Here is a 42,163-nt window from a genome sequence, read left to right on the forward strand (position 1 = left end):
GCCCACACGATTCCCGGCATGGTGGTCTACCGCTACGACTCACCGCTGTTCTTCGCCAATGTCGAGGTGGACATCACGGCGCTCGACTCGGTCCAGAGTCTCTGCCGTCAGCTGCGCGAGCGCGGCATCGTGTTCGCGCTCGCCCGCATCAAACAGGATCTGCGCGACGACCTCGACGCGTACGGGCTCACCGCCGAGATCGGCGAAGAGCTGATGTTCCCCACCCTGCACACGGCCGTGGCTTCCTATCGGGACTGGCTGCGTGATCATCCGCCGTCGTGACCTCGCGGCCGCTCAAGCTGTGGATCACCGCCGCCAGGGTGCTCTTGCCCTAGCCGACCCGTACCCGGGGGCTCCGAAGCAGCAGGTTCCGAACCTGCTGCTTCGAGCCGCCGGTCACGACTGCTCAAAGGCGGCCTCGCCGAGTCGGAACAGCTCGCGTGGCGTCGTGTACGCGACTCGCGCACGCTGGATGTAGAACGTCGAAAGGGTGACGGGCATGGACACACAGCACGAGGCTCCGCGAATCGTAGTGGGCGTCGACGGATCGCCCTCGTCCCAAGCCGCACTGCGCTGGGCGGTCCGCTATGCCGGTCTCGTATCCGGGAAGGTGGTGGCGGTCACGGCATGGGAGATTCCCGGAGAGGCGTCGTGGTCGGCTCCGGCGGTGGACGCCACGTTCGATGAGGAAGACGCCGAGCGGCGTCTGGTGGAGGAGGTCCGCACCGTACTCGGTGAGGAGGGCACCTCCCTGGTGCACGAACGCCTGGTGCACGGCCACCCGGCCGGGGTCCTGGTGGATGAGTCCGAGGGAGCCGACATGCTGGTCGTGGGCAGCCACGGTCGCGGTGCCTTCCGGCGTGCCCTGCTCGGCTCGGTGAGCCAGCAGGTGGCGCTGCACGCTCCTTGCCCGGTGACCATCGTCCGGCCGGACGTGCCTGTCGCGTGAACCAGAGGGAGCTGCCGCTGCCGTAGGGCGCCTACCGGCCGAGGCAGGGGGGTATCCATGGGCACGGCGCCGGACCGCACGATCCAGAACCGGTTCGGCGTGATCTCCTTCGTGGAAGAGGCGGGTTCCTGCGCCGAAGCTGACCCCTTGAGCCAGTTCCATCGGACGGAAGCAGACGCGGACCGAAATTCATCGTGGCGCCTTTGATCGAACGGGGACTGGCTGGGCCATGCCCACTGTTGGCAGCTCACAGCGGCGCGGACCCGAGGGCGCGGACCCGAGGGCGCGTCTGCGCAGTGCCGCGAGCCGCAGGCAGTACGTCGAGGTTGTCGCGTACGAAGGCCTTCGCCGGACCCAGCCAGGTCTGCCCGTGGATGGTGCCGCTGAGGACGAACACGTTGTACGCGTCGGCGTCGTCCACCGATCCCATGGCCCTCGCCTCGGCCTTCAGTCCTGCATCGCCCAGCTCGGCGGCCAGTCCGTCGGCGATCCCGCGCGTCGAGCAGTGCGCGGTCGCGTATCCCAGCAGGACGTCCATGACGTCAGCTTGATGTCCGCGGCGTCACCTCGATGTCCTCGACCTTTCGGGCGGCCGACCGCGGGTGGATGCCGAATGATCATGGCGCGCCCGCGCTCTTCTGGGGCACAGCATCGACCTCGGCGAGGTACGGGGACAGTGGCCATGCGCCGGGGGCGAGCCGTTGCGCGGCCCGGTCCCGCTGCTCGGCAGCAGTCGGAAACGCCGAGGGGCTCCGCGTCCGGCCCTGTCAGCGCTCGACAGGGCCGGCCAGTTGGACGATGTCGTCCGAGGCGACGTCGTGCAGCCGGATGGCGAGGTCCTCCAAGGCGCGACTGGCGGCGAGTTCGTCGCCGATCTCGGGAATGCGACGGTCGACCGGGTTGCGCCTCGCCGTGCCCCTGCCGGTGACTGCCGAAGTATCACGCGTGTTCAGAACGGCACGTGCGAGGGTCTCGTCGCCTTCCTCGGTGATGTAGATCTGTACGGTCCACTGCTTGGCTTCCATCGTGATCACTCCTGTGCGGAGGCGGTGCGGGCGGGGCCGCGTCCTCGCCTCTCTCCTCCTTCAGCGTGCGCCCGTCCCGATCGCCGGTCCAGAGCTGAACTGGCCCCACCGAGGTGCACGCCGGGCCCCTCAGCCGTGCCCACCGTCAGGAACGCCGGTGTTCCTGAGGCTCCAGCGCTCGATGCCGATCTCGGGTGGCCTGTGCAGCGCCGGACGGACCCGGTCTGGACCTGCGGCCCCTGCACCGCAGCTCATCGTCGGCCTCGACGGTTCGCCCGAGAGCCGGGCCGCCGCCGAGTGGGCAGCCCGCGAGGCGCGGCTGTGCGGCCTGCCGCTGAAGGTTGTCCACGTCTGGGAGCCCGTACCGGAGCCCGTGGCACAGGCTCCGCTCCTCGGCACCGAGACACAGCAGCACTGGAGCGAGCGGGTTCCGCGCGAGATCGCCGAGATGCTCGAACCGCGCCACCCCGGCGTCACGGTGACCGCGGTGCAGCTGAACGGCCGGCCCGCCGACGTCCAGGCGGACACGGCGGAGTACGCCGAACTGCTGCTCCTCGGCTCGACTCATGCCGTCATCGGCAGGATTGCGGCTGGCAGCGATGGTCGGCCCCGAGCCCAGGCTGAGTGCCGCCCCCGGCGAGCGCCGGGCTTGGATTGACGATGGACAGGCCGACCATTTGCCGCACTCCAGAAGAGGCGTTCTGGGCGGGATACAACGAGAGCCTTGCGAGCATGGTCTGTTGGACCCGAACGAATGCCTGCGCTGCCGACTGATCGATGCAGAGGTACGCCGACTCGCTGTGCTGCACCGCAACTACCTGAAACTACCTGAAGGCGCATATCAACGAGTCAGCTGCGGCCTGATTCGCTGCATGGATTCTGCTTCACGGCTCCGTCATCGCCGGGTGTTGTAGCCGATCACGGCGGCGAGGGCCGCGAGGACCGCCACGCTGGTGAGGGCTGTGGGGAGGGTGAACCAGTCGGCCATGAATCCGATGGCGGGCGGTCCGAGGAGCATGCCGCCGTAGCCGAGTGTGGAGGCGGTGGCGACGCCGCTGGGTCCGGCCAGGGCGCCGGCGCGTTCGACGGCGACGGGGAAGATGTTGGCGAGTCCGAGTCCGGTGATGGCGAAGCCGAGAAGTGCCACCCACACGGACGGGGCGAGTGCGCCCAGGAGCATGCCGGCGGCGGCCAAGGTGCCGCCGGCGACGAGTATCGGGGTCTGGCCGAGTCGTTCGAGCAGGGTGGTTCCGGTGAGGCGGCCGATGGTCATGGCGAGGGCGAAGCAGGAGTAGCCGGCGGCTGCGATCCCTGGGGCAGCGTCGAGGTCTTGCTCGAGGTGCAGCGCACCCCAGTCGGCGAGTGCTCCTTCGCCGAACGCCGTGCAGAGGGCGATGAGGCCGAAGACGATCACCAGGCCGCGGGTGCGGCTGTCGAGGCGGCGCGGGGCGTTGTCCTCGCGGTGGGCGTCGCTCGGCGGGGCCGGTGGTTCGAGGCGCAGCAGGGTGCGTCCTGCGACGGCGGTGACGATCAGGCCGATGACGGTGAGGCCGAGCAGGTGGCGGGTGGGGGAGAGGGATCCTGCGATCAGTCCGCCGAGGCCCGCGCCGACCATGCCGCCCAGGCTGAACGCGGCGTGGAAGCTGGGCATGATCGGGCGGCGCAGGGCGGCCACCAGGTCTACGGCGGCGCTGTTCATCGCCACGTTGATCCCGCTCATAGTCTGCTAAACACGAAGATGTGAAGGTGAGTTGAGGGGACTGCCCGCGTGGCCTCTGCCCGCGGGCTGGTCTGCCCCTTCGTAGTCCGTCTGATGGTCACGGAGGCCGCGATGCTGCCGACTCCACAACGCCCTTGTCTGTACTGCCGGTTGTCGCATGCGCCGGATGGCTCTCTTGAGAAGGTTGAACGTCAGGAAGCCGACGGCCGGGCGATGGCTCTGCGACTCAACTGGCCGGACTTCTGTTGCGTGTTTGTCGACAACTCGCGCAGCGCGTGGCAGCGTAACCGTAAGAGGCCCCGCTGGGACGACATGCTGCTTTCACTGGAGCCGCGCGCTGATCACAGCCACGACGGGATTATGGTCTACCACGGTGACCGTCTCATTCGGCAGCCGTACGACCTGGAGCTGCTTCTCAACATTGCTGACACTCGGCACATCCCACTCGCTTCGGTCTCGGGCGTACGCGACCTGAGTAATCCAGATGACAGATTCATCCTGCGTATCGAAGCTGCGCAGGCATGCCGGGAATCTGACAACATTTCGCGGCGTGTGAAGCGCGGCGTGAAGGCCCGGGTTGTGACGGGCCGTCCACGCCCGGGTGGTCGACGCCCGTACGGCTGGGGTGCGCTCACAGGAAGAACCCGGATCAAGGTCGATCCCGATACGGGCAACGAGTACGAACTGCCCGTGCTCGACTACGAGAAGACCGTGCCTGAGGAGATCGCGCACCTGAAGGAAGTCGGTCAGCTGCTCCTGGCGGGTCTGAGCAAGTACGGCGCGGTGCGGTGGATGAACCAACGCAGTACGACTTCCATGGGTAATCCCTGGACTGTACCCACTTTGACCCGTGCCCTGACCGCGTGGCGGATGGCGGGCCTGATCGAGTATGAAGGGGCTCTCTATGAAGCGGTCTGGGGCGAGGTCGTTTCCCTCGAGATGCTCGAAGATCTCAAGGCGCTCTTTGCCAAGCATCGGGACACGTACGGCTACTTCGGGAAGGAACGCAAGCGCCTGTTGACCGGCATCGGGGTCTGTTGGCAGTGTCATAGGCCGGGTGCGGGCGACGGGGTCCCTGCTAGATGCGCGACCTCCGTACGGACCTGCGAATACCAGCACTTGACGCTTTGCGTGAAGCCGGTTGGGAATCGGGGACATGCATCTCGTGTCTACTACTGCAGATCGTGCGGGAAAGGCCGCAATGAGCTACTTCTGGACGCCTACATCAACGGGCGCGTGCTCCGGCTCCTGTCAGCTCCACGATTCGTTGCTGAGCTCAATGAGGCAGAGGACCGCCAGCGTCCAGATGTGCGGAAGGAGATCGTCGCTCTTGAGCATCGCAAGGCAAAGCTGTACACGCAGATCGAGAACGCGGCGGACGACCCAGATGTGGATCCTGTCGTCCTGATGAGGGCGATCACCTTGTACGACCGCAAACTGATCCAGCTACACACGCGACTGGAGGTGACATCCCAGCAACGTCTGGCGAGGCGCATGGTTGGGGTTACTCGTAGCGAGTGGGAGCAGGAGCCGATCGATGTGCGCGCTTCCACAGTCGCGGCGCTCTTCCATATAGCCATGCTGCCGACTCAGCGCGGGGGGCCAGGGTCTGCCCCCGAGTCGGTGATGGTCTGGCGGAGAACACTCTCTGTTGAGCGGAATGGCCAGGGTGAAGGCGCATCTTTGCCGCGTCAGGTCCATACGTCCCCCTGACAGGCAAATACGTGTGCCGCGTGGGGAGGGTCGCAGGGATTCGGATCATCCGTGGCCAATTCCGATACTGATGCCTGGATGCCCCTGGCCGCCTGACGGGGAAAGGACGCTAGCCGATGAAGACGATTGATTATCGCCGCCGCGCGCCCCACCTGAGTCCTGGCGGGGCCACGACCTCTGGTCCGGAGTGCGAGCGATCCCCCTGCGACTCTTCTCCCTCGGTAAGCCGCGAAGTCTCTCCCGAGGTCTCTCTCGAGCAGCGATTCACTCTGCGCGCGGTCACACTCACTGGCGGCACGGTCGTGGCATTGACGTTCTTGTTCGGCTTCGGCAATGTCTGGGCTTTGGCGTCGAGCCTAGGTGTGCCGCCGTTGGTGGCTCCACTTGTGGCTCCGGCGGTGGACTTGTCGGTGCTCGGCCTGCTGCTGGCATTGCACCACATGGCCATGCATGGAGCGCGAGCTGACCAAATGCGGTCGGCTCGTCGCCTGCTCATCTTCTCAAGTGTCATGACCTTGGCGCTGAACGTGGCCGCCCCAGCTTTTGCAGGCCAGCTCGGCAAGGCAGCCTTTGACGCAGTTGGGCCTTTGCTGTTGATTGGCTGGGCCGAGGTGGGGCCTGGCTTGCTGCAGACCATCAGCGAGATGCAGCGTGAGGTCACGCCCGAGCGCATCGAGGCGGAGGGCGTGACCATCAAGCGAGAGTGTCCAGTCAACAGTTCATTGGGCCGGGCTTCTCCGGGTGCGAGCGCGGACGAGACTGGGCCACCGCTGGACGGTGATGACTTGCTCGACAGGGCCCGGCAAGAGGATGCCCGCCACCGTGAGGTGTTTCAACGGCCGATCTCGGCGGAGACGCTACGCAAGCAGCTCCGCGTGGGTTCAGCCAGGTCGCGGATGCTGGTGGCCATGGTACGAGCGGACTTCTATAGACCGTCGATGTCTGGGACCAGCACCTCAGATGGGTGTAGTTCCTTTCGAGGGATGACCGAGCTGGGAAGACGCTGATTGGGACCGACTGGTTCTTCTATGCGGCCCGTGACATCAACGTCTCTACCCCAGCCCCGACCAGCAGAACTACAACCCCGACCGTCACTTCAGAGGATCCGCACCCGCCGGGGAAAGACCTATGCGAGGCGGTGGTCGACGCCTAGATCCCGTCGAGCCTGTCGTTCCCGGGTGCCCGATCAGGAGGTGTCGGCGAGCTCGGAGTCCATTGCGCAGAGCTCGTCGGCGCGGCAGTCGGGGTAGAAGCCGCTCCAGGATGCGGGCACTCCGTTCCAGCCTCGGTTGAAGTCGGCGAGGTGATTCCCCCTGAGGTACAGGACGCCTCCCTGCGTCCAGTGCGGTGGTGTTTCGAGGAGCCGCGCGAGTTCGGTCAGGTCGAGGCCATAGTCGTTCCGCCACATGTCCACGATCTCGCTTCCGTCGCAGCCCTGGCAGGTGTTGGTCGCGAAGTGTTGTGCCCCGCCGGGAGCGCTGTCGATCAGACGGGCGAGGCGGCGGTCGTCGCCGGCGCACGCCGCCTTGTAGACCGGCTCAGTCAGGACGCGATAGGACTTCGCGACCGGGTCGGATCCGTCGGGATCGCCGAGGCCGGACACGTTGACGCCGGGGCAGGGCGGCGGCGCCGTCTGCTCGCGGTCGTGGTCCGGCCGTGGTGTGCTCTCCCCGGCTCCGCATCCCGGCAGCAACGTCGCGGCGAGACAAAGGGCGATCAGCCGACCGGTACGAGAGACGTGCCGCACCCTCAGATCCCCTGACACTGTCGCGCCGTGTCGATGTCCGGGCCCACGGTCTGGCACATCGAGTAGTCGCTCTGCATGCTGAAGACTCGACCGTAGCGCTCCTCGCCGTCCGGGTTGCGGCTGACGCCGGTGACCTGGAAGGGTCGACCGCGGTCGTCAATGGTCATGTACTTCCTGCGGTCGCCCAGCATGTACGTCACCTTGAGCCGGAACGCCACATGAAAGCGCTCTGTCCTGGCCCGGAGCACCAGCACGTTCTGCTCGTCACGGTGGAGCGTGATGGTGGTGTCGGTGAAGAACGGCGGTCCGGCTTTCACCTCGCCCGCGTCGGGGTTCGCCTCCGAGAAGTCGGTGTCACGTACCGCCTTGCGCGCCACCGGGTTGGGCCGGTCCAGGTCGTAGACGACTTGAAACGTGGCCGATCCCGCCTGGCTCCCCACGGCGAAGAGCGTGCCGGCCAACGGGCTCGCGCGGCGGACGATGACCGGACGGACGTCGAGGACGTTCACCTGCTGGTCGCTCCGACCGGTCAAGGTCAGACGCAGTGTCTGTTCCCCGACGTTGACCGCCCCTGTGGACCGTAGGAAGTCGTCGTAGTTTTCCGACGCCGTGGACATCGGCTTGGCCAGGAAGCGGGACTGCGCCGCGGAGGGCCGGAAGTCGCCGCTCGTCGCCGCCCACCAACCCTCGTCGTCGAGCCGGACCGCCTCCACGGACACCGCAAAATCCGGGCCGGACGCGGTGGCGGACGGCACGGGACCAGGCGCGGTGCCGGGCATCGAGCCACCGATCACCGACAACATCGCCACCCCGATCGCCGACACGACGAGCCGCCGCGGCTTCTCCTCGCCCACGCCGGTGATTGCCTCGTGCGCACTCCGCCCTCGGCGCCACCGAAGCGTCCCCGCCGGACGTCCCCAGCCCTCGGTGAGTTCCTCTGGCCCGGAACCGGCTTGCGAGGAGGGCTCGGTGAACGTCACATGGACATGGTCGATGTTCCCCGCCTGAATAACCGACCCCGCCACCTCGCCAGAAACGTCGTTCCGCGTGGTCCGCTCCGCCCGTGTGTCATCGCCGTCTGCGCGCTCCATGCTCCGCCCCCGTCCGATTCGTCTACCCGGTGGACTACCGTCCGATGAACCGACAACGGCGTCGGACCCGTCCGGGTTACAGGGCGAAAGAGTTTGGCTGCGGATCTTCTGAAGTGACGGCCGGGATCAAGCAGTGAGGTTGTAGTTCTGCTGGTCGGTGCTGGGGTAGAGACGTTGATGTTCAAGGGCCGCGTATCAGACCCAGTAGGCGCCCCAATCAGCGTCTTCCCAGCTCAGTTATCCCTCGAAAGGAACTACACCCACCTCAGATTCGGCCTGACGTTGCTACTCGTGGGCATGTGCCTGTTCCGCCAGGTGATGTAGCAGAGGATCACGCTGCGCCGCCCTTTTGGTGGTTGGCGTAGCCGGTGCCGTCGAGGGTGAAGTAGCGCAGGGCGCGAACTGGGCTCGATGCGGTTCAGCCAGGAACTGTTAGCCGGGGTATGGGCGCCTCGACCTCGTTTGCTGCGGCCCAGTCGCCGACCTGAGCGTCCATTTTACGGTGACTGGAAACTTGCCGCCGAGCGCGCCCAACAGCCGCGCTGCCGCGAACGCTCGGAGGCAAATGACCTGTTCCGAGAGGCGGAGGGCAACACCGCTCGGTCGGCCGAAGGGGCCTGGCCCGGTATCGGCCCGCGGCCCACTGTCTAGGGCTCCGTGCCGCCGGGGAAGGCGAGCCTGCCGAACTGTGCGGCTGGTACCAATTTTCTCAGGAGATGAAGCCGCGGGTGACGTGCGTTCCCGATCCGTCGTTCTCGGCCTGGTAGTTGGACTCGCCGACGCAGTCGCTGTACTCGTGGCTGGCCCTGGTCGTACCGCTCAGGCCGCCCGCGTCGGTGGAGGTGGGACCGCCGAAAACACCGTCGGTTCGGGGCATCTCGGCGCAGCTGGGGATCCCGGCGTAGTACTCCACGAACCCGGCCTGCGAACCCTGGAGGTTGCCGCTTCCCGCGGGAAGAGTCCAGGTACCGAGATGGGTGGACTTGCCGGTGACGGCGTCGGTCGCCGCCCCCTTCCAGGTGTCGGTGCCCGTCCGTTCGACCTTGATGTCGTAGCGATGGCCGTATACGCCGTCGAAGTCCACCGCACAGGTGACTCCGGGGCCGCCGTCCGCGCCCTCGTGGCAGAGCGGGTCGGAGGTGGTCGCGCCGCCGGTGAAGGTGGAGAAGCGGGCGGACAGGCGCTCGGTGCCGCCGTTGTTCTCGCGTGGCTGGAGGCCGGTGTAGCCCATGGCGTTGGCGAAGTTGTACTGCTGGGCGAAGTAGGTCCCGGCCTTGTGGGCCGTGGCCGGGTTCACGGTGATGGGGAAGGTGATGTTGGTCAGACCTTCCGACGGGGTGCCGGGGATCGACCAGTTGACCAGGATGTTGCCGCCGCCGACGGCGGCGCTGGCCGGAGTGGGGGAGAGGGCCAGCAGCAGCCCTGCCACCATGCTGCTGGGCAGGGCACTGCGGCGCAGTGTCGTGACTAGTGACATGTCCTGTTGCTCCTTTGAGTGGGGGAGGAGCCACATCCACCTGTGGTTGCGGTGGCGGTGGTCAAAGCGGTGCGAGTGCCTTTGGCGGTCACCTCCGTACGTGGTGGGGGCGAGGTGACATGAGGTCTCTTCGCGCTGCCGGAACGGACGTGGCACGGTCTCGTCATCGAACTAATAGATGTCCCCGTCGCCCGACGCCATGGACGAATGCGAGGCCGGACTTGGACTCTTGACGGACCACGACTGACAGTGCTTCAAGTGCTGCCGAAGTAGGGCAGGGCATTGACTTCGAGATCCCGGAGTCGGCGCCCAGGGCTTTGACCAGGTCATCGACCGACCGGGTGGACACGCCGTGGACGTATGCCTCCATGACCACGGCGAACAGGTTCGCGATGCCCGTTGCGCCAGGTGGTGCGCTCGCTCGAGTGCTCACGCGGGGCGGCACCGATCGCCTCGGTTGCCTCGGCCTCGATGAGTTCTTGCAGAATGCGCTCGCACAGCACCCGGATCGCCTCAACCCCGTCGGACCTACGTATCGACTCCAGCAGCCGCATCAGGTCAGACTGGGACAAGGCCATCGCGTCCTCCTCGGTTGAACTGGCCGTTCACCAGGGAGACTTACGCGATGGCCTGCCTGTGTTCAGGGAGCAATCACCAACAGAGGGTGCACGCCCCGAGCAGACACCCGCGCGTTCCAAGCACCTGACCGGCTACACCACTCGGCGGGACACCATCCGATGGCCCGCAGCAGATACGCATGGGGAGTGTCGAGCGCCTGCGGCGCTCACTCAGTCCCCAGACCTGCTCTACGAACGTCCGCCTCGGGCAAAGCGGCTGGTCGCAGCGGAACCGTCGCACGAGAAGCCGGATCACCATCTGCCGACCGCCCGCCGGCCGGTCCGAGAGGTGGCGTCAGTAGCGGCTGTGAACCCGTGCGGCACGAACGCCGCAGTCCGGACACCGGCCCGGTCGACCGCAGCCGACCGCGTCCACCATGAGCACCGTCCCCACTACGCACAGCTGCCGAATCCGAACCGCCAACCCCGGAAGCAGCACATCCTCAAAGGCATCTACCGCCATGAACTGGACGTGCCCAGGAGGAACGATCCAGCAGTCCACCGCCAGCCGTAGTCGTCACGGAAGCGCGGTCACACCCCAAATTTTCCCCAGTGCTGCTCTTCGCCCCAGTTGGTTCACGGAGTGAAGCAACTGGGGAATGTGGGGAGCGGGAAGCCGAAGGACGCACCGATCTCAGTGCGGTGAGTCCTTCGACATGCGGGTGGTCAGTGGGGAGAGACGAACCCGTCCGACTGGTCCAGCTGAAAGGGAGATCCGGGCTTCTCGGGGATCCATCCGTTGATGAGTGCGGTGCGGACGGCGTCAGCGACTGCGTAGGGGGCGACCGCGCTTACCGGCTCAATTACCCAGTTGCTCGGATGCGGCTGGTTGGTCGTGACCACCAGGGTGCTGCCCGGTGAGTCGGCGAGCTCGACCGCATAGGTGAGTGGGGACCAAACCAGGGCCTGGCTGTAGGTCGGCTTGCGGCGGAGTGTCCAGCGGTAGGGGACGCCGTCGACCGCTATGTTTCGGGACCCCTTCTTCACCAATGCCATTGCCACGTCCTTTCCCGCGTGAAGAGTATCGAAAGGCTGCTGACACCTAGCTCCAATGCCGTTGCGTTAGCCGCGATCTTGGCATGCCGCTCTGGTGCCGAGCGGGATCGGTCGGTCGAGGGCCGTCTCGGCCGACGCAGAAGACACCGCGAGTGTCAGCACCCCGCGCTGGGCAGGTGGCCGAAACCAAGATTGACCGTAACGCAACGGCATTGGCTCTAAACCGTCCCTGGCGATTCGGTTTCGCATGCCTCGTGGCGCAATTACGCCACCCCGGATGCACCGCTTAACGGTACTTAGTGAGGCTTCTGCGCCTGTCGAGGAGCATCGGCGTTGCCTATGATTACGAGTGCTAACAAGTTAGCAGTGACCACTGGGGGGTGGGGGTAGTGACCACAGTTCCGGCTATTGATGCTACTGGCTTGCAGATTCTTGCTCTTCTTTACAAGGGGTTGGACGACGCGGCGGTGGCGAGACAGTTGGGGATAGGCCACCGCACGGTTCAACGCAAAGTCCAAGACCTCATGTCGAGTCTGGAGGCGAGGGGCCGGGTCGCCCTCGGAGCTCAGGCGCAGCGCTTGGGTCTGCTACCGGAGTCGGCCAGCGGGCCTTAGCACCACGGCTAGCGGAGCCTGCCAGCGTTGCCTATCGACACCGCGCACCTGTAGCGGTCCAGCGCCGCCTTGACCAACAGATGGGCGTCTGAATCCCGTGGTGCCGTGACTCGACGATGGCCGCTGCTTTGCGGATGGACCAATTCCTGACGCACCGCCGCGCCGTCAGTACATCCCCTGGCTCGCCCGCTTGCGAGCTGACTTCCCTCGCCGGCGGGCGGTTTGCCGTGCCCATCAGGGTGCGGTTCCGTCTTCTCTCGATGAGGGTATTCGTTGAGATTCCGCAGGAGATCCAGATTCCCGGTGGCTGCATTAGCCGCAGGTGCAGTACTTGTTGGGCTGGTACAGACACCTGCCCTGGGTGATGAGAACCCGCCAGCAGCGACCGTGAAACGTACAGCAGGCAGTCCTGACCCCAGCGCCGTCCCATCGGGACAACGCGCCGAGTTGCTGGGCAGAGACTGGAAGAAGTCCGGCGACCTGGCTTGGACCACCATCAGCGATGGTCAGGGATTTCATCTCCTGACCGCTCGTGAGAAGGACGGCTACGCCTGGAGAACCGCTGCCTCATTGTCCGAGCCCGGCTTCGACGCAGATGCCTGGATCGGCAATGCGTGCGTGACCGGGTCTGGCAAACACGCCGTTGTCGTATATGCGCCACGCACGTTCACGAACAAGGCGAAGCTCATGGCCCGCGGCGGCTTCACCGCGGTGGTCGACCTAGAGACAGGCCGAGTGAACAAGCTCGACCTGACCGCCTCGCTGTCGTACTACAACCCAGGGTGCGGCACCGGGGAGTCAGCCGTGCTGACGCAGTCACCAGGTGAGGACAAGGCAGCCACCCGCCTCGTCACCGTGAACGCCGCGACGGGCAAGGTCCACCGGACCGTTGTGACGCAGGGCCAGGTCACCTCAGCCATTCCGACACAGGACGGTATCGCCGCGGCCGCCGGGGCCCGCGTCGTGAGTATCGACGCCAAGGGCCGCAAGAAGACTCTGACCAAGACGAAAGCGGTCCCCTACCGCCTTACTCCGGATGCCGGTGACGGGATCGTATTCCTCGACCGGCAGATCCGTCGGAAGAGCACGGCAACCGCAGCCCACATCAAGCACTACAGCGGCGGCAGAAGGACGACGGTTCTCGGAAGTGGTCCTGTCACCGAGACCGGCGTGACCCGCGCAGGGGCGAACGTCTACCTGACCGGTGCGGTGAAGCAGTCGGCCAGCCTGCCGGATCATGTGCATCGCCTGCCCGGGTCCGACAAGGACGCCACCGTCTCCACATGCGCCGGACTCGTGGTCCAGAGCACACAGTGGGCGGACGGCAAGGGCTCGCCTGCCGCGCTCCACCCGAAGAAGGCGTCCGATGCACGTCCGGTGAACATCGCCGCGACCCTTCCGGCCACCGACAAGGAGGCGGACTTCACGGTGCGGCCGCTGGCCGCGAAGGCTTCGCAGTGGGCACAGAGCCGGACTACCCCCTCCCCCGCTCTCTCAGGGGGCAAGAGCAGCAAGGGCCGTGGGGGCAAGGCCAAGGGACCGCAGCAGTCAGGGGCAGGAGGCCGCACGGAGATCGTGGAGTCGAACCGGGCGTGTTCGGTCCCGCGCAACGATCCGCGCAACCAAGCCATGCAGCCCAAGCCACGCCAGGTGGAGTGGGCGGTCGACCAGGCCGTCAACGGCACGTTGAACAAGCACGTTGCGCGTCCCGCGAACTGGAAGAGCCTGGGGATGCCTGCATATCAACCGCAATCCCTCTTCCCCAACCCCGCCCTGGAGGGCGGCGGCCGGGTTCCGGCCCAGATCCTGCTCGGCGTAGCGACTCAAGAGTCGAACATGTGGCAGGCCGCCCGCAGTTCTGTGCCTGGTGTCACCGGGAACCCGCTGATCGGCAACTACTACGGCATCGACCTCTACGACGGCGACAGTGCCAACGACTGGGACGTCAATTTCATCGAAGCCGACTGCGGCTACGGCATCACCCAGGTCACCGACCACATGAGGCTCGCCGGGCGGGAAGACGGCCACGGCGGAGCTGCCTGGGACTACCAGAAGCAGCGCGCCGTGGCCCTGGACTACACCGCCAACATCGCGGCCGGGCTGCAGATCCTGGTGGACAAGTGGAACACGACACAGAAGGCCGGCATCGCGGTACATGACGGCAATCCCAAGCAGTTGGAGAACTGGTTCTTCGCCCTGTGGGCCTACAACTCCGGATTCCATGCGAACACTGACGGCAACGCTCCCTGGGGGCTGGGCTGGACCAACAACCCCGCGAACCCTGAATGGGATGCCGGGCGCACCCCGTTCATGGAGGACCGTCTGGGCAATGAGGAGGCCTCTGCGGCCGCTCACCCCCAGGACTGGCCCTACCCGGAGAAGGTCCTTGGCTTCGCCGCGCATCCGCCGTCGTTCCTTGAGTCTCCCGGCAAGCTCGTGCCTGCCTTTCGCGCTGCCTGGTGGAACGGTTCAGAAGGCGACGCGACCGTCAAGGGGAGCGCCAAGTACCACCGGGCCAAGGTGAAGCCGCCGGAGGACCTCTTCTGCGGACCGTACAACAACTGCGATCCCTCAAAGATCGGCGACGGAGCCGAGAACGAGACAGGCAGTGGGCCCTGCCTGCTGACCACTGGCGGGGACAAGTTCAAGTGCTGGTGGCATCAGTCGGCGCAGTGGAAGGAGGACTGCAAGACCTACTGTGGCAACGAGTTCATGCGGTTCAACGACACCTATCCCGAGGAAGCCGACGGCACCGCGTACCCGCCGAACTGCACGACTGCTGGTCTCCCGTCCAACGCAATGATCATCGATGATGTGCCCGCGGGCACTCCGTCTGTGCGGCCCAGCTGTGTCAATGGTGGATGGACCAATCAGGGCAGCTTCTCCATGGACTTCGGCGAGGCTGAGGCCGGCGTGGAACCAGGGGGCGCCATCGGGGAGGTATGGCCTTCCAAGGTCGATCTGCACCAGCTGGGCGCCGGATTTGGCGGCCACTTCTACTTCGGGCACACCCGGCAGAACGACGCCAAGGGCCAGCGGCTCCAGGCCACCGCCCAGTGGAAACTGGGCAAGGCCGTGAACGGGCCCGCGAAGGTCCTCGTGCATTTGCCCGACCACGGAGCACAGACTCGGTACGCAAAGTATGAGATCGAAACGGCCCACGGAACGCGCACGCGGGTGCTGGATCAGCGAGGGGACAAGAACCGCTGGGTATCGATCGGCGGGTACATGTTCGACGGCGCTCCCGCGATCCGTCTGTCGACAACGACCAGGGATGGCACGGGAGATGAGGACGTCGCCTTCGACGCTGTCGCCGTCGCGCCCATCGACGGCCAGTACGTTGAGGACACTGTCGATGCTGTCGCCTACTTCGACGAGGATCAGAATATCGACGTCCGAAAGGAGAGTCAGGTATTCGATACGCCGTTGAAGAGCCGGCAGGTTTTGCATGACTGGGCGATGAAGCACTCCGGTGACGTACTCGCAGAGGTCACGTGCATCGACCAGCCCGGGCCTGGGTGTGTAAAGCCAGAAACCAAGGCCACGATGGGCCGGTGGAACACGTGGGTCAAGGAGTCGGGCACCAGCACCACTGATCACCCGGACGGAAAGAGTATTCCCGCGTGGATGCACTATTCCAACTCGTACCAGGACCGTCCGAGCAGCGACGACCGCCCAACCAAGTTCGACACCGATGACAGTTCGTACAAGCAACGGATCAAGGCGAAGGTGTCGTACATCAAGGCGGACGGAAAGGTGGTCGAAGGAAGCGAGGGCGTTCAGTACGACGACCGGACCGCCGATACCCACCTTCCTAACTTCGTCATGGATACGTTCAAATCCATCGAAGCCGACTACGGCATCAGCCCGCCGAACCTGAACTACTCGGCGAAGGACTTGAACGAGCACAACGGGAAGACCACCACGACCGACACCAACACCACCGGAATCCTGCCAGGGCGCGCCTACGCGGCGCTGGGCGTCAAGCCGGTTGTCGTCGATGTGGACGACAATCCTGTCTCGGATGGAAGCGGCACGTGCGTTGCCGTGATGACCGCGGCCGGGGGCTCTATCGGATACCGTCCTGCACTCGCCGACAAGGGTGTGACAGACGAGGTCAAGCGATGGACCGACCAGGTGTCCAACATGCCCGCCCCCGGCAGCGTCAAGCAGGTCGCCTACGAGATTCGAAACATGTTCTTCAACCCCGGTGTCGCCACTGGTACAGGGTCGATCTTCAAGGCATCACCCCCTATCTGGCAGGAGCTGAACTTCAAGGCCTGCACCGACGGAACGATCCAGAAGATCGGCGATGGCAAGGGCGGGAAGATGGCCCTTCTCCGGTCCAGCTACATGCCGAACCAGTATCTGTACCACAACAACAAAGCCATGGGACTCGACGGTAAACTGTCAGGGTCAAAGGATCCGGTCTCCTACGGCAACTTCGAGAACTTCAGCGGTATCAGCCTGCTGCCGCCCGGCAGCGATCATCCCTACAACGGCTGCACGTCCGACGGCGGAAGTGCCGGCAACCCGTGGAACATTTCGGTCGCTTCCGACACGGGCACCAATCCCTCAGACGGCCACTTCTGCGCGGCACCGGGTAAGAGCCCTGACCCGGAGTACAGCCACTGACAAGCCTGGCTGCGTCGGCCAGCCGAGCGGCTGGCCGACGCAGTTCCAACAGCCCCGCAGAAAGGTTGTGTTCCGAGAGTGCTCTATCTCTGGCTTGCCGGGATCTTCGTGATCCTCTTGATACCTGTGATGCCGTGGATCATGTTTCCTGGTCACAGAAGGCTCGGGATCCTCGTGGGCATACTGGCCATCGTGGCAGCCGTCGTTCTGTGGTGGTGGTGGCCCGCTGGCTACCCCTTCCACATAGCGACCCTCGCCAGCGCGCTGGCCCGCATCTCGCTGGAGAACAGCGGTGCCCTCGAGGAGAGGCGAACGAGACGGCGGCGAAAGAGGATGAGGACGGACGCTCCAGAACAACTGGATACGCAGACATAGATCGCTGATGCTGCCTTCATACCCTGCTCGACCGCCACAAGATCACCTTCCAGCGCGAAACGGCTGTTGACGAGTGCCACTGACCAGTAGGGCAACGGCCCGTGCTGCGGCCCCGGGGCCCGAGGGCCCGTCACGCGTACGTGGCAGGTCGTCCTTCCGAGCCTCCAACCCCGGCTCATCGGCCGCGATCGGCCCCCGGACCACCCACACGTCGAGGCAGCCGGCCCTGCGCCCACCACCGTAGGCCAAGCGCTCGGCAATGCCGCTTTCACCTGTACGTCAGCGTCGGAGTGCCTCTACGGGCTGGATGCGGCTTGCTCGCCATGCGGGGTACAAGCCGGCCAGGACTCCTGTGGCCAGGCCGATCACTGGTGCGACCGCAACGGTCTCGGGGTGCAGGACTGGCGTCCAGTCCCGCGCGACGGCGACGGCCACAACGGTGCCGATCCCCAGACTGCTGCCCACCAGGCCGCCGAGGGCGCCGAGGATGCCTGATTCGGCGAGGAACTGTGCAGCGATGTGGCGGGCTCGAGCGCCCAGCGCTCTGCGCAGTCCGATCTCGTTGGAGCGCTCGAGCACGGCGACCAGGGTGATGTTGGCGATGCCAATGGTTCCCACGGTGAGGCAGATGGCCGCCAGGAGCAGGAACAGCTGGTTCAGGTCTGAGGTGACGGAGGCCCGGAGAGTTTTGGGGTTGGGCGGCGGAACCGATTTGAACCAGTTGGCGTGGGCGGGGTCGAGTGCCAGGGGTGCTTCATCTGCGATCTGCTGCGCTGCGCCCATGTCGGTTGAGATGAGCATCCTGGTGCTCTTGTCGTGGGGTGCTCCCCACAGCTTGTGGGCGGTGGTGTTGGGGACGACTACGGCCATGAGGAGATCTGGCTTGCGCTGGACGTCGGAGATGATGCCGATGACCGAGAAGGGTTTGTCATCGATGAGGATGGCGGGCTGTGTGTTGAGCGTGCCGATGCCCAGGCTTTCAGCGAGGCCTGTCCCGATGACGGCAACGCGGTCTTCCTTGCGGGCGTGGAATGCTTCGAAGGTGCGTCCTTCGTGGACGGTTGGTTCGACGGCCTGCAACAGGCCTGGCGAGGCGGCGACGATGTTGGGTGACTGTGTGCCTGTGTCGTCTAGCAGTGTGGTCTGAACCGTCAGGTTTCCGCTCTGTCCCGAGACGTTCCAGTAGACGCCGGCGCCCTGCACGCCGTTCAGTCTCTGGATCCGCTGATCGGCGTCTTCAGGGAAGGGGACACGTTCACCCTGGTCCGTATCTGTGGCGTCGGCTACGGATACTTCGGTGGCCGACATGGCATTGAAACGCGTGTCGATCTGTGACGACGCGGTGGCGGTCAGTCCAAGGATCGCCACGAAGGTGGCCACTCCAAGGACGGTACCCAGCGCCGTCAGCCCGGAGCGGAGAGGGCGCTGGACGAGCCCAGCCAGGGCTTCCGTGGCCAGGTCGCGGAACGCCAGGCGCGGGGTGCCGGTCCTTCGTTGTCTGTGGGGCTGCGGCTTCATCCTTGCATTGCCCGCTCAGTCAGGACCCCGTCTCTGATGCTGATGGTGCGCTGACCCCGCTGCGCGACCTCGTCAGAGTGCGTGATGACCACCATCGTCATCCCGGCGGTGTGCAGTTCGCTGAGGGTGTCGAGAATCTGGTGTGCGGTGACGCTGTCCAGGTTTCCTGTCGGCTCGTCACACAGCAACAGAGCCGGGCGGCCGGCGAGCGCACGAGCGATGGCCGCGCGTTGCTGCTCTCCCCCGGACAGCGTGGTGGGTGTTGCCTGCAAACGATGTCCGAGGCCGACCTTGATCAGTTCCTCGCGTGCCCGCCGTGTTCGCTCGTGGCGCGGCACTCGCTGATACAGCATGGAGAGTTCGACGTTCTCCGTGACGGTGCGGTGAGGGAGCAGGTGGAAGGCCTGGAAGACGAAGCCGATCTGTTCTCCGCGTAGGCGCGCTCGCTCGTGTTCCTTGAGGGATGCGACGTTGGTGCCCTCCAGGAGGTAGTCGCCGCTGGTGGGGTTGTGCAGCAGTCCTGCGACGTTGAGGAAGGAGGACTTCCCCGAACCGGAGGGGCCGACGACGGTGACGTACTCGCCTGGGGCTATCTGCAGGTCGCACGGCTTGAGGGCCTCAACCGCGGGGGTGCCGGGGTAGGTGAGCGCGACCTGCCGGAAGTCGATGACGGGCCTCATGAGGCGTGGCCTGCGCGCGCCATCCCGACGATGACCTTGTCACCTTCAGATAACGGGCCTCGTACTGAGGTGATTTCTGCGTAGCCGTCTCCCACCGCCCCGGTGCGTACGACGACTTGGCGTCTGTCATCGCCGGTGACGACGGTGACGGTCGTCTGGGAATCCGCTCTGGTCGAGACTGCTGAGGTGGGCACGGCGAGGACCTTGCCGTCAGATGCGGCTGACTGGATCGACAGGCGGACGTCCTGTCCGATCGACGCCGCAGGCAGCGGTGAGTCGGGCTTGACCACCATTGTCGAGCCTTCCTCGGACGCCTCGTCTTCATGGCTGGCCTCTGCATTGGGCAGGGGCTTGGTGATGGTTTCGATCCTTCCGGTGACGCTGAGTCCGGATGTCTCAGAGGTGACCTGGACCCGCTGCCCTCGCCTGACGAGCCTCTCCTCGCGTTGAGCGAGTTCGCCTTTGATGACGAGCGCACCGCTGGACACGCTCATCAGCTTCTTGTCGGCTTCCTCGCCGACACGGGCCTGAAGCTGGCTGACTCTTGCAGGGAAGCGGGGGAGAAAGACCACCTCGCTTGCCGGGACCATGGGGCCCGATCCGGCCTGTGCCTTGGCCAGGGATGCTTCTGCCTCCGCCAGCGCGCCTCTGGTCTCACCGACGCTGGGCGATCTGCCCGACGGGTCCTTCTTGAGCTCCCTGCCAAGGTCGTGACGCGCATCCTCCACGGCGCCTGCGGCGTCACCTTCGACGTCCTTCGCTGCCAGCGGTGGGCTGTATCCCATCCGTGCGTAGAGGGACGCCACGGCCGCCTTGGTTCCGGGGCCGTACAGGCCGCTGCGGTCCCCGGCCACGCCGTGCCCCAGGCGCTGCAGTGCCCGCTGCAGTTGGCGGACGTCATCGCCGTGCGTTCCCGGCTTGAGGTCACGGTAGGCGGGTATGGGGCCCTCCAGGGCGAAGACAGGTCGTCCCGATATTTCAAGGAGCATTGCGCCTGCCTTGATGGGGCTCTGTGGTGTGACACGGACCTTGGTGACGATGGGTTTCAGAGCGTCGGGTCCAGTGGCGCCGGCGGCAACTTCAATGATGCGTCCGGCCGAAACCTTCCCTCGGGTGTTGAGGGAATCCCTGAGAACTCGCTTCTCTACCTTCGCGGTCAGTACATCTGCTGGCGGTGGTTCCTTCTCGGCTGCGACCTGCTGCGGTGACTTTATGAATGACCCGGCGCTCAGCCCGACGGCAGCGATTAGTACGGATCCGGCAGCGACGGCTATTCCGAAGCGTTGCGGTCTCTTCATTTTCCGGTCCCCCTCACCCATGCCCCTCCCTTTCACGCATGCACCGCAGAATGCTAGTTATCGACCTGTCCTGACAGAACGCGATTCGCCGCAGAGACTTGCTTCTTCAGCTTGGCCTTTACTTCGCTTAGCGCTGTAGCGTTTTCCTCGACCTCTTTCCGCTGGTATGCGATCTCCACCGAGGACCACACCCCGACGACATTGCCCTTCTTCTTGCATTTGACATCGGCTACAGCGAGGTTCTTCTCTCGGGTCGATACGACTTCCGAGTCTCCTTCACCCCTACCGTCCATCACGTTGACTGGGGTTTCGTACGAGAACCCCTTATCCTTCATGCAGGAGCTCCACTTCCGGAATACGGATCGCACTCTGCTGTCATTGCGCGCCTGGTCGCTGGCTTCGAGTATCAGGTTGTCCGCCAGCCTCATATCCACGCCCTTAGGGCCATTAGCGAGGATCTTCCTGCTCGACTTCCTGAGGCATCCGCCGCGAGGCACAGGAATTCCCTCGTGCTCCTTCACCTGCCCGAGGAGCACTTCGTCTTCTTCCTTCGTGGTGGGGACCTCCGATTTAGGCTGGGGCTTCGCAGCTCCCGGATGCCTGTATCCGTACTGGCGGGCATCTCCCTCATCGGTCACGCCGTAGGGCCGTCTCTCCGGAATGCCTTCCGGGTTGGATCCTGAGGCGACGTCGTACTCGAGCCCATACTTGCGCATACAGTTGGCACTGAGCATGTCGATGGCCTGATCCAGAGCCCTTTCTTCGTCAGTCGAGTTCCTGTACCCATCGAGCGGGAAGGCCAGACCGCGCGCATCCGTCCTGCGCGCGATGTCAGCGTCTGGCTCCCGCCCGCTGGATGAATCAGAGTCCTGTGCACAACCTGCCAGCAGGAGAGCGCCAGCCACTGACAGAAATGAGGTCCTCTTGATGTTCATCGCTTCCTTCATCCTCCCGCCTTGACGCGACTGCGGGCTCACGGTGAGGTCTCCGGGTTCCGGCTGAACCAGTCGACCAGATATTGACGGGTTGTGATAATGGTTTCGCGCGAGCGATTTATGTCGTCACGTTCACGAACCTTCTCCTGCATGGCATCGATCCTACGCACGGGAGAATCGAAGTGGCCCGGATCGGGAGATCCTCGCATCGCATCTTCCAGCCGGCCGATCTCCCCCGCGACACTCTCGAGGTAGTCGCCGCAATCCTTTGCGTTGCAACCCGACTGCAGCGTGCCTTGAACTCTCGACCACGCGTCCCTCACGTCCTCTGCGGAAGCGCCGGAAGCTTGCTTTGGCTCTTCGGGTCGTGCATCACATGCGGAAACCGACGGGAGGACGAAAGCCGCAGCTAACAGCCATCCCATGAAACGTCGCCCCATATTTATCCCCTATCAGCATCAACGCCAAATGGCGTGCCCTGTCAATTAGGGCACGCCTTGGTGGAGAAGGATGATTCTCTACCGGTAAAAGTTGTGAGAGCTGAAGGCATTCTTCCGGCTGGCAGGAAGTTCCGGCCAGTCGCTGTAGCCGATCGGCCCGCCCTCTCCCTCCGTTCCGTACTTCCAGACCTTGAAGCACCACCCGTCGTAGTTGTAGTACTGGCAGGCGTGCACGTGGTAGCTCTTGTCCCTGAGCTTCACCGCGGCGCTATTGTTGTTGACCTGGCCACCGCTGCCCGAGAACTTGATGGCGCTCGTGTACTGCATAATGCCCCCGGCATAGTCGGCTATGCCGCCCTTATAGGCACTCTGGTAGTACAGGCAAAACATATCCGTCTTGCACTTCATGCTGACGGCCTCTTCGTCAGCCGACGCTGTGGCCGAACCGCCTAATGTGAGCAGTCCGGCCGCCAGAACAGCCGTTGCAGAGTAGGCTGCAAATCTGGGAAATCTCATCATCTACTCCTGATGGTTTCGGACCTGGCTGAGGAGACGAAATGGTTTCCCGTCGCTTCGCCACGGCGGCTCCTTAAGTCTCAGAGGACACTCAAGCACCACGATTGCCTTCGGGAGCAGGGGATGAGGAACCTGGCGCAATTGCGCCTGATGCGCTGGCTGGGCCGCTGGCCACAGGGCTCGCCCTAAGCGCCCTTCGGCGCTCGGGTGCCGTGCTCGTCTGGGCGCGAGGGCTCGGGTGGTGAGGCAGCGCTGAACAGGACAGGCCAGGCGGGCATCCCATCATCCCTCCCGCGCGCGAAACGCGCTCACGGCGTCGGCCGTCAGGTTCAGGCAGAAGCCGTCTCCGACGAGTACCCGGTCGGCTGTGACCGTCCTTCCGGGACATCCGCTGCTCGGGCATCTATCCGTCGGACCGACGTGGCTGACCCACCCGTGCCAGGTTCTATACCTTGCGGAAGATCAGCCTCGACGACGTGACAATCAAGCTGAGTACGGTAGTCGCGCCACACGCCCCTCAACTTCGGCCACTTGTCGCTGTAACTATCAACTGCCACAGGCCAGTTGGGATGCGACTGCATTAGGTTCTGTCCCGCGGATCAAGCCGCAGCCCATATGAAGACGGCGGCGATGTGGACGGCAGCCTCGTAGTGGATGGCCAGTTTGTCGGTACGCATAGCGATGCCGCGCCACTGCTTGAGCCTTCCGATACATCGCTCGACCGTGTTCCGGATCTTGTAGGTGCCGGGGTCGAAGGCTGGCGGGCGTCCCCCTCGAGTGCCGCGGCGTTTCCGGTTGGCGATCTGGTTGGCCGGCTCGGGGATGACTGCCTTGATTCCGCGCTGTCGGAGGTAGGTGCGGATGGCGCGAGAGGAGTAGGCGGGGGCGGCGCTGACTTGCACGGGGCGGCTGCGTGGCCGTCCGGGGCCAGTGCGGGGGACGCGGATGCGGTTCATGACGGCCTCGAAGTACGACGAGTCGTGCCGGTGCCCTGCCGAGACCAGAAGGGCCAGGGGGCGGCAGCGTCCGTCTGCTGCGAGGTGGATCTTCGTGGTGAGTCCTCCGCGAGAGCGCCCCAGGGCGTGGTCGGATGGCTCTGTCGACGGTCCTGACGGGGGACGGGCGCCGGTGGCGTGCTGGTGGGCGCGGACGACAGTGGAGTCGATGCTGACCAGCCAGTCGATGTCACGTGTGGCGTCGGCCTGGGTGTGGAGGTGGGTCAGGAGCCGTGTCCAGGTTCCGTCGTTCGCCCAGCGGCGGAAGCGGTTGTACGCGGTCTGCCAGGGGCCGAAGTCCTGGGGCAGGTCTTGCCAGGGAGCGCCGGTGCGGTACTTCCAGGCCACGGACTCGATGACCCTGCGGTGGTCACGCCACCGGCCGCCCCGAACGGGATGGTCTGGGAGCAGACCCTTGATCTGCTCCCACAGCCGGCCGGTCAGCTCGCGGTGCCGTTCCATGGCCGGACAACGACGGTGTGATGCCCAGTAGGAACGGCGACCGTGGCGTCGCTCAGCGGCGTACGAGTGCTCAGTTCGTGTAGTTGATGTCGATACTTTGGTAGATGACGTCGGCGGTGTCGGGAAGGTCGATCTCAACCAGCAGGACGTGGCGGCCCACCGTGCGCTGCGGAAGGTTAAAGCTGAACTCCAGCGGCCCGGTGACGATCAGGCAGGTCAAACGACAGACGGGACAGCGGCTGGAGGTGGCCCCAGCTCGGCTTGGTCATGCAGACGATGACGCGACGTACCTTGACCGGTTCCTTGAAGTGGATCGATAAGGGGATGGCGATGCCGTTCTGGACAGGTTCTTGTTCCAGTCGTTCCCGAATTCGTCGCGGACGCCGTCGAGCTTGGTTAGGCACCGCTGGACAGTTCACAGGCAGTGTCCGAGCCTGCCTCGCACTCATGAAAATGGGCATGGCGACAGGTTTACTGACAATGCTGACTGTATGGAAGCAACGTGTGCCGTCTGGTGGAGCTGGAGCGCGAGTCGAGCCAAGCCGTGCCTCGTGCGCCGGTCTGCGTGCCCTGTCTCGCGGGCTGGGCTCGCATCATGCTGGTCCGGATGCGGTCATTACCGCGGAAGGGGGCCGGAGTGGCTGTCTCGCCACGCGACAGTGCGGCGGTCCTGGCGCAGGCGGCCGTCACGGTCGGCCCGCTCATCCGTTCGCGGGTCTCCGGCCTGCCGCCGGAGATCCGGCATGTCGCTGGCCTTCATTTCGGGTGGTGGAACGATGACGGTGCCGCCCTGGAGACCGCGCCCGCGCACAAGTCGGTCCGCCCGGCCCTGACTTTGCTGGCGTGCCAGGCCGTGGGCGGGCGCGCGGAGGCCGCCGCTCCGGCCGCTGTGGCTGTCGAGCTCGTCCACAACGCCAGCCTCCTCCACGACGACATCATCGACCACGCCCCCCAACGTCGCGGCCGCCCCGCCCTGTGGGCTGCCAAGGGCCTGCCCGCCGCGATCCTCGCGGGCGACGCCCTGTTCTTCACCGCCGTACAGACCCTCGCCGACCTGCCGGAGGCCAGCCGCACCGTGCCGGTCCTGCTGGCCTGTGTGCAGGCCCTCATCGAGGGCGAGTACCTCGACACCCTGCTGGAGGCCACCGCCGACGCGACCGAGCACCAGGTGCTGGCCGTCGCCGCGGGCAAGACAGGGGAACTTCTGGCTTGCGCCTGCGAACTCGGGGCCGCCGCCCACAACGCCGGCCCCGAGCGCGCCGGACACCTGCGTGCGTTCGGCCACCACCTGGGGATCGCGTTCCAGCGCATGGACGACGTCCTGGGCATCTGGGGCGACCAGGCCGTCACCGGGAAGCCCGCCCTCTCCGACCTGCGGGCCCGCAAGATGACCCTGCCCGTCGCCACCGCGATGACCGGCGACACCCCATCCGCCCGGGAACTGCGCGCCCTCTACCGGGCGCAGGAGCCCCTGACCGGCGAGGAGTGTCTTCGGGCGGCCGAGCTGATCGAGAAGACCAGCGCCCGGGAAGCCACACTGGAGCGGGCCCGTCAGTACACCGCCGACGCGCTCAAGCACCTTGACCTGGCCCAGCCCGAGCCACAGGCCGGCGCCGAGCTGACGGCCCTCGCCGAGCTCCTGACCGCCCGTGACCGCTGAGAGCCCGCACCAGGAGGAGCACCCTGTGTCCGCCTCACCCGTCCTGCCCTACACGATCCCCAGCCTGTATTGCCCGCCGGTGCCGCCGCGACACCGGCACGCCGAGGAAATCAAGCACCTAATCGATCTGCGCTTCGCCGAGTACGGTCTGCGGGCCGTCCCGGAGTACGCCGCCGCCTACGACAGCTTGGAGATGAGCGAGCTGTTCGTGCGCTGCCACCCGGTCGGCGACGTCGAGGCCCTCCTGTCGATCGCGCCGTTCTTCGTCATCGCCGGCCTGGAGGACAAGCCGCAGTCCTCGGAAGCCGCCACGCACGGGCTGCCCGGCATGGCCGGCCAACTGCTGAGGGCCAGCGCGGACCAGGTCGTCGCACTCGTCACCGACCCCGGTGCGGAGGAACTCGTCGCCGACCCGCTCGCCAAGGCGTTCCTGCGGGCCAACCGCGATCTCGCCGAGTTCACCACGGCCGAAAAACTCCACCTCCAGGTCACCCGGTTCCTCGAATGGATCACCATCGAGCACCGGCTGACCGGCCAGGAAACCGCCGGATATCGGCCCCCGCTCACCGAAGCCCTCTCCGACCGGCTGACCTCGGTAGCCCTGCCCCTCATCGAGGCGTTCACCGCCGCCGCGTTCCCGACCCTGACCGTCGAGCAGATCCTCCAGCCGCCCGCGGCCACCATCTGGAAGCTGGTCGCCGTGGCCGCCGCCGCGCACAACGACCTCTTCTCCGGCTACGCCGAGCACGACGTCGACAGCAACCTGGTCAACACCTTCGCCCGCGAGGACGGTATCTCGATGCAGCAGGCAGCCGAGCGTCTGGCCGACCTCGCCGACCGGGCGATGGCCGAGACCCAGCGCCGCCTCGACGACCTGGCCGACCGCCGGGCCGATCCCGTCCTAGTCGACTTCGCCGCCACCGCCGTGGCCCACCCGATCACCGCCGTCCGCTGGTTCTACCCCCGCCAGATGACCCGCCGCTACCAGGTCGCCGGACTCGACCTCACCCACGCCGCCCAGCCCCTCACCAGCACACCCAAGGCCCTCGGCGCCCCCGGCATCACCGCCATCGATCACCTCTGGACCTCCGCCGAACCGGTAGCCGGCACGGCGTGAGAGGAACGCGGACAGGCCCCGGGGCAGCCCGCCTCAGAGCCCCGCACCGCCAGCCCCACCTGAAACTGAGCGATTGGCCTGAACCCGCCATTCTCGTGCCACATAGCAAAGATCCACGAGACGTGCCCTAGTCGGCTCCTGGCCCCGTACAGCACCGCTCCTCGGCGGACCGTCGTACGGGGCCACTGTTCTGCATGGCGCTTGCGCCGCGGTCGGCAGAACCAACCGGGTGGGCTGGATGAGCTGAATGTCAGAGGACAGGTGACCACTGCTTTAGGAGTTCGATCGAGCGGCTTTCATACGGCCCTCGCGGTCCAACCGATATGGCGTGTGCGATCGCTCAAAGCTGCCTGCGTCCACGGTCGTTGATGTCAGCTGGTGATGTCAGGTTGATGGTGCGTATTGAGGCCGAGCTGTTCACATCTGTTGGCAACGACGCCGTGGTTCGCATGCCCGGCAGACGGTTCCCCGGGGCCCTGACGCAGGGTGACTCCCTTCACATCCTCCGCAGCGACGTGGCCGAGGTGGTGGAGGTACGCGAGCGAGGCGACTTGGCTGAAGTTCGGGACTGCGCCGACCTTCTTCTGGCGAACCTGGATGCTCTGCTGGCACGGCACGAGGCTGCGTTGGGAGAGCACGAGATTGCGCGGCCGTACTGAGTTGTCGGGCCATCAGCTTGGGATGCTGTGATCATTTGCGGCCCCCTTCAGGCGGTGAGCTGGGCGAACGGCCGAAGTCGTGACCTCTGGTTCCCAAGTAGCGAGAAACGTACGCTGCATACATGGAGTTGGGGACTCTCGCGGTTGCAGCCATCGGTGCGGTCTTCGGTGTCGGGACGACTCTCGTCGCCGACTTCGTGCGGTCGCGCAGAGAACAAGACCGGTACTGGAATGAGACGAAACGCGTTGTATATGCGCGCTTCTTGGCATCTCTAGCGCAGACGCATAGTCGCATGATAATGGCTGCATTCCGCGAGCAGTCAGATGATGTCCGGCGGCAAGGGGTTCACGATGCCTTCCACAGTGACCCTCAAAATAGTGACTCGAAAGCCGTGCTTCGGGAGTTGGCTATTGTTTCTCCCGATCGCATATATCAAGCCGCTTTGTCGGTTTATCGAAAGCTCCGCTCCATTCGGGAGCTCCTCGCCGCGCAGCCTATTCGGCCGGAATCCGAGGAATACGAAGCAGTAAGACAACCGTTCTTCCAGGAGCTGGAAACTCTACAAAAGGTCATGCGAGATGACCTGCAACCGAGAACCTCCCACCGGTCTTAGACGCTCTACTGCGTCGGGAAGCTTCTTCTTGCGTGGATCTCAATGAGTACGTCACCGGTGGCAGGTCGAAAGGCGATTCGATGCTCGTGCGGGAAGCCCACTGGGTACTCCGACGCATCCAGAACGGCCCCCAGATGAGCCTCGACCGCCGCAGGCTCCCCGGCTCTGTACGCCTCGCGCTCCTCGTCCAACTTCCCGTTGAAAATCGCCACCTCGTTGAGGGCTTGCGTTTCGGCCTGGTGGCGCTCGGCACGCTTCTGCTCCAGTTTTGCCAGCCGCTTCGCTTCGGATCGCCCGTGGCGTTCTTGTGCCTCGCTGAAACGCACGCACGCCGCTGCAACCTCAGCTTCATAGCGCTTCCTGCCGAGACCCAGGACAGCAGCCAGACCGCCAGGTTCTGGCGGTGCAAACTCCTCCCAGCGCGGGGAAGGTTCAGGACGAGACCAAGGTCGTTCGTCTAACTCTGTTGGCGTATGGGTCCTTTGCCGGCGCTCAAAAGTCGTTGGCGGATCACCAACCAACGCGTCACGAAGCAACTGCCCTAGCTGCTCGACCTCGTACTCGACCCGATCGTGCGCACCTGCGCCTGTTCCACCTGCTGCTCCTGATACGCGGCCTTCCGCTCGCGTTCCTGCCGTTTGCTGGCCGTCTCAGCAGCCTTGCGTTCCCGCTCCGCTTGTCGTGCCCGTTGCTCCTGGGCACGTCGTAAAGCCTGCTGCTGCCGCTGATAGTCGCTACCCTGTTGCGCCACCTGCCTACCCCTCCCCTGGGCTTACTCCGCCACAGGGCTGCATTCCCCTTCCACCTCGCAGAATCACGCAGGGCAGGGACGTCACCGCAGCCGGACCGCGCGGTGCGCCGTGGATTCAAGTCGTCTGTACCTCAACAACCGACAGCCAGCCACGATGGTGAGGTTGCCGACTGGCTAGGCGCGCGTGCGCCTCGCTGCACTCCCACTGGCCTCAGCCACGGTGCCGAGGTGTCGCCGACTTGGGGAAGCTAGGACGACCGGTTCGTGAGCACACTGCCTGAGCCATCAGCTTGGGAAGCTCAGTGAATCTAGGGCCAGCCGTCCATCTGACCTGCGGGGGAACGGCCTGCAAGGGCCTGGCGGGTGTCTCCTGGACGTCCGTGATTCTCCGTGGTTCCCCGTCCAACCTGGCACGGGTCTGGCACGATCAACTGTTGGTCTCAGCCGCGAGCTCTACGAGTAACTAGTAGCGGAAGCTGGCCTGAGTGCCCCTTACGTGGATGAGGAAGTCGTCGATCGGTTCGCTGCCGTCGGCAGGCACCAATGACAGCTCTAGAGCATCCACCGCTCCCATGGCTCGATTAACCCTTGGAGGGTCAGGCTGCTCTGCCTCTATCGAGTGGGTCCACTCCTCAAGGATGGGGCGAACGCCTTCCCAGGCCGACGTCCCGGTGAAGTGGCAGCGAAACCAAGGTTGGTCGATCTCGTCGAGCGTGAGAGTTCCGAGCAGGTTGTTCGCCTGTATGAGTTCCCAAGATCGATCGGTCATCAGTCCCCCTCAAGAGCGATGCACCGGCACAGTAGCGTGTCGGTGCATCTGCTCTTGTGACCTTCTGATCCGTAGATCTATGGGGATCGGTCAGCGAGGGGCAGACCGGTCGCCTTGCGGTCCGCAGCGGTTACCACCGTCCGTGATCGGTTGCTGGGGTTGCGGTACTGCGCTGCTGTACGGCACTGAGGGCTCCCCCGTCGATGTAGACCGCTCGACGAGGCTGCTGCTGTCCGCCGCTACTGGTGTCGGCTGTGGATGTCACGATGCGCAGACAGGCTGTCTTGGCCTCGAGTGGAACGCCTCGATGTTCCACGCCCCGCGCAGATAGACAGGACAGCGGAGCCCACAGAATGCGAAACTAGAGAAATAGCCATGCCGTCTAAGAGAGGGCCGGTGGTGCACGCGTGATCAAGCTGAAAGACCTGACCGAGGACCCTCTCAATCAGCTCCCCATGAACGCCATGAAAGGCCGACTGCGGGCTGGTCACCGGACGGGCATCGGATCAAAGCCGAACTCGACTATGACCGAGGGCCGCAGAAGACCTGGGTGTTCGGGTGATTACGCATCCGCGAGTTTTTCATCACCACCGTCGCCACCCGCCGGTTGGACGGCGACCACGTCGTCTTCGACGAGGTGGTCGAAAAAATGGACTTGGTGCACTGGATCGAGACTGAGCGTTTCATGTGGCGGACTCGCCAACTGAAGCGCTCAATGGTCGCCGTGGCTCAGACGCTCACACCGGTACGGGCGAGACGGCCGTCCGGCGACGGTAGTAGTGCATCGCGACCGTACCCAGCAGCGGACCCCACAGGAGCAGTGGGGCGTAGGCGAGGTTGAGCAGCCAAGTGCCCCAGGGGGAGGCGTCCATGTCCGCGTTGACCGACGTGTAGACGAACATCGCCCCGAAGGCCGTCGTGGCCATCGCGCCGAGCCCCGCCGCGATGGTGGCCGGGAGGACCGGGACCCGACGGCCGCGCAGATACGGGATCCAGCGCGGCCACGTCTCGCCCCAGCTCTGTACGAGCCCGAGGGTGAGGAACGCGAAGAGCTCGGAGACCAGGCTGAGGCCGACAAGGTAGAACGATCCCCAGCCAGGGGCGTGCATCTGGTCGTACTCGGACTGGGCCAGCCCGACCGGAAGGCCCACCGCGATGGCCAGGCGCCACAGCCCCGAGGGCACATTGCTCAACGCGGCTCCCACGGCGGCACGTTCCGCCCAACGCGGCACATTCGGCAGCGTATTCACTCTCAACATGTGATCCACACTGGTGCGCGAGGTACCGCCACGCGTCGGACTGCGGTCGCGCCCTCCTCACCCGAGCGGCGTACTTCGAGTGCTACCGCCGAGGCTTGACAGGAGGGCGCAGTCGGTACCGGTCCGACGGCTGGAGCGAGGGCCCCCGCGCATCTGACGTCGCCGGGGCCTCGCAGGCGGGGCCATGAGTGCAGCCCGGGCCTCCTACTCGGAGGCGTTGGGCTTGGACGCTGTGTCGATCGCCTGAGGTCCGGTCGCTGAGCCATGGACACCGTATGGCTGGTTGCCGGAGGAGCCGTTGCGCTGGGCGTCTGGATGCCGGAGGCTGTCTCAGCCGATCTGGTCCGGCTTCGCCGTCATCCTCGAGATTGACCGCCGCTCCGCCAAGCGGCCATCGCCCACCCTCCCGTATGCCGATGGCAGGCGCCGAGCGATCCGCCAAGATCAGCCGCATGACCACGCACCCCACTACTCCCCCTCCGCGCTGGGCGGTCTGGGCCGCGCACCTCACCACGCTGGTGGTGCTGCCGTCCGGGCTCTGGCGCATCGCACTGGTCCTCGGCTATCCGTCCGGCTATCACGAGGCGGGCTTCGTGCCGTTCCAGACGCCCGGCGCGAAGATCTGGATGCTGGCTCTGAGCGTGGTCTGCGAGCTGCTGGCCTTTTTGACGATCGGTCTGGTACGGCCATGGGGAGAGGACGTCCCCCGCTGGATCCCGCTGATCGGCGGCCGCCCCGTACACCCCCTGGCCGCCACGGTGCCAGCTGCCCTCGGCGCAGTGGCGCTGACCGCGATGTGGGCCAGCATGCCCTGGTGGTGGACCCATCCGCATGCCGACATGACTGACACCGGACGTCTTATGGTGGGGATCATCTACCAGCCGCTGGTCCTTTGGGGACCGCTGCTCGCCGCCGTCACCGTCTCGTACTACCGGCGCCAGCGCCCACGTTGCTGATCGAGCGACAGCAAAGGCTCCCGCACGTCTGGCCGTTCTTCACGTCCGGCTGCCGTGCGTACGGCGTGGGTATCCGCTGGCTTGGGTGCGGGAGATGGCATCCAACGAGCGGCAGCCCGCTTCACACACGTCGTCGAAACAGTCCACCTGAGACTGCAGGCGCATCGGACCGAATCACGTGGGACGGGGCTCAGATCCTTGGAGACGGGACAGGACAGCAGCTGGCGCGCCGAGTCGGCAAGTGATGGCGCGAAGTGTGGGATGGGTGTCGTTGACGTCGCGTCACTGAGGGCCGCAGGCTGAAGTGGTGGATCAACAGCGCATCGTGTTTGTGGTCTTCGAGGGGTTCCAGTCACTCGACTTCGCCGGACCGCTCGAGGTATTCCAGCAGGCGGGTCGGCTCCGTCCCGGATACGTCTGCGAGATCGTGGGCCCTGCGAGGGGGCTGGTGCGGTCGGACGGCGGCGTGCGGATACACGCTGACCACGGCATCGGTGATCTGGACCCCAACGGGATCGACACCCTGGTGGTGATGGGCGGCAGCGGGGTCGACAGGGCCCGGTCGGACCGGGCCCTGGTGGGATGGATCGCCGCCGCCGGAGCCACGACTCGCCGGGTCGCATCGGTATGCAGTGGCGTGTTTCTGCTCGCCGCAGCCGGGTTGGCCACAGACCACAGGGTGACCACTCACTGGAGCCGCGCCCGGCAAATCACGGACGAACACCCGGAGTTGGACGTCGATACCCATCCGATCTTCATCCATGACAGACGGGTATGGACCTCGGCCGGGGTGACCGCCGGCATGGATCTGGCGCTCGCCTTGGTGGAGGACGACCTCGGCCCGAAAGTCGCCCACACCATCGCCCAGGAACTGGTGTTGTTCCTACGCCGACCGGGAAACCAGGCGCAGTTCAGTGTCCCGCTGTGGTCGGCCCAGCCCTCCACCGACCCGATCCGGGCCGCGGTGTCGTCGGTCCACGCCGACCCCGGTGCCCCGCACACCATTGGCCACCTGGCCGCCCGAGCCGGGCTCAGCCCGCGTCACCTGCAACGAAGATTCACCGCCGAGCTCGGCGTCCCGCCAGCCGAGTACGTGGAGCGGGTACGCATCGAGGCCGCCCGGCGCGCCCTGGCCGAGGGCACCGATCCCGTCTCGGCCATCGCCCGCCGCTGTGGCCTGGGCACCGCCGAGACGCTGCGGCGGGCGTTCCACCGCCACCTCGGCGTGGCGCCGTCCGACTACCGGGACCGATTCCGCTCAACAAGGAAGTAACAGGGAATTCTCATGACCACTTACGGGCTGCTGATCTTTGAAGGCGCCGAGGAACTGGACTTCACCGGGCCGTGGGAGGTGTTCACCTCCTCCTCAATGCTGCGCGGCCACGCCGACACCTCGGTTCTGATAGCAGAGCACCCCGGCCCTGTGCGCTGCAACAAGGGCATGCAGGTGCTCTCCGACCACACACTCGAAGACCATCCGCAGCTGGACGTGCTCCTGGTCCCCGGCGGCAACGGCACCCGCCGTCAGGTGAGCAACCCGGTGCTGATCGAATGGATTGCCCAGACATCCACCAACGTCACCTGGGTCACCAGTGTGTGCACCGGCGCCCTTCTCCTGCACGAGGCCGGTCCGGCCCGTGGCCGACGGGTGGCCACGCACTATTCCCTCGAAGACACCCTGGAATCCCGCGGCGACATCACCGTGGTTCGCGACGCGCGCTATGTGGTGGACGGAAACCTGGTCACCAGTCAGGGTGTGTCCGCCGGGATCGACATGGCCCTCTGGCTGATCGGCCGGATCCACGGACGCGAACACGCCCGCGCGGTCCGCCGGTACATCCAGTACGAGCCTGCACCCCCCTACCTCGCCGATGAACCACCCCATACCCCCGACAACCACTCGGCCCACCAGGCAGTCACATGACCGGCCGGACAGAACCGGGTGTGATCGCATGGCTGCAGTAGTCGACCTGATTACTTATCCCGTCAAAGGCTGCTCTGGGACCTCGGTGGCGGAGGCTCAGCTCACGCGTGCCGGACTCCAGCATGACCGGAGCTTCATGGTGGTCGACAGCCGAGGCGTATTCCGCAGCCAGTGGCGAGATCCCCGGTTCGCAGTGATCCGCCCTGAGCCCAGCCCGGACGCAGGCTTGCTCACACTGCAAGCAGCGGGCGCTGAAGCCCTGTGTGTTGAGGTGGACATCACATCGACCCGCCGTGACGTGACGTTGTTCGGCACGCCGTACCGGGGGATCGACCAGGGTGAGGCGGCAGCTCGCTGGCTGACCGACGTGCTCGACGCGGAAAGCAGACTGGTGCGCGTACCGCCGGAACACGACCGCGTCGCCGATGGCCTCACCTCGGGAACATCCGGCTACGCCGACAGCAGTCCTGTGCACATCATCTCCCGGGCCACCCTCAACGCCCTCAATGAGCGGATCGCTGCAGCGGGCGGCACGGCAGTTCCGATGAGCCGCTTCCGCCCCAATGTCGTGTTGGACGGATGGGATGAGCCGCACCTGGAGGACCAAGCCCGGCGGATCGTGATCGGCGGCGCCGAACTGGGCTTTGCCAAGCTCGCCATCCGCTGTGCCGTCACCCTTGTCGATCAGACGACCGGCAGCAGGACCGGGCCGGAGCCTCTGCGCACACTCGCCTCCTACCGGCGCGCATCAGACGGGGGTGTGGCCTTCGGCGCGAAATATTCGGTGCTGCAGACCGGCGAACTGGCCGTGGGTGACGAACTGGCCGTCACCGCTTGGGAGGTACCTGCCAAGGTCTAGGTTCCGCACGGCGTTGCCCCTCGGCTGCACAGGCCGAACGGACGGTTCGGGAGGACCTGTGTGGCCGCCATCAGGCCGTCCCGATGCCCGATCGTGGATCCGGCGCTGAGGCGAATGATCGGGCGCGGCTGGCAGATCTGAGCCGATGGCCGCAGTGCGGCATAGGGCGACCGAAGTGTGCGATCACCGGATCAGCCGAGACCCACGTCGGCTGACCACCACATACCTGCGGCGCACAACAAAATCGAGAAATCTGCAGATGGAGGTCCACGAAATGAAACTCCCGAACACCGCGCACACCTCCCGGCCCTGGCGGATCCACGAGATCACGCCCGACTTCCGCCTCTATGACGTGTGGGCGCTGCCGACGCCCGGAGGCCCCGACGACTTCCCGCACCTGGTGCGGCAGACAACTGTGGGCGACACGTCGGACAACCCGTCCTGGGTCGCCCGCACGCTCTTCGCGATCCGCTGGAAACTCGGGAAGCTACTCGGCTGGGACAACCCCGACTCCGGAGTTGGCTCCCGGGTACCGACGCTGCGCGACCGGCTGCCGGCCGATCTGCGTGACGGTCGGTTCGGACCCGAGTTCAGCCGCCTGCCTTTCCGCTCGATCTACCTGACGGACAACGAGTGGGCGTCGGAGATGAGCAACCGGACCATGCACGGGGTGATGCACATGAGCTGGGTCCCGGACGGAGTCGGCGGCTACCGCGGCCAGATGGCCGTGCTGGTAAAGCCGAACGGCCTGTTCGGGAAGGCTTACATGGCCGCGATCGCCCCGTTCCGGCACCTGCTCGTGTACCCGCCGCTGATGCGAGGCATCGCAGCCGAGTGGCGAGCCGACCCACCCCAGAACCCCACGCCCTCAACCTGAGGACTGCCCGACGGATCGCTAACGGATCGACAGCCGGACCGCGGCTATGGTGACCGTTCCGTGTCGGCCGGCCGGTGGTGCGGACCTCGCGGACCGCGGCGGCCATCGTCACGGGCGGCACCTATGGCGCCCGCCGGGTCACCCGCCGCGGGTCCGGCAGCCCGCGCCGGCGCAGGCTGGCCAGTTCATGCGATGACCTTACGGATCTGCCGCTCGGACCTCGACGCGAGCTCCGTGCCGGCTCATGAGGGCCTGTCGGCCACGGGCGGGATGATCACGGTGTGACTGGTGTGATTACGGCGTCGGAGCCGTCTTGGATAGCCCCGTTCTCTGGACTGAGCCCGCGCCGGTTCGGCAAGTTGGTGGCCGCACTGCGACGTGAGGGCGCCGACATGGTTCGGCGGGGACGCCCGTGGAGTCTGGTCCTGGAGGACCGGGTGCTGCTGGTCGTGGCCTACTGGCGTACGAACTTGACGGTGCGCCAGCTAGACCCGCTGTTCGGGGTCTCGAAGTCGGCGGCGGACCGGATCATCGTCCAACTCGGCCCGCTGATGTCCCTGCAGCCGCGGCGCCGGTTCGCCAAGGACACCATGCTGATCGTGGACGGCACCCTGGTGCCCACCCGCGACCACAAGGTAGCCGAGCAGTCGAAGAATTACCGATACTCCACCAACCACCAGGTCGTCATCGATGCCGACACCTGCCGGGTGGTTGTGGTCGGCCGACCACTGCCGGGCAACCGCAACGACTGTAAAGCCTGGGAGGAAGCCGGCGCCGCACCACAACGATTGCCGACGGCGGATATCCAGGCACCGGACTCGTCATGCCGCACCGGCGCCGCAAGGGCGAAGACCTGCCCGACTGGAAAGCGGCGTACAACAAGTCCCACAAACAGGTCCGCGCCCGCGTGGAGCACGTCTTCGCCCGGATCAAGGCGTGGAAGATCCTCCGCGATTGCCGCCTCAAAGGCGACGGTGTCCACCACGCCATGCTCGGCATCACCCGCCTGCACAACCTCACCCTCGACGGATAGCCGGTCGGCGCACCGTGTCGAAAGGTGGACCGAATCGCGGCCTCTAGAAGTGACAGAGCACTTCATGCATGAGGACCGAGAGGGATCGAAGATGACACGAGGCCGTCACCCGTCTCCGAGGCACCTCGGGAGTGGCTGGCTGACTTATGCGGCCATCGATGTTGCTACCTATCACTGCCAGCCAAACGAGAGTGTGGTTGCGCTCGCGTGTGGCAAGGCCCCCATCCTGGACCGAAGCCGGAGGGCGAAAGGCCGGGAACGGTCGAGCGTCCGCAGTGTTGCGGCTGGCAGCGATTGTCGGCCCCGAGCCCAGGCTGAGTGCTGCCTCCGGCGAGCACTGGGCTTGGATTGACGATGGACAGGCCGACCGTTTGCCGCACTCCAGAAGAGGCGTTCTGGGCGGGATACAACGAGCCTTGCGAGCATGGTCTGTTGGACCCGAATGAATGCCGGCGCTGTCGACTGATCGATGCAGAGGTAGGTCGACTCGCGGTGCTGCACCGCAGTTACCTGAAGGTGCATCTCAACGAGACGGCTGTGGCCTGATGCGCTCCGTGAACACCTGCTCCATGGCTCGGTCAGCGGCGGGCTGTGTAGCCGATCACGGCGGCGAGGCCGGCCAGTACGGCGACGCTGGTGAGGGCTGTGGGGAGGGTGAACCAGTCGGCCATGAATCCGATGGCGGGCGGTCCCAGGAGCATGCCGCCGTAGCCGAGTGTGGAGGCGGTGGCGACGCCACTGGGTCCGGCCAGCGCGCCCGCACGTTCCACTGCTACGGGGAAGATGTTGGCGAGCCCGAGTCCGGTGATGGCGAAGCCGAGAAGCGCCACCCACACGGACGGGGCGAGCGCGCCCAGGAGCATGCCGACGGCGGCCAAGGTGCCGCCGGCCACGAGTATCGGGGTCTGGCCGAGCCGTTCGAGCAGGGTCGTTCCGGTGAGGCGGCCGATGGTCATGGCCAGGGCGAAGCAGGAGTAGCCGGCGGCTGCGATGCCGGGGTGGGCGTTGAGGTCCTGTTCGAGGTGGAGGGCGCCCCAGTCGGCGAGGGCTCCTTCGCCGTAGGCGGTGCAGAGGGCGATGAGGCCGAAGACGAGGACAAGTCTGCGTGTGCGGGAGTCGAGGCGGCGTGGGGTGCTTGCCGTGTCGGGCCGGTCGGCCAGTGGCGCCGGGGGTTCGAGGCGCAGGAGGGTGCGTCCGGCGACGGCGGTGACGAGCAGGCCGATCACGGTGAGGCCGAGCAGGTGGCGCGTGGGGGAGAGGGAGCCGGCGATCAGTCCGCCGAGGCCCGCGCCGACCATGCCGCCCAGGCTGAACGCCGCGTGGAAGCTGGGCATGATCGGGCGGCGTATCGCGGCCACGAGGTCGACGGCCGCGCTGTTAAAAGCGACATTTATGCCTCCGTAGGCTGCGCCAAAGGCCAACAGCACTGCACCGAGCGCTAGCGCAGAGTGGGTCAAGGGAGGCAGCGCGACGCTCAGTGACAGCAGTACGGCGCAGACGACCGTTACTCGATGGCTGCCGAAGCGGCTGCAGAGTCGGCCAGTGAGCATCATCGTGATGACGGCGCCCGCGGACACGCCGAGTAGTGCCAGCCCGAGGTCGCTGGCCGATGCGCCGGTCTGGTCCTTGATGGCGGGGATGCGGACGACCCATCCGGCGAAGATGAAGCCGTCGAGCGCGAAGAAGATCGTCAGGATGATGCGGAGTCGGGTGAGGTTGTTCTCCGGCGCGACGCTTTGCGATGGCGTCGACAAGGAGGGTGCGTGGCGCATGGGCGTTCTCCTGGCTGGGTGCCTGACCGCGTCTGTCCGTGGTTGCCCACGGGGACTGGGCTGGTGGGTGTGGGTGGGCTCGCTTGGCCTGACTCAGCTGCGCTCGGCTCGCGAAGCCGAAGCCGAAGCTGAGGCGGCCGTGGCTGCGCCCCGACTCGGTGAGGGCGAGTCCTTCGGTCAGTGAGCGTCAGTGCGATACCGGGAGAAGTCTTAGTGCCTGGCCACTGTTCATCCCGCCGTACGCCGCCCCGAAGATCAGCAGCACCAGGCCGAGCGCGAGTGCCGAATGTGTCAGCGGCGGCAGCGCGATGCTCAGCGGCATCAGGACCCCGCAGGCCACCGTCACCGGATGGCTGCCGAAGCGGCGGCAGAGGCGTCCGGTCAGGGTCATGGTGATCACGGCGCCTGCGGAGACTCCGAGCAGTGCGAGCCCGAGGTCGCTCGCCGAAGCGCCGGTCTGGTCCTTGATGGCGGGGATGCGGACGACCCATCCGGCGAAGATGAAGCCGTCGAGCGCGAAGAAGACGGTGAGGGCGACACGGAGCCGGAGAAGGCCCGGGGGAGTGGCCCGCGACGCTGCGGACGTGGTTTTGTTTAGTGGCGGCACAAAGTCAGAGTAGGGGTGCACCCCGGTCGCGTACAAGGTGGTTCTTGTCGGTGTGGTGTTCGTCGGCTGCCGGCGGGAGCAGACGGAGAGGGTGTGCTGGTGTGGTGCCAGGGGATGGCAGCGGCAGGCGGCAGGCCTCACGCAATGGCAGTGGAGGCGTCAGGGAATGGCAGGGGAAGAGCAGATGGCGACTGAACGGCGAGGTCGCGTACGGATCATGGGAGACTCGCCCTCATGAACGGCAAGGCTGCCCCCCGTGCCGAGGGGGATCTGTCCACGCGCACGCGCCTCGAGCGAGGGCGCGGCGCGCTCGGCCCCGCCCTTGAGCTCGTCCACACCGGACGGGCCCCGACGCGTGCCGTGCTCACCGCCGAGCTGGGCGTCACCCGCGCCACCGCGGGGGCCGTCGCCGCCGAGTTGGAGGCGCTCGGCCTGATCAGGATCGACGCGCGGCCGAGCGCGCCCGCGGGCTCGCAGGGGCGGCCGTCGCACGGCCTTTCCATCGCGGACGACGGACCGGTGGCGCTCGCCGCGCAGGTGCACTCCGACGGCTTCCGGGCGGCGCTCGTCGGGCTCGGCGGCCGGATCGTCGCCACCGCACCCGGCTGCGAGACGATCGACGCCGACCCGGCGCAGGTGCTCGGGTCCGTCATCGACGCGGGTGCCCAACTGCTGCGGGAGACCGGGCGGCGGTGCGTCGGGGCGGGCCTCGCGGTGCCGTCCGCCGTCGCCGAGCCGGAGGGCACCGCGCTCAACCCGCTGCACCTGGCGTGGCCCGCGGGCTCGCAGGTCCGCCAGATCTTCGCCGACTGCGTACGCGACGCGGGGATCGAAGGACCGGCGTTCGCCGCCAACGATGTCAACCTCGCCGCACTCGCCGAGCACCGGCACGGCGCCGGGCGCGGCGCCCGCGATCTGCTGTGCGTGGCGACCGGCCACCGGGGCGTCGGCGGCGCGCTCGTCCTCGACGGCCGTCTGCACACCGGCAGTTCGGGTCTTGCCCTGGAGGTCGGCCACCTCACCGTCAACCCCGAGGGCCGTCCCTGCCACTGCGGAAGCCGGGGCTGCCTGGACGTCGAGACGGACCCGCTGGCCTTCCTGACGGCCGCAGGACGCGAACCAGGACCCGAGGGGCTGCTCCAGCAGGCCCGCGATCTGCTCCGCGACGCCCCCGCGGATCCCTCGGTCCGCGCGGCGGCTGAAGAGCTGATCGACCGTCTGGGCCTGGGCCTGGCGGGCCTGGTGAACATCCTCAACCCGGACCGGATCATCCTCGGCGGCCTGCACCGCGCCCTCCTCGAGGCCGACCCCGAGCGGCTGCGTGCCGTCGTGGCCGACCGCAGCCTGTGGGGGCGCAGCGGGGGCGTACCGATCCTGGCCTGCACCCTGGACCACAACAGCCTGGTGGGGGCCGCCGAGCTGGCCTGGCAGCCGGTGCTCGACGACCCCCTCGGGGCGCTCGGCTAGACCTTCGCGGGTTCCGGTTCCGTCGCATCAACTGCCGCCGTGGTGGCGGTGGTTGGCGCTTGTGCCCGCCGCCGCTTCAGGTCGGGCAGCAGGCTGACGAGGCCGAGCACGGCGAGTGCGGCGCCGATCCACAGGGGCGCCCGCAGTCCGAACGTATCGATGGCGGGTCCGCCGGCGGACGTCGCGATGATGATGCCGAGCGTGATGAACGAGGAGTGGACGGTGTTGACCAGCGGCCGGGCGTTGCCGGTGCGCTGGACGCGGGTCACAAGGGCCGGGTTCATGGTGACTCCGACAAGACCGATGCCCATCATGAACACCACGGCGGGGACGCTGAGTTGGGCGAACGCGGCGAAGCCGACGAGGAACCCCAGATTGAGGAGCAGGCCGACGAGCAGGACGGGGATCGTGTGCTTGTCGGCGAGCCGGCCCACGACGGTGTTGCCGATGACGGTGGCCGCGCCGTATGCGATGAGCAGCAGCGGAACGGTCCCCGTGGCGAAGCCGGTGACCTCCGTGAGGATCGGGTTGAGGTAGCTGAAGGCGGAGAACGTCGCGCCGATGATGAAGGTGCTGGTGGTGAGCGTCAGCCACAGGCGGGGGTTCCGGAAGGCACCCAGCTCCTGGCGGAGGTCGCCCCCGTCGTCGGCGCGTTCCATGTGCGGCACACCGGCGAGGGTGGCGAGCGCGGCGAGGACGGTCAGCCCTGTGATCGCCCAGAACGCGGCGCGCCAGCCCAGGTGTTCACCGATGACGGTGGAGAGCGGGAGGCCGAGAAGCGTGCCGAGCATCAGCCCGTTGAGGGCCACCGCGATGGCCCTGCCGCGTACTTCGGGGCGGGTGAGCCGCGCGGCGAGGGAGATGGAGACGCCGAAGAAGGCCTGTGAGGCGATGCCTGTGATCACGCGGGCCACCAGCATGGTGCGGTAGTCCGGGGCGAGGGCGGCGAGCACGTTGCCCGCCAGGAAGACGGCGAACAGGACGGCCAGCGCCGACTTCTGACGCATCTTCAGTACGGCCACGGTGAGGAAGGGCCCGCCGATGGCCATCGCCGCGGCAAAGGCGGTGATGAGATATCCGATCTCAGGAATCGTGGCGTCGAGGCCTTCGGCCATCTGCGGCATCAGTCCGGCGACCACGAATTCGCTGGTCACCATGGCGAAGATGCCGAGGGCCAGTACGTATACGGCGCGGGGCATGGGGCTGCTCCTGTCGGAGGATGGTTGGTTAGTTATGGACTGATCAGTGCAAAACAAGGGTGTACGAGAGCGCGCGAGGGCGTACTAAAGATGCTGCGAGGCCCAAGTCGGCCTGAGGGGAGGTTAGTTAGGGCCAGCGGGACAGCGCGTCGAGCGCCGTCTCCGTGATGGCCTCCAGGGTGGCCCGGTCGGCGCCGCCCTGTGCGGCGACCCGCATGCCGCCGATGACGGCGTTCAGAAAGCGGGCCAGGTCGGCCGCGTCCCGCGGCGATGTGATGTCGCCGCTGCTCTGTCCGGCGCGGATGGTGTCCTGGAAGGCGGCCAGGCGTACCGCGAGGTCGCGTGCGAGCAGTTCGGCGGCCGCGGGGTCGCGCCCCGCGAGTTCCACGGTCGTATTGACGGTCAGGCAGCCGATGCTGTGCCCGTCCTCGCGGCACTCGAATTCGGAGTCGATGATCCGCGCGAACAGGGCGCGGATGCGCTCCATCGGCGAGCGTTCCGTGTCCGTCATGATCTCGATCTGGGTGGCGGTCATGGCGTCCATGTAGCGGGCCAGGGCCCGTTGGAACAGGTCGTGCTTGCTGCTGAAGGTGTTGTAGATGCTGCTGCGGCCCAGGCCGGTGGCGTCGCACAGGTCCTGGGTCGAGGTGGCCTCGTAGCCGTTCGCCCAGAAGGCGCGCATCGCCGCGTCCAGGGCCCGTTCCTCGTCGAAGGTTCTCGGTCGGGCCATGTCGGTACCGTACAGGTTTTGGAACGAGCAGTGCAATATAGGGAATTCGCGTTACTGGTTAAAGTCGTGTGCTGGTAACGTCGTCGTTCGGGACGAGGTAGTGCGGC

Annotated in this window: 37 protein-coding genes and 5 pseudogenes (1 of these 42 only partly in view); 19 read left to right on the forward strand and 23 right to left on the reverse strand. The window is 66.1% G+C overall.

Going from position 1 to position 42,163, the window contains the following annotated elements:
- Both AB0O76_RS05790 and AB0O76_RS05795 read left to right on the forward strand, forming a co-directional pair.
- Positions 1-282, forward strand: the 3' portion of a protein-coding gene (locus AB0O76_RS05790; protein WP_365485867.1) for an STAS domain-containing protein. It extends 27 nt beyond the left edge of the window; only the last 282 of its 309 coding nucleotides appear in the window; its start codon lies off the left edge, out of view; the stop codon is at positions 280-282.
- A gap of 217 nt (positions 283-499) precedes the next feature.
- A complete protein-coding gene (locus tag AB0O76_RS05795; protein ID WP_365485869.1) occupies positions 500-949 on the forward strand; it encodes a universal stress protein in 450 nt (149 codons plus the stop codon).
- Between the two features lie 247 nt (positions 950-1,196).
- Here the strand turns inward: AB0O76_RS05795 and AB0O76_RS05800 are convergent, their stop codons facing one another.
- The gene (locus AB0O76_RS05800) at positions 1,197-1,487 is read right to left on the reverse strand and encodes a flavodoxin domain-containing protein (protein ID WP_365485871.1); all 291 of its coding nucleotides are present in this window, start codon (positions 1,485-1,487) and stop codon (positions 1,197-1,199) included.
- 229 nt (positions 1,488-1,716) lie between these two features.
- The gene (locus AB0O76_RS05805) at positions 1,717-1,974 is read right to left on the reverse strand and encodes a DUF1876 domain-containing protein (protein ID WP_365485873.1); all 258 of its coding nucleotides are present in this window, start codon (positions 1,972-1,974) and stop codon (positions 1,717-1,719) included.
- A gap of 199 nt (positions 1,975-2,173) precedes the next feature.
- Here AB0O76_RS05805 and AB0O76_RS05810 point away from each other — a divergent pair, with 199 nt between their 5' ends.
- Positions 2,174-2,632 carry a universal stress protein gene (locus AB0O76_RS05810; protein ID WP_365486331.1) on the forward strand — a complete coding sequence of 153 codons (459 nt, stop codon included), beginning with the start codon at positions 2,174-2,176 and terminating at the stop codon, positions 2,630-2,632.
- Between the two features lie 237 nt (positions 2,633-2,869).
- Here the strand turns inward: AB0O76_RS05810 and AB0O76_RS05815 are convergent.
- Positions 2,870-3,688 (reverse strand): annotated as a pseudogene (locus AB0O76_RS05815) (MFS transporter); the annotation flags it as partial.
- A 54-nt stretch (positions 3,689-3,742) separates the two neighbouring features.
- Here AB0O76_RS05815 and AB0O76_RS05820 point away from each other — a divergent pair.
- Positions 3,743-5,407 carry a recombinase family protein gene (locus AB0O76_RS05820; RefSeq protein ID WP_365485875.1) on the forward strand — a complete coding sequence of 555 codons (1,665 nt, stop codon included), beginning with the start codon at positions 3,743-3,745 and terminating at the stop codon, positions 5,405-5,407.
- 116 nt (positions 5,408-5,523) lie between these two features.
- Positions 5,524-6,414 (forward strand): hypothetical protein, encoded by an 891-nt coding sequence (locus AB0O76_RS05825; RefSeq protein WP_365485877.1) that lies wholly within the window; start codon positions 5,524-5,526, stop codon positions 6,412-6,414.
- Between the two features lie 179 nt (positions 6,415-6,593).
- Here AB0O76_RS05825 and AB0O76_RS05830 read toward each other — a convergent pair whose 3' ends face one another.
- The 5 genes and pseudogenes from AB0O76_RS05830 to AB0O76_RS05850 form a co-directional block, all read right to left on the reverse strand.
- Entirely contained in the window at positions 6,594-7,154 is a 561-nt protein-coding gene (locus AB0O76_RS05830; RefSeq protein ID WP_365485879.1) for a hypothetical protein, read from the reverse strand.
- Positions 7,155-7,156: 2 nt separating this feature from the next.
- On the reverse strand, positions 7,157-8,245 hold the full coding sequence (locus AB0O76_RS05835; protein ID WP_365485880.1) for a hypothetical protein: 1,089 nt from the start codon (positions 8,243-8,245) through the stop codon (positions 7,157-7,159).
- Between the two features lie 709 nt (positions 8,246-8,954).
- Complete coding sequence (locus AB0O76_RS05840; protein ID WP_365485881.1) at positions 8,955-9,722, reverse strand: hypothetical protein; 768 nt, start codon at positions 9,720-9,722, stop codon at positions 8,955-8,957.
- Positions 9,723-10,005: 283 nt separating this feature from the next.
- Positions 10,006-10,300, reverse strand: a pseudogene (locus AB0O76_RS05845) (transposase); the annotation flags it as partial.
- Positions 10,301-11,005: 705 nt separating this feature from the next.
- Entirely contained in the window at positions 11,006-11,335 is a 330-nt protein-coding gene (locus AB0O76_RS05850; protein WP_365485883.1) for a hypothetical protein, read from the reverse strand.
- A 389-nt stretch (positions 11,336-11,724) separates the two neighbouring features.
- Here AB0O76_RS05850 and AB0O76_RS05855 point away from each other — a divergent pair, with 389 nt between their 5' ends.
- The 3 genes from AB0O76_RS05855 to AB0O76_RS05865 all read left to right on the forward strand — a co-directional run bounded on the left by AB0O76_RS05855 (position 11,725) and on the right by AB0O76_RS05865 (position 16,959).
- Positions 11,725-11,949 carry a LuxR C-terminal-related transcriptional regulator gene (locus AB0O76_RS05855; RefSeq protein WP_365485885.1) on the forward strand — a complete coding sequence of 75 codons (225 nt, stop codon included), beginning with the start codon at positions 11,725-11,727 and terminating at the stop codon, positions 11,947-11,949.
- 387 nt (positions 11,950-12,336) lie between these two features.
- Positions 12,337-16,584: a hypothetical protein gene (locus AB0O76_RS05860; protein WP_365485887.1), complete on the forward strand. Its 4,248-nt coding sequence runs from the start codon at positions 12,337-12,339 to the stop codon at positions 16,582-16,584.
- Between the two features lie 78 nt (positions 16,585-16,662).
- Positions 16,663-16,959, forward strand: coding sequence for a hypothetical protein (locus tag AB0O76_RS05865; protein WP_365485889.1), 297 nt, complete (start codon positions 16,663-16,665; stop codon positions 16,957-16,959).
- Between the two features lie 279 nt (positions 16,960-17,238).
- On the opposite strand, the gene AB0O76_RS05870 is transcribed toward AB0O76_RS05865, so the two are convergent.
- From AB0O76_RS05870 to AB0O76_RS05905, 8 genes are all read right to left on the reverse strand, one after another.
- The gene (locus tag AB0O76_RS05870; RefSeq protein WP_365485891.1) at positions 17,239-18,477 is read right to left on the reverse strand and encodes an ABC transporter permease; all 1,239 of its coding nucleotides are present in this window, start codon (positions 18,475-18,477) and stop codon (positions 17,239-17,241) included.
- Positions 18,474-19,157 carry an ABC transporter ATP-binding protein gene (locus AB0O76_RS05875; protein WP_365485893.1) on the reverse strand — a complete coding sequence of 228 codons (684 nt, stop codon included), beginning with the start codon at positions 19,155-19,157 and terminating at the stop codon, positions 18,474-18,476. Before AB0O76_RS05875 ends, AB0O76_RS05870 begins: the two co-directional genes overlap by 4 nt.
- A complete protein-coding gene (locus AB0O76_RS05880) occupies positions 19,154-20,476 on the reverse strand; it encodes a peptidoglycan-binding protein (RefSeq protein WP_365485895.1) in 1,323 nt (440 codons plus the stop codon). Before AB0O76_RS05880 ends, AB0O76_RS05875 begins: the two co-directional genes overlap by 4 nt.
- Before the next feature lie 32 nt (positions 20,477-20,508).
- A complete protein-coding gene (locus AB0O76_RS05885; protein ID WP_365485897.1) occupies positions 20,509-21,402 on the reverse strand; it encodes a hypothetical protein in 894 nt (297 codons plus the stop codon).
- 26 nt (positions 21,403-21,428) lie between these two features.
- Positions 21,429-21,830, reverse strand: a complete 402-nt coding sequence (locus AB0O76_RS05890; RefSeq protein ID WP_365485899.1) for a hypothetical protein — start codon at positions 21,828-21,830, stop codon at positions 21,429-21,431.
- Between the two features lie 78 nt (positions 21,831-21,908).
- Positions 21,909-22,346, reverse strand: coding sequence for a peptidase inhibitor family I36 protein (locus AB0O76_RS05895; RefSeq protein WP_365485901.1), 438 nt, complete (start codon positions 22,344-22,346; stop codon positions 21,909-21,911).
- Between the two features lie 599 nt (positions 22,347-22,945).
- Positions 22,946-23,803, reverse strand: coding sequence for an IS5 family transposase (locus tag AB0O76_RS05900; RefSeq protein ID WP_365485903.1), 858 nt, complete (start codon positions 23,801-23,803; stop codon positions 22,946-22,948).
- Positions 23,804-23,873: 70 nt separating this feature from the next.
- Positions 23,874-24,023, reverse strand: coding sequence for a hypothetical protein (locus tag AB0O76_RS05905; RefSeq protein WP_365485904.1), 150 nt, complete (start codon positions 24,021-24,023; stop codon positions 23,874-23,876).
- A gap of 417 nt (positions 24,024-24,440) precedes the next feature.
- Between AB0O76_RS05905 and AB0O76_RS05910 the strand changes: the two genes are divergently transcribed.
- The 3 genes from AB0O76_RS05910 (at position 24,441) to AB0O76_RS05920 (ending at position 27,239) form a co-directional block, all read left to right on the forward strand.
- Complete coding sequence (locus tag AB0O76_RS05910; RefSeq protein WP_365485906.1) at positions 24,441-25,463, forward strand: polyprenyl synthetase family protein; 1,023 nt, start codon at positions 24,441-24,443, stop codon at positions 25,461-25,463.
- 25 nt (positions 25,464-25,488) lie between these two features.
- On the forward strand, positions 25,489-26,580 hold the full coding sequence (locus AB0O76_RS05915; RefSeq protein WP_365485908.1) for a terpene synthase family protein: 1,092 nt from the start codon (positions 25,489-25,491) through the stop codon (positions 26,578-26,580).
- Positions 26,581-26,972: 392 nt separating this feature from the next.
- A complete protein-coding gene (locus AB0O76_RS05920; RefSeq protein ID WP_365485910.1) occupies positions 26,973-27,239 on the forward strand; it encodes a hypothetical protein in 267 nt (88 codons plus the stop codon).
- Positions 27,240-27,858: 619 nt separating this feature from the next.
- On the opposite strand, the gene AB0O76_RS05925 is transcribed toward AB0O76_RS05920, so the two are convergent.
- Complete coding sequence (locus tag AB0O76_RS05925; protein WP_365485912.1) at positions 27,859-28,179, reverse strand: hypothetical protein; 321 nt, start codon at positions 28,177-28,179, stop codon at positions 27,859-27,861.
- An 888-nt stretch (positions 28,180-29,067) separates the two neighbouring features.
- Entirely contained in the window at positions 29,068-29,373 is a 306-nt protein-coding gene (locus AB0O76_RS05930) for a hypothetical protein (RefSeq protein WP_365485914.1), read from the reverse strand.
- Between the two features lie 574 nt (positions 29,374-29,947).
- Between AB0O76_RS05930 and AB0O76_RS05935 the strand changes: the two are divergent.
- Positions 29,948-30,046, forward strand: a pseudogene (locus AB0O76_RS05935) (peptidylprolyl isomerase); the annotation flags it as partial.
- A 64-nt stretch (positions 30,047-30,110) separates the two neighbouring features.
- Here AB0O76_RS05935 and AB0O76_RS05940 read toward each other — a convergent pair.
- Positions 30,111-30,557, reverse strand: a complete 447-nt coding sequence (locus tag AB0O76_RS05940; RefSeq protein ID WP_365486333.1) for a hypothetical protein — start codon at positions 30,555-30,557, stop codon at positions 30,111-30,113.
- A 527-nt stretch (positions 30,558-31,084) separates the two neighbouring features.
- Between AB0O76_RS05940 and AB0O76_RS05945 the strand changes: the two genes are divergently transcribed.
- From AB0O76_RS05945 to AB0O76_RS05970, 6 genes and pseudogenes are all read left to right on the forward strand, one after another.
- The gene (locus AB0O76_RS05945) at positions 31,085-31,588 is read left to right on the forward strand and encodes a hypothetical protein (protein ID WP_365485915.1); all 504 of its coding nucleotides are present in this window, start codon (positions 31,085-31,087) and stop codon (positions 31,586-31,588) included.
- A 307-nt stretch (positions 31,589-31,895) separates the two neighbouring features.
- Positions 31,896-32,861 carry a GlxA family transcriptional regulator gene (locus AB0O76_RS05950; RefSeq protein WP_365485917.1) on the forward strand — a complete coding sequence of 322 codons (966 nt, stop codon included), beginning with the start codon at positions 31,896-31,898 and terminating at the stop codon, positions 32,859-32,861.
- 12 nt (positions 32,862-32,873) lie between these two features.
- Positions 32,874-33,512: a DJ-1/PfpI family protein gene (locus AB0O76_RS05955; protein ID WP_365485919.1), complete on the forward strand. Its 639-nt coding sequence runs from the start codon at positions 32,874-32,876 to the stop codon at positions 33,510-33,512.
- Between the two features lie 28 nt (positions 33,513-33,540).
- Entirely contained in the window at positions 33,541-34,371 is an 831-nt protein-coding gene (locus AB0O76_RS05960) for an MOSC N-terminal beta barrel domain-containing protein (protein WP_365485921.1), read from the forward strand.
- A gap of 274 nt (positions 34,372-34,645) precedes the next feature.
- The gene (locus AB0O76_RS05965) at positions 34,646-35,248 is read left to right on the forward strand and encodes a DUF2867 domain-containing protein (RefSeq protein WP_365485923.1); all 603 of its coding nucleotides are present in this window, start codon (positions 34,646-34,648) and stop codon (positions 35,246-35,248) included.
- A gap of 281 nt (positions 35,249-35,529) precedes the next feature.
- A pseudogene (locus tag AB0O76_RS05970) lies at positions 35,530-36,281 on the forward strand (transposase).
- Positions 36,282-36,859: 578 nt separating this feature from the next.
- On the opposite strand, the gene AB0O76_RS05975 reads toward AB0O76_RS05970, so the two are convergent.
- Both AB0O76_RS05975 and AB0O76_RS05980 read right to left on the reverse strand, forming a co-directional pair.
- Positions 36,860-38,053, reverse strand: coding sequence for an MFS transporter (locus AB0O76_RS05975; protein WP_365485925.1), 1,194 nt, complete (start codon positions 38,051-38,053; stop codon positions 36,860-36,862).
- 226 nt (positions 38,054-38,279) lie between these two features.
- Positions 38,280-38,660, reverse strand: a pseudogene (locus AB0O76_RS05980) (MFS transporter); the annotation flags it as partial.
- Positions 38,661-38,894: 234 nt separating this feature from the next.
- Between AB0O76_RS05980 and AB0O76_RS05985 the strand changes: the two are divergent.
- Positions 38,895-40,127 (forward strand): ROK family protein, encoded by a 1,233-nt coding sequence (locus tag AB0O76_RS05985; protein WP_365485927.1) that lies wholly within the window; start codon positions 38,895-38,897, stop codon positions 40,125-40,127.
- On the opposite strand, the gene AB0O76_RS05990 is transcribed toward AB0O76_RS05985, so the two are convergent.
- Both AB0O76_RS05990 and AB0O76_RS05995 read right to left on the reverse strand, forming a co-directional pair.
- On the reverse strand, positions 40,124-41,326 hold the full coding sequence (locus AB0O76_RS05990; protein ID WP_365485929.1) for an MFS transporter: 1,203 nt from the start codon (positions 41,324-41,326) through the stop codon (positions 40,124-40,126). The genes AB0O76_RS05985 and AB0O76_RS05990 overlap by 4 nt on opposite strands.
- Before the next feature lie 127 nt (positions 41,327-41,453).
- Entirely contained in the window at positions 41,454-42,056 is a 603-nt protein-coding gene (locus AB0O76_RS05995; RefSeq protein ID WP_365485931.1) for a TetR/AcrR family transcriptional regulator, read from the reverse strand.
- Positions 42,057-42,163 lie beyond the last annotated feature (107 nt).

The organism is Streptomyces sp. NPDC086554 (assembly GCF_040686095.1).
In the GTDB taxonomy this organism is placed as follows: Bacteria; Actinomycetota; Actinomycetes; order Streptomycetales; family Streptomycetaceae; genus Streptomyces.

What these genes read in the sequence shown, in the direction of transcription:
- AB0O76_RS05795 (WP_365485869.1), top strand. Translation starts at nt 500, where the DNA reads ATGGACACACAGCACGAGGCTCCGCGAATCGTAGTGGGCGTCGACGGA.
- AB0O76_RS05800 (WP_365485871.1), bottom strand. Translation starts at nt 1,487, where the DNA reads ATGGACGTCCTGCTGGGATACGCGACCGCGCACTGCTCGACGCGCGGG.
- AB0O76_RS05805 (WP_365485873.1), bottom strand. Translation starts at nt 1,974, where the DNA reads ATGGAAGCCAAGCAGTGGACCGTACAGATCTACATCACCGAGGAAGGC.
- AB0O76_RS05825 (WP_365485877.1), top strand. Translation starts at nt 5,524, where the DNA reads ATGAAGACGATTGATTATCGCCGCCGCGCGCCCCACCTGAGTCCTGGC.
- AB0O76_RS05835 (WP_365485880.1), bottom strand. Translation starts at nt 8,245, where the DNA reads ATGGAGCGCGCAGACGGCGATGACACACGGGCGGAGCGGACCACGCGG.
- AB0O76_RS05840 (WP_365485881.1), bottom strand. Translation starts at nt 9,722, where the DNA reads ATGTCACTAGTCACGACACTGCGCCGCAGTGCCCTGCCCAGCAGCATG.
- AB0O76_RS05850 (WP_365485883.1), bottom strand. Translation starts at nt 11,335, where the DNA reads ATGGCATTGGTGAAGAAGGGGTCCCGAAACATAGCGGTCGACGGCGTC.
- AB0O76_RS05870 (WP_365485891.1), bottom strand. Translation starts at nt 18,477, where the DNA reads ATGAAGCCGCAGCCCCACAGACAACGAAGGACCGGCACCCCGCGCCTG.
- AB0O76_RS05875 (WP_365485893.1), bottom strand. Translation starts at nt 19,157, where the DNA reads ATGAGGCCCGTCATCGACTTCCGGCAGGTCGCGCTCACCTACCCCGGC.
- AB0O76_RS05880 (WP_365485895.1), bottom strand. Translation starts at nt 20,476, where the DNA reads ATGGGTGAGGGGGACCGGAAAATGAAGAGACCGCAACGCTTCGGAATA.
- AB0O76_RS05885 (WP_365485897.1), bottom strand. Translation starts at nt 21,402, where the DNA reads ATGAAGGAAGCGATGAACATCAAGAGGACCTCATTTCTGTCAGTGGCT.
- AB0O76_RS05890 (WP_365485899.1), bottom strand. Translation starts at nt 21,830, where the DNA reads ATGGGGCGACGTTTCATGGGATGGCTGTTAGCTGCGGCTTTCGTCCTC.
- AB0O76_RS05895 (WP_365485901.1), bottom strand. Translation starts at nt 22,346, where the DNA reads ATGAGATTTCCCAGATTTGCAGCCTACTCTGCAACGGCTGTTCTGGCG.
- AB0O76_RS05900 (WP_365485903.1), bottom strand. Translation starts at nt 23,803, where the DNA reads ATGGAACGGCACCGCGAGCTGACCGGCCGGCTGTGGGAGCAGATCAAG.
- AB0O76_RS05920 (WP_365485910.1), top strand. Translation starts at nt 26,973, where the DNA reads ATGGTGCGTATTGAGGCCGAGCTGTTCACATCTGTTGGCAACGACGCC.
- AB0O76_RS05930 (WP_365485914.1), bottom strand. Translation starts at nt 29,373, where the DNA reads ATGACCGATCGATCTTGGGAACTCATACAGGCGAACAACCTGCTCGGA.
- AB0O76_RS05945 (WP_365485915.1), top strand. Translation starts at nt 31,085, where the DNA reads ATGACCACGCACCCCACTACTCCCCCTCCGCGCTGGGCGGTCTGGGCC.
- AB0O76_RS05955 (WP_365485919.1), top strand. Translation starts at nt 32,874, where the DNA reads ATGACCACTTACGGGCTGCTGATCTTTGAAGGCGCCGAGGAACTGGAC.
- AB0O76_RS05960 (WP_365485921.1), top strand. Translation starts at nt 33,541, where the DNA reads ATGGCTGCAGTAGTCGACCTGATTACTTATCCCGTCAAAGGCTGCTCT.
- AB0O76_RS05965 (WP_365485923.1), top strand. Translation starts at nt 34,646, where the DNA reads ATGAAACTCCCGAACACCGCGCACACCTCCCGGCCCTGGCGGATCCAC.
- AB0O76_RS05975 (WP_365485925.1), bottom strand. Translation starts at nt 38,053, where the DNA reads ATGCGCCACGCACCCTCCTTGTCGACGCCATCGCAAAGCGTCGCGCCG.
- AB0O76_RS05985 (WP_365485927.1), top strand. Translation starts at nt 38,895, where the DNA reads ATGAACGGCAAGGCTGCCCCCCGTGCCGAGGGGGATCTGTCCACGCGC.
- AB0O76_RS05990 (WP_365485929.1), bottom strand. Translation starts at nt 41,326, where the DNA reads ATGCCCCGCGCCGTATACGTACTGGCCCTCGGCATCTTCGCCATGGTG.
- AB0O76_RS05995 (WP_365485931.1), bottom strand. Translation starts at nt 42,056, where the DNA reads ATGGCCCGACCGAGAACCTTCGACGAGGAACGGGCCCTGGACGCGGCG.